Annotated in this window: 49 protein-coding genes, 2 pseudogenes and 1 riboswitch (2 of these 52 running past the window's edge); of the genes and pseudogenes, 23 read left to right on the forward strand and 28 right to left on the reverse strand. The window is 72.7% G+C overall.

Features of this window, described 5'->3' with window-relative positions; genetic code table 11:
- Positions 1–307, reverse strand: partial view of a MarR family winged helix-turn-helix transcriptional regulator gene (locus FB470_RS17765; protein ID WP_306992954.1) — the 5' portion only. 104 nt of this gene lie to the left of the window's left edge; the window shows 307 of its 411 coding nt (coding positions 1–307); it begins with the start codon at positions 305–307; the stop codon falls past the left edge of the window.
- Between the two features lie 56 nt (positions 308–363).
- Between FB470_RS17765 and FB470_RS17770 the strand changes: the two genes are divergently transcribed.
- The 6 genes from FB470_RS17770 (at position 364) to FB470_RS17795 (ending at position 4994) form a co-directional block, all read left to right on the forward strand.
- Positions 364–930, forward strand: coding sequence for a non-oxidative hydroxyarylic acid decarboxylases subunit B (locus FB470_RS17770; RefSeq protein WP_306992956.1), 567 nt, complete (start codon positions 364–366; stop codon positions 928–930).
- A 10-nt stretch (positions 931–940) separates the two neighbouring features.
- Complete coding sequence (locus FB470_RS17775) at positions 941–2362, forward strand: non-oxidative hydroxyarylic acid decarboxylases subunit C (protein WP_306992958.1); 1422 nt, start codon at positions 941–943, stop codon at positions 2360–2362.
- A 10-nt stretch (positions 2363–2372) separates the two neighbouring features.
- Positions 2373–2597: a non-oxidative hydroxyarylic acid decarboxylases subunit D gene (locus tag FB470_RS17780; protein ID WP_306992959.1), complete on the forward strand. Its 225-nt coding sequence runs from the start codon at positions 2373–2375 to the stop codon at positions 2595–2597.
- Positions 2597–2821: a hypothetical protein gene (locus tag FB470_RS17785; protein ID WP_306992961.1), complete on the forward strand. Its 225-nt coding sequence runs from the start codon at positions 2597–2599 to the stop codon at positions 2819–2821. Before FB470_RS17780 ends, FB470_RS17785 begins: the two co-directional genes overlap by 1 nt.
- Before the next feature lie 191 nt (positions 2822–3012).
- On the forward strand, positions 3013–3759 hold the full coding sequence (locus FB470_RS17790) for an alpha/beta fold hydrolase (RefSeq protein ID WP_306992963.1): 747 nt from the start codon (positions 3013–3015) through the stop codon (positions 3757–3759).
- The gene (locus tag FB470_RS17795; RefSeq protein WP_306992964.1) at positions 3759–4994 is read left to right on the forward strand and encodes a cytochrome P450; all 1236 of its coding nucleotides are present in this window, start codon (positions 3759–3761) and stop codon (positions 4992–4994) included. The genes FB470_RS17790 and FB470_RS17795 overlap by 1 nt, the downstream gene beginning before the upstream one ends.
- A gap of 21 nt (positions 4995–5015) precedes the next feature.
- On the opposite strand, the gene FB470_RS17800 is transcribed toward FB470_RS17795, so the two are convergent.
- The 5 genes from FB470_RS17800 to FB470_RS17820 are packed head-to-tail and all read right to left on the reverse strand — an operon-like array spanning position 5016 to position 11394.
- Positions 5016–5774, reverse strand: a complete 759-nt coding sequence (locus tag FB470_RS17800) for a LamB/YcsF family protein (protein ID WP_306992965.1) — start codon at positions 5772–5774, stop codon at positions 5016–5018.
- Complete coding sequence (gene cobN / locus FB470_RS17805; RefSeq protein ID WP_306992967.1) at positions 5771–9361, reverse strand: cobaltochelatase subunit CobN; 3591 nt, start codon at positions 9359–9361, stop codon at positions 5771–5773. Before cobN ends, FB470_RS17800 begins: the two co-directional genes overlap by 4 nt.
- A 49-nt stretch (positions 9362–9410) precedes the next feature.
- Positions 9411–9650: a helix-turn-helix transcriptional regulator gene (locus FB470_RS17810; protein WP_020421902.1), complete on the reverse strand. Its 240-nt coding sequence runs from the start codon at positions 9648–9650 to the stop codon at positions 9411–9413.
- Complete coding sequence (locus tag FB470_RS17815; protein ID WP_306992968.1) at positions 9647–10492, reverse strand: ABC transporter permease; 846 nt, start codon at positions 10490–10492, stop codon at positions 9647–9649. The genes FB470_RS17810 and FB470_RS17815 overlap by 4 nt, the downstream gene beginning before the upstream one ends.
- Positions 10489–11394, reverse strand: a complete 906-nt coding sequence (locus tag FB470_RS17820; protein WP_306999326.1) for an ABC transporter ATP-binding protein — start codon at positions 11392–11394, stop codon at positions 10489–10491. Before FB470_RS17820 ends, FB470_RS17815 begins: the two co-directional genes overlap by 4 nt.
- 112 nt (positions 11395–11506) lie before the next feature.
- Here FB470_RS17820 and FB470_RS17825 point away from each other — a divergent pair, with 112 nt between their 5' ends.
- The 3 genes from FB470_RS17825 to FB470_RS17835 are packed head-to-tail and all read left to right on the forward strand — an operon-like array spanning position 11507 to position 14660.
- A complete protein-coding gene (locus FB470_RS17825; RefSeq protein WP_306992970.1) occupies positions 11507–12553 on the forward strand; it encodes a precorrin-3B synthase in 1047 nt (348 codons plus the stop codon).
- Positions 12550–13173: a precorrin-8X methylmutase gene (locus FB470_RS17830; RefSeq protein ID WP_306992972.1), complete on the forward strand. Its 624-nt coding sequence runs from the start codon at positions 12550–12552 to the stop codon at positions 13171–13173. Before FB470_RS17825 ends, FB470_RS17830 begins: the two co-directional genes overlap by 4 nt.
- Positions 13170–14660 (forward strand): precorrin-2 C(20)-methyltransferase, encoded by a 1491-nt coding sequence (locus FB470_RS17835; RefSeq protein ID WP_306992974.1) that lies wholly within the window; start codon positions 13170–13172, stop codon positions 14658–14660. Before FB470_RS17830 ends, FB470_RS17835 begins: the two co-directional genes overlap by 4 nt.
- A 70-nt stretch (positions 14661–14730) precedes the next feature.
- Here the strand turns inward: FB470_RS17835 and FB470_RS17840 are convergent, their stop codons facing one another.
- From FB470_RS17840 to FB470_RS17850, 3 genes are read right to left on the reverse strand one after another with little or no spacing between them, the layout of a single operon-like run.
- Positions 14731–17937, reverse strand: coding sequence for an arabinosyltransferase domain-containing protein (locus tag FB470_RS17840; protein ID WP_370876678.1), 3207 nt, complete (start codon positions 17935–17937; stop codon positions 14731–14733).
- 16 nt (positions 17938–17953) lie between these two features.
- Positions 17954–18616, reverse strand: coding sequence for a 5,6-dimethylbenzimidazole synthase (gene bluB / locus FB470_RS17845; RefSeq protein ID WP_306992975.1), 663 nt, complete (start codon positions 18614–18616; stop codon positions 17954–17956).
- Complete coding sequence (locus FB470_RS17850) at positions 18613–19338, reverse strand: cobalt-precorrin-6A reductase (protein ID WP_370876679.1); 726 nt, start codon at positions 19336–19338, stop codon at positions 18613–18615. Before FB470_RS17850 ends, bluB begins: the two co-directional genes overlap by 4 nt.
- A 35-nt stretch (positions 19339–19373) precedes the next feature.
- On the opposite strand from FB470_RS17850, the gene FB470_RS17855 reads away from it, so the two are divergent.
- The gene (locus FB470_RS17855; protein WP_306992977.1) at positions 19374–20423 is read left to right on the forward strand and encodes a cobalt-precorrin-5B (C(1))-methyltransferase; all 1050 of its coding nucleotides are present in this window, start codon (positions 19374–19376) and stop codon (positions 20421–20423) included.
- On the opposite strand, the gene cobM is transcribed toward FB470_RS17855, so the two are convergent.
- Together cobM and cbiE are read right to left on the reverse strand one after the other, a co-directional pair.
- The gene (gene cobM, locus FB470_RS17860; RefSeq protein ID WP_306999330.1) at positions 20410–21171 is read right to left on the reverse strand and encodes a precorrin-4 C(11)-methyltransferase; all 762 of its coding nucleotides are present in this window, start codon (positions 21169–21171) and stop codon (positions 20410–20412) included. The two genes, FB470_RS17855 and cobM, sit on opposite strands and share 14 nt — an antisense overlap.
- Positions 21168–22343 (reverse strand): precorrin-6y C5,15-methyltransferase (decarboxylating) subunit CbiE, encoded by a 1176-nt coding sequence (gene cbiE, locus FB470_RS17865; protein ID WP_306992979.1) that lies wholly within the window; start codon positions 22341–22343, stop codon positions 21168–21170. Before cbiE ends, cobM begins: the two co-directional genes overlap by 4 nt.
- A gap of 41 nt (positions 22344–22384) precedes the next feature.
- Positions 22385–22444: riboswitch (cobalamin riboswitch) on the forward strand.
- 82 nt (positions 22445–22526) lie between these two features.
- Between cbiE and FB470_RS17870 the strand changes: the two genes are divergently transcribed.
- From FB470_RS17870 to cobC, 4 genes are read left to right on the forward strand one after another with little or no spacing between them, the layout of a single operon-like run.
- Positions 22527–24470: a putative cobaltochelatase gene (locus FB470_RS17870; protein ID WP_306992981.1), complete on the forward strand. Its 1944-nt coding sequence runs from the start codon at positions 22527–22529 to the stop codon at positions 24468–24470.
- Positions 24470–25084, forward strand: coding sequence for a cob(I)yrinic acid a,c-diamide adenosyltransferase (gene cobO / locus FB470_RS17875; protein WP_306992983.1), 615 nt, complete (start codon positions 24470–24472; stop codon positions 25082–25084). The genes FB470_RS17870 and cobO overlap by 1 nt, the downstream gene beginning before the upstream one ends.
- A complete protein-coding gene (locus tag FB470_RS17880; RefSeq protein WP_306992985.1) occupies positions 25078–26412 on the forward strand; it encodes a cobyrinate a,c-diamide synthase in 1335 nt (444 codons plus the stop codon). The genes cobO and FB470_RS17880 overlap by 7 nt, the downstream gene beginning before the upstream one ends.
- Positions 26405–27418, forward strand: coding sequence for an Rv2231c family pyridoxal phosphate-dependent protein CobC (gene cobC / locus FB470_RS17885; protein WP_306992987.1), 1014 nt, complete (start codon positions 26405–26407; stop codon positions 27416–27418). Before FB470_RS17880 ends, cobC begins: the two co-directional genes overlap by 8 nt.
- A 144-nt stretch (positions 27419–27562) precedes the next feature.
- Here the strand turns inward: cobC and FB470_RS17890 are convergent.
- Positions 27563–27716, reverse strand: a pseudogene (locus FB470_RS17890) (LysR family transcriptional regulator); the annotation flags it as partial.
- 82 nt (positions 27717–27798) lie between these two features.
- Between FB470_RS17890 and FB470_RS17895 the strand changes: the two are divergent.
- A complete protein-coding gene (locus FB470_RS17895; protein ID WP_306992989.1) occupies positions 27799–28986 on the forward strand; it encodes an MFS transporter in 1188 nt (395 codons plus the stop codon).
- Here the strand turns inward: FB470_RS17895 and FB470_RS17900 are convergent.
- The 3 genes from FB470_RS17900 to cobU are packed head-to-tail and all read right to left on the reverse strand — an operon-like array spanning position 28969 to position 31365.
- The gene (locus FB470_RS17900) at positions 28969–29700 is read right to left on the reverse strand and encodes an adenosylcobinamide-GDP ribazoletransferase (RefSeq protein WP_306999332.1); all 732 of its coding nucleotides are present in this window, start codon (positions 29698–29700) and stop codon (positions 28969–28971) included. The genes FB470_RS17895 and FB470_RS17900 overlap by 18 nt on opposite strands.
- Positions 29701–29722: 22 nt before the next feature.
- Complete coding sequence (gene cobT / locus FB470_RS17905) at positions 29723–30739, reverse strand: nicotinate-nucleotide--dimethylbenzimidazole phosphoribosyltransferase (protein WP_370876680.1); 1017 nt, start codon at positions 30737–30739, stop codon at positions 29723–29725.
- 5 nt (positions 30740–30744) lie between these two features.
- A complete protein-coding gene (gene cobU, locus FB470_RS17910; RefSeq protein ID WP_306992992.1) occupies positions 30745–31365 on the reverse strand; it encodes a bifunctional adenosylcobinamide kinase/adenosylcobinamide-phosphate guanylyltransferase in 621 nt (206 codons plus the stop codon).
- Positions 31366–31401: 36 nt separating this feature from the next.
- On the opposite strand from cobU, the gene FB470_RS17915 reads away from it, so the two are divergent.
- Positions 31402–32331, forward strand: coding sequence for a cobalamin biosynthesis protein (locus tag FB470_RS17915; protein WP_306992995.1), 930 nt, complete (start codon positions 31402–31404; stop codon positions 32329–32331).
- Positions 32328–33824, forward strand: coding sequence for a cobyric acid synthase (locus tag FB470_RS17920; RefSeq protein ID WP_306992997.1), 1497 nt, complete (start codon positions 32328–32330; stop codon positions 33822–33824). The genes FB470_RS17915 and FB470_RS17920 overlap by 4 nt, the downstream gene beginning before the upstream one ends.
- 537 nt (positions 33825–34361) lie before the next feature.
- Here the strand turns inward: FB470_RS17920 and FB470_RS17925 are convergent.
- The 5 genes from FB470_RS17925 to gltB form a co-directional block, all read right to left on the reverse strand.
- On the reverse strand, positions 34362–35105 hold the full coding sequence (locus tag FB470_RS17925; RefSeq protein ID WP_306999334.1) for a CbtA family protein: 744 nt from the start codon (positions 35103–35105) through the stop codon (positions 34362–34364).
- Positions 35102–35314, reverse strand: coding sequence for a CbtB-domain containing protein (locus FB470_RS17930; protein WP_306992999.1), 213 nt, complete (start codon positions 35312–35314; stop codon positions 35102–35104). Before FB470_RS17930 ends, FB470_RS17925 begins: the two co-directional genes overlap by 4 nt.
- Before the next feature lie 173 nt (positions 35315–35487).
- Entirely contained in the window at positions 35488–36273 is a 786-nt protein-coding gene (locus tag FB470_RS17935) for a DeoR/GlpR family DNA-binding transcription regulator (RefSeq protein WP_306993001.1), read from the reverse strand.
- A gap of 379 nt (positions 36274–36652) precedes the next feature.
- Positions 36653–38104, reverse strand: coding sequence for a glutamate synthase subunit beta (locus FB470_RS17940; protein WP_306993003.1), 1452 nt, complete (start codon positions 38102–38104; stop codon positions 36653–36655).
- A complete protein-coding gene (gltB, locus tag FB470_RS17945; protein WP_306993005.1) occupies positions 38097–42626 on the reverse strand; it encodes a glutamate synthase large subunit in 4530 nt (1509 codons plus the stop codon). Before gltB ends, FB470_RS17940 begins: the two co-directional genes overlap by 8 nt.
- Before the next feature lie 507 nt (positions 42627–43133).
- On the opposite strand from gltB, the gene FB470_RS17950 reads away from it, so the two are divergent.
- Genes FB470_RS17950 through FB470_RS17960 form a run of 3 tightly spaced genes read left to right on the forward strand, consistent with a single transcriptional unit; the run spans position 43134 to position 46565 of the window.
- Positions 43134–43910: an MBL fold metallo-hydrolase gene (locus FB470_RS17950; RefSeq protein ID WP_306993006.1), complete on the forward strand. Its 777-nt coding sequence runs from the start codon at positions 43134–43136 to the stop codon at positions 43908–43910.
- 55 nt (positions 43911–43965) lie between these two features.
- Complete coding sequence (locus FB470_RS17955) at positions 43966–44556, forward strand: DedA family protein (protein ID WP_306993008.1); 591 nt, start codon at positions 43966–43968, stop codon at positions 44554–44556.
- On the forward strand, positions 44553–46565 hold the full coding sequence (locus FB470_RS17960; RefSeq protein ID WP_306993010.1) for a phage holin family protein: 2013 nt from the start codon (positions 44553–44555) through the stop codon (positions 46563–46565). Before FB470_RS17955 ends, FB470_RS17960 begins: the two co-directional genes overlap by 4 nt.
- Positions 46566–46703: 138 nt before the next feature.
- On the opposite strand, the gene FB470_RS17965 is transcribed toward FB470_RS17960, so the two are convergent.
- Complete coding sequence (locus FB470_RS17965; protein ID WP_306993012.1) at positions 46704–47477, reverse strand: 2-keto-4-pentenoate hydratase; 774 nt, start codon at positions 47475–47477, stop codon at positions 46704–46706.
- On the reverse strand, positions 47474–48271 hold the full coding sequence (locus FB470_RS17970; RefSeq protein ID WP_306993014.1) for a 2-keto-4-pentenoate hydratase: 798 nt from the start codon (positions 48269–48271) through the stop codon (positions 47474–47476). The genes FB470_RS17965 and FB470_RS17970 overlap by 4 nt, the downstream gene beginning before the upstream one ends.
- A 157-nt stretch (positions 48272–48428) precedes the next feature.
- Between FB470_RS17970 and FB470_RS35985 the strand changes: the two are divergent.
- Positions 48429–48766 (forward strand): annotated as a pseudogene (locus tag FB470_RS35985) (ATP-binding cassette domain-containing protein); the annotation flags it as partial.
- Between the two features lie 437 nt (positions 48767–49203).
- Here the strand turns inward: FB470_RS35985 and FB470_RS17980 are convergent.
- From FB470_RS17980 to FB470_RS18000, 5 genes are read right to left on the reverse strand one after another with little or no spacing between them, the layout of a single operon-like run.
- A complete protein-coding gene (locus FB470_RS17980; RefSeq protein WP_306993016.1) occupies positions 49204–50454 on the reverse strand; it encodes an ABC transporter substrate-binding protein in 1251 nt (416 codons plus the stop codon).
- Positions 50384–51604, reverse strand: coding sequence for a branched-chain amino acid ABC transporter permease (locus tag FB470_RS17985; RefSeq protein ID WP_370876486.1), 1221 nt, complete (start codon positions 51602–51604; stop codon positions 50384–50386). The genes FB470_RS17980 and FB470_RS17985 overlap by 71 nt, the downstream gene beginning before the upstream one ends.
- The gene (locus FB470_RS17990) at positions 51597–52475 is read right to left on the reverse strand and encodes a branched-chain amino acid ABC transporter permease (protein ID WP_306993018.1); all 879 of its coding nucleotides are present in this window, start codon (positions 52473–52475) and stop codon (positions 51597–51599) included. Before FB470_RS17990 ends, FB470_RS17985 begins: the two co-directional genes overlap by 8 nt.
- Complete coding sequence (locus tag FB470_RS17995; protein ID WP_306993019.1) at positions 52476–53246, reverse strand: ABC transporter ATP-binding protein; 771 nt, start codon at positions 53244–53246, stop codon at positions 52476–52478.
- Entirely contained in the window at positions 53243–54034 is a 792-nt protein-coding gene (locus tag FB470_RS18000) for an ABC transporter ATP-binding protein (protein ID WP_306993020.1), read from the reverse strand. Before FB470_RS18000 ends, FB470_RS17995 begins: the two co-directional genes overlap by 4 nt.
- A gap of 158 nt (positions 54035–54192) precedes the next feature.
- On the opposite strand from FB470_RS18000, the gene FB470_RS18005 reads away from it, so the two are divergent.
- Both FB470_RS18005 and FB470_RS18010 read left to right on the forward strand, forming a co-directional pair.
- Positions 54193–55383 (forward strand): GAF domain-containing sensor histidine kinase, encoded by a 1191-nt coding sequence (locus FB470_RS18005; protein ID WP_370876487.1) that lies wholly within the window; start codon positions 54193–54195, stop codon positions 55381–55383.
- Positions 55380–56000, forward strand: a complete 621-nt coding sequence (locus FB470_RS18010) for a response regulator (RefSeq protein WP_306993024.1) — start codon at positions 55380–55382, stop codon at positions 55998–56000. Before FB470_RS18005 ends, FB470_RS18010 begins: the two co-directional genes overlap by 4 nt.
- A 278-nt stretch (positions 56001–56278) precedes the next feature.
- On the opposite strand, the gene FB470_RS18015 is transcribed toward FB470_RS18010, so the two are convergent.
- Positions 56279–56628 carry the 3' portion of a hypothetical protein gene (locus tag FB470_RS18015; protein ID WP_306993025.1) on the reverse strand. Its footprint extends 169 nt past the window's final position, so the window shows 350 of its 519 coding nt (coding positions 170–519); its start codon lies off the right edge, out of view — the gene reads right to left on this strand; the stop codon is at positions 56279–56281.

Consider the following 56628-nt stretch of genomic DNA (forward strand, 5'->3'; position numbering starts at 1 on the left):
CGGCCTCGCGCACCGCGGCTTCGCCGAGTTCGGTGAGCCGCAGGATCCGGCGGCGGCGGTCCGTGCCGATCGTGCGCGTGATCAGTCCGCGCTGCTCCAGCCGCAGCATCAGGTTCGCCAGTGTCGCCTTGTCGATCGCGGCCTGCTGACCCGCGCTCGCCTGGTCCACGTCGTCCCCGTCGGCGACCGCCTTGAGGACGGCGTACTGCGGCTTCGTCAGCGTGGGCAGTTCGGCCTGCCAGCGGGCGCCGTGCTCCTGCAGGGCGCGGCGCATGACGTGGAACACGGCTTCGTCGACAACGGTCATGACCGCATGTTAGTGTGAACACGAAAGGTTCGTATACGAACTACTTGGGAGGCGTGATGCGGCTGATCGTCGCGATGACGGGGGCCACCGGCGCGCCACTCGGGGTCCGCCTGCTCGAAGCGCTGCACGACCTGCCCGACGTCGAGACGCACCTCGTGCTGTCCCGGTGGGCGCGCACCACGATCGAGCTGGAAACCCCTTACAGCGCACGGGAAGTCGCCAAGCTCGCCGAGGTCGTGCACGGGGCCGGGGACCAGGCCGCGACGATCTCGTCCGGCTCCTTCCGCACCGACGGGATGGTCGTCGTCCCGTGCAGCATGAAGACGGTCGCCGGGATCCGCGCCGGGTACGCCGACGGGCTCGTCGGCCGCGCGGCCGACGTCGTGCTCAAGGAGCAACGCCGGCTCGTCCTGGTGCCGCGCGAGACGCCGCTGAGCGAGATCCACCTGGACAACCTGCTCGCGCTGGCCCGGATGGGCGTGCGGATCGTGCCGCCGATGCCCGCCTTCTACAACCACCCGCAATCCGTGGACGACGTCGTCGACCACGTCGTCACCCGCGTGCTGGACCAGTTCGACCTGCCCGCGCCGAACGCCCGCCGCTGGTCCGGTCTGCACCGATAGGAGGAAACCCGTGCCCTACGACGACTTCCGGTCGTTCCTGCACACCTTGGACGTGGAAGGGCAACTGCTGCGGATCACCGAGGAGGTCGCGCCCGAACCCGACCTCGGCGCCGCCGCGAACGCCGCCCCGCGCCTGGGCGACAAGGCGCCCGCGCTGTATTTCGACAACGTCACCGGCTTCACCGACGCGCGGATCGCGCTGAACGTGCACGGATCCTGGGCCAACCACGCGCTGGCGATGGGACTGCCGCCGCAGACCGGGATCAAGGAGCAGGTCGCCGAGTTCATCCGGCGCTGGGAGGACTTCCCGGTACCCGTCGAGCGGCGGGAGAACCCGCCGTGGGCGGAGAACGTGCTCGAGGGCGACGACGTCGACCTGTTCCGGGTGCTGCCGCTGTTCCGGCTCAACGACGGCGACGGCGGGTTCTACCTGGACAAGGCGGCGGTGGTGTCCCGTGACCCGGAGGACCCGGAGAACTTCGGCAAGCAGAACGTCGGCGTGTACCGGATGGAGGTCAAGGGGCGCGCCAAGCTCGGGCTGCAGCCGGTGCCGATGCACGACATCGCGCTGCACCTGGCCAAGGCCGAGGAGAACGGCTCGGACCTGCCGGTCGCGATCGCGCTGGGCAACGACCCGGTGATCTCGATCGTCGCGGCCACCCCGATGGCCTACGACCAGAGCGAGTACGAGATGGCCGGAGCCCTGCGCGGCGCCCCGGCGCCGGTCGCGACCGCGCCGCTGACCGGGCTGGACGTGCCGTGGGGGTCCGAGGTGATCCTGGAGGGCGTCATCGAGGGCCGCAAACGCGAGATCGAGGGGCCGTTCGGCGAGTTCACCGGCCACTACTCGGGCGGCCGGAACATGGCCGTGGTGCGCATCGACCGGATCTCCCACCGGACCAACCCGATCTTCGAGTCGCTGTACCTCGGCATGCCGTGGACGGAGATCGACTTCCTGATGGCGGCCAACACGTGCGTGCCGATCCACCAGCAGCTCAAGGAAGCGTTCCCGGAGGTGCAGGCGGTCAACGCGATGTACACGCACGGCCTGCTCGCGATCATCTCGACGAAGAAGCGCTACGGCGGGTTCGCGAAGGCCGTCGGGATGCGGGCGATGACCACGCCGCACGGGCTCGGGTACGTCAAGACCGTGATCGTGGTGGACGAGGACGTGGACCCGTTCAACCTGCCGCAGGTGATGTGGGCACTGTCCACAAAGGTCAACCCGGCGGGCGATCTGGTGAACATCCCGAACCTGCCGGTGCTGGAACTGGATCCCGGATCGCAGCCCGCGGGGATCACCAACAAGATGATCATCGACGCGACGACGCCCGTCGCGCCCGACGATCGCGGCCACTACAGCCAGCCGGTGCGCGACCTGCCCGAAGCCGCGGCGTGGCTGACGAAGTTGCAGGGAATGCTGGCGCGGTAAGGAGAAACCGATGTGCCCACGTTGTGAGTTCGAGACGGTGACGAAGCTGGCCGACTCGCCGGTCGCCGGGGTGTGGGAGGTGCTGCAGTGCCAGCGGTGCCTCTACACCTGGCGGACGACCGAGCCGCCGCGGCGGACGACCCGGGAGCACTACCCGGAGGAGTTCCGCATGACCCAGGCCGACATCGACAACGCCCCCGAGGTGCCGGCCGTGCCGCCGCTGCGGGTGCGCTGATGGCCGACACGCTGATGTGGGAGGTGCGGGCGGCACCCGGCCGGCGCGACGAGCTGCTCGCCTGGGTGGAGTCGGCGATCCCCGGCCCGGCCGAGGTGTACCTCGGCGGGCCGGACCGGGTGGTGGTGATCGCCCGCGGGGTCTCGCGGCTGCCGGAGCCGCCGCCGGAGCTGCTGGCGCGGCCGGTGGCGCAGTGGCCGTTCACGTTCCACCGGTCGCTGTAGCCGGGCGCCTTCGGGGTCACGATTTCCGGGTCGGCGCGTGTCCGGGCGCGGCGCCGCTGGCCATCGACGGCGAGCTCGGGGCGGCCGTGCGCAGGGGAATCCAGCCGAACATCCCGCTCGTCCGTGCCAACCCGGCGCGACTGTGCGAAGCTCCCCATGTCATTGGGTCAGCGCGGACTTGGAGGGCGTACATGGAGCGGGTCGGCAACGGCGAGCACGTCGTGATCGTGCTGCACGGCTGGTTCGGGTCGTCGACGGCGTGGGAGGAGCTCACCCCGCACCTCGACGCCGAACGGTTCAGCTACCTCTTCCCGGATTTCCGCGGGTACGGTACCCGCCGGGACGAGCCCGGCGCGCACACCATCGCGGAGATGGCCGCCGACGTGCTCCTGCTCGCCGACGAGCTGGGCGTCGACCGGTTCTCGCTGGTCGGGCACTCGATGGGCGGCAGCGTGATGCAGTACGTCCTCGCGGAGGCACCCGGGCGGGTCCGGTCGCTCTTCGGCATCTCCCCGGTGCCCGCGAGCGGGGTGCCCATGGACGAGCAGACCTGGCAGCTGTTCAGCAGCGCGGCCAACGACCCGGCGAGCCGCCGCGCGATCATCGACTTCACCACCGGCGGCCGCCACCCGGACGCGTGGCTCGAGGGCATGGTCATCCACTCGCTGGAGAACTCCGACAAGACCGCGTTCGGCGAGTACCTGCAGGCGTGGGCGAAGACCGACTTCTCCGAGCGGATCGCCGGCAACGAGGTGCCGATCAAGGTCGTCGTCGGCGAGCACGACCCCGCGCTGAGCGAGGAGGTCATGCTGGGGACGTTCGGGCGGTGGTACCCGAAGCTCGAGCTGGAAGTGCTGCCCGACGCCGGGCACTACGCCGCCGACGAGGTGCCGGTGACGCTGGCCAACATGATCGAAGTGTTCCTGGACGAGCACTGATGTCCGAGGTGGACGTCTTCGACCCGAGGGTGTTCGCCCGCGGCGTGCCGCACGACGAGCTGCGCCGGTTGCGGGACGCGGAACCGGTCGCGTGGCAGGACGAACACGAGGTGCTCGACTGGCCGTCCGGGCCGGGCTACTGGGCGGTGACCCGCTACGCCGACGTGAAGCACGTGCTGCGGACGCCCGAGGTGTACTCGTCGTGGCTGGGCGCCACGCAGATCCGCGACCCCGAACCGGACGACCTCGCGTTCATCCGGCGCATGATCCTCAACATGGACCCGCCGGAGCACAACCGGTTGCGGCGCATCGTGTCCGCGGTGTTCACCCGGCGCCGCCTGGAACGCTCGGCCGAGCAGATCGCCGAGCGGGCCAGGGCGCTGATCGGGGCGGTCGTGCCGCGCGGGCAGTGCGATCTGCCGGTCGAGGTCACCGACGACTTCCCGCTGCTCAACCTCGCCGAGCTGATCGGGGTGCCGCCGCAGGACCGCGGGCTGCTGCTGAAGTGGACCAACCGCGTCATCGGCTACCAGGACCCCGAGCACGCCGAGGTCGTGCGCGGGCCGGACGGCAAACCGGTCAACCCGCGGTCACCGGCGATGCTCGCCGACATGTTCGACTACGCGCAGTCGCTGGCGGAGGCGAAGCGGCGCGAGCCCGCGGACGACCTGATGACGGCGCTGGTCCAGGCCACTGTGGACGGCCGGTCCCTGGATGACGCCGAGTTGCGGATGTTCTTCTTCCTGATGGTGATCGCCGGGAACGACACGGTGCGCAGCGCGCTGCCCGGCGGGGTTCTGGCGCTGGTGCAGCACCCGGCGGAGTACCGGCGGTTGCGGGCCGACCCGTCGCTGGTGCCGTCGGCGGTGGAGGAGATGCTGCGGTGGCACCCGCCGGTGCTGACGTTCCGGCGCACCGCCGCGCGCGACACCGAGCTGGGCGGGCAGCGGATCGCCGCCGGGGACAAGGTGGTCGTGTACTTCGCGTCGGCGCACTACGACGAGCGGGCCTTCCCGGACCCGTACCGGTTCGACGTGTCGCGATCGCCGAACGACCACCTGGCGTTCGGGCAGGGGCCGCACCTGTGCCTGGGGGCGCACTTCGGGCGGTTGCAGATGCGGGTGTTCTTCCGGGAGTTCCTGACGATGCTGCCGGAGGTCCGGTTGGGAGGCGAGGTGCGGCGGTTGACGTCGAACTTCATCAACGGGATCACACATCTGCCGCTGGTGTGGTGAGGCGGGGCCACGACGTAGCGGCTACCCGAACGACCGCACCGAAACCCCGGCCTCCACCAGCGCGGCCCGCACCCGGCGGCCGATCTCCACCGCGCCCGGGGTGTCCCCGTGCAGGCAGATCGACTCCGGCGAGACCTTCACCTCGGAGCCGTCGGCCGCGACAACCACACCCTCGGTCGCCATCCGCACGCAGCGCCGCACGACTTCGTCCGGGTCGTGGATCACGGCTCCCGGCTCCCGGCGGGAAACCAGTGTCCCGGACGGGGTGTAGGCCCGGTCGGCGAACGCCTCGCGCACCGGTCGCAGCCCGGCGGCCTCCGCCTGCCGCAGCCACTCCGACCCCGGCAACCCCAGCACCGGCAGCGACGGATCGAACAGCCGCACCGCCTCGACCACCGCCGCGGCCTGCTCGGCGTGGTGCACGATCGCGTTGTACAGGGCACCGTGCGGCTTCACGTACGCCACCCGCGTCCCGGCCGCGCGCGCGAACGCGTTCAGCGCCCCGATCTGGTACAGCACGTCGTCCACCAGCTCGGCGGGCGCCACGTCCATGAACCGCCGCCCGAAACCGGCCAGGTCCCGGTAAGCCACCTGCGCCCCGACGGTCACACCCCGCGCGGCAGCCGCGGCCGTCACCCGGCGCAGCACGCTCGGATCGCCCGCGTGGAACCCACAGGCGACGTTGGCGCTGGACACGATCTCCAGCAGCGCGTCGTCCTCCGTGAGGTGCCAGACCCCGAATCCTTCGCCCAGGTCCGCGTTCAGGTCCACCCCGGTCACTCGCCCTCCAGCTCACCCTCGGTCCGCAGGTACACCTCGCGCAACTGCCCCAGCAGCTCCGGATCCGGCTCCGCCCACAGGCCGCGGTCGGCGGCCTCGGTGAGCCGCTCGATGATGCCGCGCAACGCCCACGGGTTGGCCTTGGCGAGGAACTCCTGGTTCTGCTGGTCGAGGACGTACGACTGGGACAGCTTTTCGTACATCCAATCCTGCACGACCCCGGCGGTGGCGTCGAAGCCGAACAGGTAGTCCACGGTGGCCGCCAGCTCGAAGGCGCCCTTGTAGCCGTGCTTGCGCATCGCGGCGATCCAGCGCGGGTTGACCACCCGCGCCCGGAACACCCGCGCCGTCTCCTCCGACAGCGACCGCGTCCGCACCGAGTCCGGGCTCGTCGAATCGCCCACGTAGGACGCCGGGGCCTCACCGGTCAGCGACCGGGTGAACGCGATCATCCCGCCGTGGTACTGGAAGTAGTCGTCCGAGTCGGCGATGTCGTGTTCACGCGTGTCGCTGTTCTTCGCCGCGACCTCGATGCGCCGGTACGCGTTCTCCATGTCCGGCCGGGCCTCGACACCGTCCAGGCCCCGCCCGTACGCGTACCCGCCCCACGTCGCGTAGACCTCGGCCAGATCGGCGTCGTCGCGCCAGTTCCCGGAGTCCAGCAGGGGCAGGATCCCCGCCCCGTACGCGCCCGGCTTCGACCCGAAGATCCGCGTGGTGGCACGGCGTTCGTCCCCGTGCGCGGCCAGATCCGCCTGCACGTGGGCGCGCACGAAGTTCTCCGAGGCGGGCTCGTCCAGCGACGCGACCAGCCGCACCGCGTCGTCCAGCAGGGCCACCACGTGCGGGAACGCGTCCCGGAAGAACCCGCTGATCCGCACCGTGACATCGATCCGCGGCCGCCCCAGCTCGGCGAGCGGGACCGGTTCCAGCCCCGTCACCCGCCGGGACGCGTCGTCCCACACCGGCTGGACGCCCAGCAGCGCCAGCACCTCGGCCGCGTCGTCGCCGGACGTGCGCATCGCCGAGGTGCCCCACACCGAGAGCCCGACGGACTTCGGCCACTCGCCGGTGTCCTCGCGGTAGCGGCGCAGCAGCGACTCCGCCAGCGCCTGCCCGGTCTCCCACGCCAGCCGGCTCGGGATCGCCTTCGGGTCCACGGTGTAGAAGTTGCGCCCGGTCGGCAGCACGTTGACCAGCCCGCGCAGCGGCGACCCGCTCGGCCCGGCGGCGATGTAACCGCCGTCCAGAGCGTGCAGGACCGCGTCGATCTCCGCCGCGGTCCCGGCCAGCCGCGGCACGATCTCGGTGGCGGCGAACCTCAGCACCCGCGCGACCTCCGGATCGGAGGCCACCTCCGCGACCGCCGCCGGAGACCAGTCCCGCTTCTCCATCGCTTCGACCAGGGCGCGCGCCGCGGCCTCGATCGCGTCCACTTCGGACGTCGGCGCGCCCTCGACGAGCCCCAGAGCCGATCGCAGCCCGGGCACCGCACCGGCCTGGCCGCCCCACATCTGCTGCGCGCGCAGCATGGCCAGCACCAGGTTCACCCGCGCCTCGCCGGCCGGCGCGGCACCGAGGATGTGCAGGCCGTCCCGGATCTGCGCGTCCTTGACCTCGCACAACCAGCCGTCGATGTGCAGCAGGAAGTCGTCGAACTCGGCGTCGTGCGGGCGCTCCGACACGCCGAGGTCGTGGTCCAGCTTCGCGGCCTGGATCAGGGTCCAGATCTGGGCGCGGATCGCGGGCAGCTTCGCCGGGTCCATCGCCGCGATGTTGGCGTGCTCGTCGAGCAGTTGCTCCAGCCGGGCCAGGTCGCCGTAGCTCTCCGCGCGCGCCATCGGCGGGATCAGGTGGTCGACGATCGTGGCGTGCGCGCGGCGCTTGGCCTGCGCGCCCTCGCCGGGATCGTTGATCAGGAACGGGTAGATCAGCGGCAGGTTCCCCAGCACCGCGTCCGGACCGCAGGACGCGGACAGCCCGGCGTTCTTGCCCGGCAGCCATTCCAGCGACCCGTGCTTGCCGAGGTGCACGACGGCGTGGGCGCCGAACTCCTCCTCGATCCAGCGGTAGCAGGCGAGGTAGTGGTGGCTCGGCGGCAGGTCCGGGTTGTGGTAGATCGCCACCGGGTTCTCGCCGAACCCGCGCGGCGGCTGGATCATGAGCACGATGTTGCCCGCCCGCAAGGAGGCCAGCACGATGTCACCGTCCGGATTGGACGAGGTGTCGACGTACAGCTCACCGGGCGGCGGGCCCCAGTGCTCCTCGATGTCCGCACGCAGGTCCTCGGGCAGCGCGGCGAACCACTCGCGATACCGCGCGGCGGGCACGCGGATCGGGTTGCCGGACAGCTGCTCCTCGGTCAGCCACTCCGGGTCCTGACCACCCGCGGCGATCAGGGCGTGGATCAGCGCGTCGCCGTCCGGCTGGCCGGTGCCGGTCGGCTCGACGCCGGGGAACGGCTCGTCGCCCAGGTCGTAGCCCTGCGCGCGCATCCGGCGCAGCAGTTCGATCGCCGACGCCGGGGTGTCCAGTCCGACCGCGTTGCCGACGCGCGAGTGCTTGGTCGGGTACGCCGACAGCATCAGCACGATCTTGCGCTCGGACGGCGGGGTGTGCCGCAGGCGGGCGTGCGCGAGGGCGATGCGCGCGACCCGTGCGGCGCGTTCGGGGTCCGGCACGTAGTGCGGCAGCCCGTCGTCGTCGATCTCCTTGAACGAGAACGGCACGGTGATCAGGCGGCCGTCGAACTCCGGCACCGCCATCTGGTTGCCGGCGTCCAGCGGCGACAGGCCGTCGTCGTTGTCCTCCCAGGTGGCGCGGTCGCTGGTCAGGCACAGCGCCTGCAGCGTCGGCACGTCCAGCGCGGCCAGTTCGGCGACGTCCCACGCCTCATCGTCACCACCGGCGCCGACCTCGGATGGACGGGTGCCGCCCGCGGCGAGCACGGTGACCAGCAGCGCGTCGGCCTTGCGCAGCTCGGCCATCATCTCCGGCTCGCGCGAGCGCAGCGACGCGCAGTAGATCGGCAGGGCCTGCCCGCCCGCGTCCTCGACCGCCTCGGCCAGCGCCTCGACGAACCGCGTGTTCCCGGACAGGTGGTGCGCGCGGTAGTAGAGGATCGCCACCACCGGGCCTCGGGAGTTCACCGCGCGGCGTCCTTGCCGGTCCAGCACACCCCACGCGGGCTGCTCGGCGGGCGGCTCGAACCCGTCGCCGGTGAGCAGCAGCGTGTCGGACAGGAACCGGTGCAGCTGGGTGAGGTTGGCGGGGCCGCCCTGCGCGAGGTAGGCGTGGGCCTCGGTCGCGATGCCCGCCGGAACGGTGGACAACGCCATCAGCTCCGCGTCCGGGGTCTGCTCGCCGCCGAGGACCACCACGTGCTTCCCGCTGGCCCGGACGGTGTCCAGGCCCTCCTGCCACGTCCGGGCCGATCCCAGGATGCGGACCACCACGACGTCGGCGTCCGCCAGCAGGCCGGGCAGCTCGGCGAGGTCGAGCCGGGCCGGGTTGGCCAGGGTGAAGCCGGCCTCGCTGGTGCGGGCGCTGAGCAGGTCCGTGTCCGAAGTGGACAGCAGCAGGATCACGCGGGTACCTCCTAGGTCACCCAACCCTGTCCGGTGACCGGGCCCGTCGTCAAGCCGTCCGTTCCTCCCGGCCGAGGCGGGGGAAGGGTTGCGTGGAGAAGATCACCTCGACGGGCACCTCGAAGTACTCGGCGATGCGCAGCGCGAGGTACAGGCTCGGGCTGTACTCGCCGCGCTCGAGGTAGCCGATCGTCTGGTAGTGCACCCCGACCGCCTCGGCCAGCTGCCGCCGCGAGATGCCGCGCTCGGCGCGCAGCATCGCGATGCGGTTGTAGATCGACTCACTCATCCCGGAACCCGCTGTAGTGCCTTCTCCCGCCGGGCGGCCACGGACGAACCGGACTCGCGCCGGGCCATCCTACGCAGGACGACCGGAGCCAGGACCAGGCCGGCGACCGCCCACGCGCCGAGCACGCCCACCGTCTCCCAGGTCCGCCACGAACCGTCGATCTCGACCGCCGCCATCGCGTCCGGCAGGAACGCCGAGCGCATCCCCAGCCCCAGCCAGTACAGCGGGAACACCTGCGCAAGACCCCGCACCCACTCCGGCAGCGCGTTGATCGGGTAGAAGATGCCCGACGTGCCGACCAGCGCCATCACCGGCAGCATCACCACGCCCGTGGTTCGCGGGTTCTCGAACAGCGACCCGAACACCGCGCCGATCGGCAGCGTGGCCACCAACCCGAGCACCAGCACCCACACCAGGGTCACCCAGGTCATGGCGCTTACCTGGAGCCCGTCGAACAGGAACAGCCCCGGCGCGATCAGCAGCACGATTCCCGCGATGGTCATGCCGGAGATCAGGACGATCTTGCCGACGAGGTAGCCGCCCATGCCGTGCGGCAGCGCCTTCGCGCGCAGCAGCGTGCCGTCCTCGCGCTCGAGCGTGAGCTGCTGCATCGTGTTCACCATCGCGTTGAACCCGATGCTCGCGCCGATCAGGCTGGGCAGTGTCATCGAACCGCGCGAGAACGTGGTGCCCGGGATCACCGAGCCCTTCATCAGGGTCATCACGACCAGGAACACGACCGTGGGGAAGAAGTAGCCCCACAGGTCCTGCACGGTGCTGAAGCTGTGCCGCAGCTCGATCAGGCCGCGCTGGAAGCCGGTGCGCAGAGCGGTGGTGGTCATCGGACACCTCCCTCGAACTTGCGCAGCAGCGCCATGTAGGTGTCCTCCAGGCTCGCCCGGCGCACCTCCAGGTCCTCGATCTCCTCGCCGTACTGGGCGAACAGCTCGCGCACGTACCTGGTCGCCCCGGTGGTCGCGTGCACGTAGCGCTGCCCGTCGCGGGTCCAGCGCACCTCGGCGCCGGTGGACATCTCCCGGCTGAGCGCCTCGGCCGAGCCGTTCGCGATGATCGTGCCGCCCGCGAGGATGAGGATCCGGTCGGCGAGCTTCTCGGCCTCGTCGAGGTCGTGCGTGGTGAGCAGGATCGTGGTGTCGGACTCGTCGGCCAGCCGGTGCACCAGGTCGTGGAACTCGCGGCGCGCCTCCGGGTCGAACCCGGCGGTCGGCTCGTCCAGGAACAGCAGCTCGGGGCGCCCGACGATGCCGATCGCCACGTCCAGCCGGCGCCGCTGACCGCCGGAGAGCTGCCCGACCTTCTTGTGCGCGTGCGGCGTGAGGCCGACCGCGGCGACCAGTTCGTCGACGTGCCACGGCCGCCGGTGCTCGGCGTAGTAGGAGCCGAAGTGGGCCAGCAGCTCCCGGACGCGCCACTTGCCGTGGTCGCGCCACGACTGCAGCACGATGCCCAGGCGGGAGCGCCAGGTCTCGTCACCGCGGGCCGGGTCGGTGCCGAGCACGCTGACCTCGCCGGCCGAGCGCATCCGGAACCCTTCCAGGATCTCGATGGTCGTCGTCTTGCCCGCGCCGTTCGGGCCGAGCAGCGCCAGCACCTCGCCGGGCGCCGCCGTGAACGTGACGCCGTTGAGCACGTCGTTCGTGCCGTACCGCATGCGGAGGTCGCGGACGTCCAGCACCGGCCGGGCGCCCGGCGGTCCGGGTGGTCTCGTCGCGACCTGCCTCATCGCTGTCATAGGTCTTCTCCCCAGTGCTATGCCTGTGCGATAGAATGTAGCAGACCTACTACATATGACCCAAGTCCTACTTCGGGATCTTGGCGCCGTTTACAGTGAGCGCATGGCTCTCCCCGCACGTGTCCGCGCCGATGCGTGCCCGGGTGTGTTCGCCACGCACGACGCCGCCGACGGCGCCCTCGCCCGGGTGCGGCTGCCCGGCGGACGGCTGAGCGCCGCGCAGGCCGGTGTGCTGGCTTCCTGCGCCGAGGACCTGGGCGACGGCTCGGTCCACCTGACCTCGCGGGGCAACATCCAGCTCCGCGGCCTGGCCCCGGACACCGGCGAGCTGGTCGCGCGGCTGTCGTCGGCCGGGCTGCTGCCCGCGCCGTCGCACGAGCGGGTGCGCAACTACCTCGCCTCGCCGCTCAGCGGGCTCAGCGGCGGGCTGCTCGACGTGCGGGAGACGGTGTTCGAGCTGGACCGCGCGGTCTGCGCGCGGCCCGAACTGGCCGGGTTGCCGGGCCGGTTCCTGTTCGCGCTGGACGACGGCCGGGGCGACGTCGCGGGCGAGGACGCCGACGTGTGCTGGCGGGCGGTGGACTCGTCGGTGGGTGCGGTGCTGCTCGCGGGCCGGGATACCGGCGAGCGGGTGCCCATCGGCGAGGCCGTCGACGTGCTCGTGCGGAAGGCGTTGTGGTTCCTCGAGGTTCGGGGCGGTGCGTGGCGGGTCCGTGAGCTCGACCTGCCCGCGGGGCCGCGCTTGCCCACATCGCCGGGAGTGCCGATCGGGCCGTTCACGCGGGACGACGGGCTGACCGGTGTGTGCGGGGCGCCGGTGCTGGGGCAGCTGCCCGCGGCGGATCTGCGGGCACTGGGGGAGATCGTCGTGACGCCGTGGCGGTCGGTCGTCGTGCCGCTCGGCACCGAGGCGCCGGGGCTGGTGACCGATCCGGACGCGCCGGGACTGGGCGTCAGCGCGTGCATCGGGCGGCCGGGCTGCGCGAAGTCGCTCGCCGACGTCCGCGCCGACGCGCGAGCGGTGATGAGCCGCGTGCCCGCCGGCGTGCGGATGCACTTCTCCGGGTGCGAGCGGCGGTGCGGGCGCCCGCACGAACCGCACGTGGACATGCTCGCGGGCAGCGAGGAATACCAGAAGGGAATGCCGTGATCGACTACATCCGCGACGGGGCGGAGATCTACCGCCACTCGTTCGCCACGATCCGCGAGGAGGCCGACCTGGCGATCCTGCCGGAGGACCTCGAGCCGGTCGCGGTCCGCATGATCCACTCGTGCGGGATGGTCGACCTGGTCGACGACCTGGCCTACTCGCTGGACCTGGTCGACTCGGCGCGGGCCGCGCTGCGCGACGGCGCGCCGGTGCTGTGCGACGCGCAGATGATCGCCAGCGGCGTGACCCAGAAGCGGCTGCCCGCGTCGAACGAGATCCTGTGCACGCTCTCCGACGAGCGCGTGCCGGCGCTGGCCGAGCGGATGGGCACGACGCGGTCGGCGGCGGCGCTGGAACTGTGGCGGGACAAGCTGGCCGGCTCGGTGGTGGCGATCGGCAACGCGCCGACCGCGCTGTTCCGGCTGCTGGAGATGCTGGCGGAGGGCGCCGGGGTGCCGGCCGCGATCATCGGGGTGCCGGTCGGGTTCGTCGGCGCCGCCGAGTCCAAGGAGGAACTGGTCAAGCGCGCGCCCGCGCCGTACCTGGTGGTGCACGGGCGGCGCGGTGGCAGTGCCATGGCCGTGTCCGCGGTCAACGCGCTCGCGAGCGAGGTCGAATGAAGACGGGCAAGCTCTGGGGCGTCGGACTCGGCCCGGGGGACCCGGAGCTGATGACGGTCAAGGCGGCGCGGCTGATCGGCGAGGCGGACGTGATCGCCTACCACTGCGCCCGGCACGGGCGCAGCATCGCGCGGTCGGTGGCCGAACCGTACCTGCGCGAGGGCCAGATCGAGGAACGGCTCATGTACCCGGTGACGACCGAGGGCACCGACCACCCGGGCGGGTACGAGGGCGCGATCGCCGAGTTCTACGAGCTGAGCGCGAAACGGCTCGCCGAGCACCTGGACGCCGGACGCGACGTCGTGCTGCTGTGCGAGGGCGACCCGTTCTTCTTCGGCTCGTACATGTACATGCACGAGCGGTTGACCGACCGGTACGAGGCCGAGGCGGTGCCCGGGGTGACGTCGGTGTCGGCGGCCTCGGCGGTGCTGGGCAAGCCGTTGGTGCAGCGGGACGAGGTGCTGACGGTGCTGCCGGGGACACTGCCCGCGCCGGAACTCGCGCGGCGGCTCGCGGACACGCAGGCCGCGGCCGTGATGAAGCTGGGCCGCACGTTCTCGTCGGTGCGCGAGGCGCTGGCCGAGTCGGGGCGGCTGGACGAGGCCTACTACGTCGAGCGGGCGACCTGGTCGAACCAGCGGGTGGAGCCGTTCGCTTCGGTCGATCCGTCGACGGTGCCCTACTTCTCGCTCGCGCTGGTGCCGAGCCCGGCGTATGCGTCGCGGAAGGAGCCCGCCGCTGTCGAGCAGGCCGCCCCGTCGGATGGCGGCGAGGTGGTGGTCGTCGGGCTCGGGCCGGCGGGACCGGAGTGGCTGACGCCCGAGGCGTCTTCGGCATTGGCCGAGGCGGAGCACATCGTCGGGTACGGGCCCTACGTGGCGAAGGTTCCGCAGCGGGCGGGGCAGGTGCGGCACGCGTCGGGGAACCGGGTCGAGGCCGACCGGGCGCGGCACGCTCTGGAGCTGGCCGCATCCGGTGCGCGGGTGGCGGTGGTGTCGTCCGGGGATCCCGGGGTGTTCGCGATGGCGTCCGCGGTTCTGGAGCAGGCGGCCCAGCTGGAGGAGCCCGTGCCGGTGCGGGTGATCCCCGGCGTGACGGCGGCTTCGGCGGCGGCGGCGCGCGCCGGGGCGCCGCTGGGGCACGACTACTGCGTGCTGTCGTTGTCGGACCGGCTGAAGCCGTGGGACGTCATCGCGCGCCGGCTCGAGGCGGCCGGGGCCGCGGATCTGGTGGTGGCCCTGTACAACCCGGCTTCGAAGACGCGGACTTCGCAGCTGGCGCAGGCGCGCGAAATTCTGGTGCGGCACCGTCCCGTGGAGACGCCGGTCGTGGTGGCGCGCGATGTCGGCGGTCCGGAGGAGTCGGTGCTGGTGACGACTCTCGGGGAGTTCGATCCCGCTGCGGTCGATATGCGGTGCCTGGTGATCGTGGGGTCGTCGCGTACGCGGGTGGATCACGGGTTCGTCTGGACGCCCCGGTCGTATTGAGCCGCCGCCCCGGCCGGCGGTTGGTGGTGGTGTCCGCAGCGAAAACCCCCGCCGTGGCGGGGGTTTTCACTCAGCGGGTCGGAGTGGAGCCGTTCGGTTGCTGGGGACCGGGGCCGGGGCTTTGCCAGCCCCACATCGTTTCGGTTCCGTGCTCCACCTGCGGCGCCACCCCGTCGCTGTAGGGCTCGATCTGCAGCAGCCGTCCCCAGGACCTACCGGATTGGTCGCCCTCCAGGTAGCTCGGCACCTCGGGCTGGGCGGCCAGCTCTTCGATCCACCCGTTCGGCCCGCCGCCGATGTTGTCCGCCACCCCGGCCTCCGCCGCGAGGTCACCCGCGGTGATCCGGTACGCCGGGATCTGCGAGATGCCGTCGTGCGAGGCGACCGGGTTCATGCACGGGTAGACGAACGCCGCGGGCCAGTCCATGTAGACCGGCGCGCTGCCGACCCGCTGGGTCAGCGTGGTGAACGTCGGCACGCGGGGGGCGCTCACCGCGACCCAGCCGTCGGCCGTGATGTCGTCGTCCTTGACCACCACGCGCACCCGGTTCACGTCCGCGGGCAGGTTGCCGATGTCGACGCGCTCGTCGGCCCACTTCGTCTCGTCCGCGGACGCCCCGGTGCCCACGTTCGGGGCCAGCACGGTCGTCGACTTGACCACCTCGACCCCCGCGGGGGTGTCGCGGCCGAACTCCAGCGCCACGCTCGTCGCCTTGCCCGGCGGCGCGGCGGCGGCGATCGTCACCTGCGCACCCGCGTGCTGGTCGGGCAGCCCGTACCAGTCCGTGCGCAGCCGTCCGGTCGCCGAGCCCTCGTGGTAGCTGCTCCACATCGGCACCGTGGCGGTGGTGAACCCGTGCGGCGGCGAGTTCAGCGGGTCGCTGTCGCCGGCGCTGTCGGTGTGGAACCCGCTCGACGTCTTCTCGTTGCCCTCGTCCGCGGGCAGCGGCAGCGCCGGGTTCTCCGGCTGCGTCGCCGACGGAACCGTGACCGCGGACACCGGTTTGAGCATGCTCGACACCGGATCCTGCTCCACCATCACGTGGTCGGACAGGTTGCAGCTCGACCCGAACAGGTGCTGCACGTTCGCCGCGGCGAGGCTGTAGCTGCCCGTCGACATCTGCTTCTGGATCGACTTCGCCATGCTGGCGACCTCGAACACCACGACCGCGCCGCACACCACGACCAGCGACACGGCGCCCAGCCGCAGCCCGCGGCCACGCCGCTCCTGCACCGGCGGCGGCGCGCCCGGCCGCTGAGCCCGCACGTTCTCCACGAACGCGAACACGGCCGCCACCAGCGCGGCGATCAGCAGCGCCGTGGACAGGTGGTAGCCCTTGATCGACGGGGCCTTGTCCCACCACGGCACACCGAGGCTGGACACGAACCAGTACGCGTTCGGGCCCGTCGCCGCCAGCGCGGCCACCACCAGCAGACCGGCGGTGAACGCCGCGCGGTTGCGCCGCGAGCGCAGCACCGTCGAACTCGTCGCCAGAGCGGTCAACGCCGCCATCGCCGCGCCCACACCGGCGAACGCGCCGAAGTGGTGCGTCCACTTCGTCGGGGTCAGGGCCAGCAGCAGGAAGAACAGCGCCACCGTGCCGATCAGCCGTCGCGAGGGGCCGAGCGCGGCGCCCTGGATGCGGCCGCGGCGCAGCAGCACCACCAGGCAGGTGCCGGTGCACAGGATCAGCAGCAGCACCGGGAACCGGCGGGTCAGCGCGCCGTCGGCGCTGTTCTCGAACAGCAGCTCGTAGCGGGACAGCTCCTCGTACCACGACTTGTTCGGGCCGACCAGGCCGCGCAGGCGGGTCGCCTCCATGACCGTGGCGAAGGTCTGGTCGGCGAACACGACGATCAGCACGATGAACCCGGCCGCGGCGATCGGCGCCAGCACCGTCAGCCACCCCGACTCGCGGGCGCGGCTGCGCAGCAGGTGGAACAGCGGCCGCGCGGCGACCAGGAACGGCGCCACCGCGATCAGCGCCGTCGGCGTGGCGGCCAGCGCGAACGCGGCCCCGATCAGGCCCAGGCACAGCGGCAGCAGCCGCCGCGTGACCAGCGCCCGTTCCACCGCGCACAGCGCGATCAGCGAACCCAGCGCGGCCCACGGCTCGGGGCGGACACCGTTGTTGAACGGCAGCCACCACACCAGGAACACCACCGCCGCGGCCCAGCCCGCGGCCCGGCTGATCCGGACCTCCTTGCCCAGCCGGGGCAGCACCTCACGGCTGATCAGCAGCCAGCTCAGCACGCCGAGCAGGAACGACGGCAGCCGGATCCACGGCGGCACCGTGGACACCGTGGCCATCAGCTCGTAGATGTGGTCGTTCCACCCGAACGGCGCCTCGGCCACGCCGAACCACCGGTGGTAGTTGGTCAGGTACCCGACCTGGTCGGCGACTCTGGCCATGGTGAGGATGTAGCCGTCGTCCGAGGTCACCGGCCCGATGAACACCCACGCGCCGAGCACGCCGAAGACGGTCACGTCCCGCTTGGTGAGCTTCCACCAGCCGATCGGCGCCCACCGCGGCGCCCGGCGCGCGGCACCGGCGTCCAGCCGGTTGACCGCGATCAGGCAGCCGAGCAGCGACAGCACGCCGAACACCCCGACGGCGACCTTCAGACCGGTGGGCGAGGACTGGTAGCGGGTGTCCGGGGTGATGCCGACGGACAGGCCCGCGATCGGGTCGCGCGAGGACGAGATGTCGGTGTAGATGCCCAGCACGCGCGGCCGGACGTCACCGCCGGAGTCGTAGACCGGGGTGCCGGCGACCGACAGGGTGGTGTGCGTCGCGGTCGAACTCACCCGGAGGTCGCAGCCGGTGGCGGGCAGCGGCTGGCGCGCGACCTGCTGGCCCCGGCTGGTGGCGGTGAGCACGCCGTTCTCGACGTTCAGCTGCATCCCGGCGCCGTTGCCCGCGCGGGCCGGCGGCACGGTGGAGAACACCAGGCCGGCGCCGGCGCTGCGCGCGTCGAGCGACTGGACGGTCGCGCACGGGACGTCGACCTCCAGGTCCTGCGCCCAGTACCCGACCAGCGGGGCGTTCACGGAGCGGGTGTCGCTGCCGGCGGGCCACACGATCTTCGCCGTGTCCTGCACGACCGGCAGCAGCGGGAACGCGACCGCGCAGGCGGCCGCGAGCAGACCCAGAACGACGGCGAGCAGCCGCCACAAGAACGTGCGCGGTCGGCCCGAGGAGGTGCTCTCCGACGTGCCCGGCTGGTCCGGGCCGGTCACCTCATCCGGCGCGACAGTAGGTGTCCTGCTGGCCATCCACATTGGGAGAACGCTATCGCGGTGCTTCGTCGCGCTCGCTCGGGGATGGGGGTGTCCGGAAACGTTCGCGGTGGGTCGCCGCGGCGAGCGGGCGGCGATTTCGCCAGCCGTGGCGTTCGAGGTCCGGAATGTCCTGCAACCGGCTCACCGGTCCGACGCACAGCCACGCGACGGGCCGGACACCGGCCGGGATCCCGAGGAGGTCGCGCAGGAACTCCTCGCGGTAGAAGCTGACCCAGCCCACGCCCAGCCCCTCCGCGGTGGCGGCCAGCCACAGGTTCTGGATCGCCAGGCACACCGAGTACAGGCCCGCGTCGGCGATCGCGTGCCGTCCCAGCACGTCCGGCGCGCCGCGGCCCTCGTCGTAGGTCACCACGATGCCGAGGGAGGACGACAGGATGCCCTCGATCTTGATCGGCGCGAAGGTCGCGCGGCGTTCCTCGGACAGCGACGCGGCGAACACCTCGCGCTCGGCGAGCACGTGGTCGCGGAACGCGGTGCGCGTCCGGGTGCTTTCCACGAGCACGAAATCCCACGGCTGGGTGAGGCCGACGCTCGGCGCGGAGTGCGCGGCCCCGAGCACGCGGGCGAGGACGTCGTCGTCGATGGGCTCCCCGGTGAACTCCGCGCGCACGTCCCGGCGTCGCCGCAGGACCTCGTAGAACTCTTCGCTCATGGCTCCAGGATCGCCCACACCCAGTCCAGCGCCGCGCCGACGTCGGCCACGGTGTGAGCCGGCGGACGCGGCGGGCGGCGCACGACGACCACCGGCACGCCCCGCCGCCGGGCGGCGGTGAGTTTCGCGGTGGTCATGTCCCCGCCGCTGTCCTTGGTGACGAGTACGTCGATGCGGTGATCGCGCAGCAGCGCCGTTTCCCCCTCGACGGTGTACGGGCCGCGGTCGAGCAGGACCTCCAGGCGCGGTGGCAGCGGCGGCTCCGGCGGGTCGACGCAGCGGGCCAGGAACCACGGCCGGGTGCAGCGCGCGAAGGCGGACAGGCCCTGCCGGCCGCTGGTGAGGAAGATCCGGTCGCCGAGGGTGTCCACGAGCGCGGCGGCCTCGTCGAGGGTGTCGACCCAGTGCCAGTCGTCGCCGGGGCCCTGACGCCAGCCGGGTCGTTGCAGCCGGAGCAGGGGGGTGCCGGTCGTGCGGGCGGCTTCGGCCGCCGAGGCGCCGATGCGTTCGGCGAACGGGTGTGTGGCGTCCACCACGGCGAGGGTGCCGTGCTCGGTGAGCCAGCGGGCCAGCCCGTCCGGGCCGCCGAAGCCGCCGATCCGCACCTCGCCGACGGGCAGGCGCGGGTTGGCGACCCGTCCGGCCAGCGAGGACGTGACCGCGACACCGCGGGCCACGAGCCCGGCGGCGAGCGCGCGGGCCTCGCCGGTGCCTCCGAGCACGAGTACTTGCGTCACGCCAGCCATACTGCCTGGTGATGAGGTACGGGTGGACCACCGGAGCGTGTGCGACCGCGGCCACGACGGCCGCGTACACGGCGCTGCTCACCGGCGAGTTCCCCGATCCGGTCGAGGTGCACCTGCCGCAGGGCCGCCGACCCGCGTTCGCGCTGGCCACCGAGCGGCTGGACGCCGGTTCGGCCACAGCCGGGGTGATCAAGGACGCCGGGGACGATCCGGACGTGACGCACGGCGCCCTGATCCTGTCGACGGTCAGCCGGGGTGAGCCGGGGAGCGGGGTGGCGTTCCGGGCGGGCGCCGGGGTCGGCACGGTGACGTTGCCCGGATTGCCGCTGCCGGTGGGGGAGCCGGCGATCAACCCGGTGCCGCGGAGGTTGATGACCGAGGCGGTGCAGCGGGTCGCCGCCGAGTTCGGCGACGCCGGTGACGTCGTGGTGGAGATCTCGGTTCCCGAGGGCGAGGAGCTGGCGCGGCGGACGTGGAACCCGCGGCTGGGCATCGTCGGCGGGCTGTCCATCCTGGGCACGACCGGTGTGGTGGTGCCGTATTCGTGCTCGGCGTGGATCGACAGCATCCGGCGCGGGGTCGACGTGGCGCGGGCGCTGGGACACGCGCACGTGGCGGGCGCGACCGGGAGCACGTCGGAGCGCGTGGTGGCCGAGCGGTACGGGCTGCCCGAGACGGCGTTGCTGGACATGGGCGACTTCGCGGGCGCGGTGCTGAAGTACGTGAAGCGCCACCCGGTGCCGCGGCTGACGATCGCGGGCGGGTTCGCGAAGATGTCGAAGCTCGCGGCCGGGCACCTGGACCTGCACTCGAAGCGCTCGCAGGTGGATCTGGCCCTGCTCGCGTCGCTGGCTCCGGGTGAGCTGGCGGCACAGATCCGGGAGGCGAACACGGCGCTGCACGCGCTGCAGCTGTCGCAGGCCGCGGGGTTCCCGATCGGCGACGCGGTGGCCGGCCGGGCCCGGTCGTTCGCGGCGTCGGTCGTGGACCCGGCGCCGGTCGCGGTGGACGTGCTGGTGATCGACCGCGCGGGAACCGTGGTCGGCGTCAGCGGGGCCTGAGTTTCGCCGAGCGGTCCCGCGCCGCCGAGTACAGGTAGCTGTCCGGGAAGTTGCCCGCCGCGAGGACGCGCCCGACGAAGATCACCGCCGCGCGGTCGATTCCGGCGGCCCGCACGTCCTCGGCGATACCGGACAGGACGCCGCGCAGGATGTGCTGTCCCGGCTGGCTCGCGCGGTGCACCACGGCCACCGGGCAGTCCGCGCCGTAGTGCGGGAGCAGTTCGGCGACCACCTGCTCGATCCGGTTGATCGCCAGGTGCACCGCCAGCGTCGTGCCGCTCGCCGCGAAGGTGGCCAGCGTTTCGCCGGGCGGCATGGCCGTCGAGCGCGCCTGGACGCGCGTGATGACCAGGCTCTGCCCGACCGTCGGCACCGTCAGCTCGCGTCCCAGCTCCGCGGCCGCCGCCGCGAAGGCCGGCACCCCGGGCACCACCTGGTAGGCCACGCCCGCCGCGTCCAGCCGGCGCATCTGCTCGGCCACCGCGCTGTAGATCGACGGGTCACCCGAGCACAGGCGGGCGACGTCGTGCCCCGCCCGGTCCGCGGCGACCAGCTCGCCGACGATCCGGTCCAGCGACAGGTCCGCGGTGTCGATCTTGCGCGCGTCGGCGGGGCAGTGGGCGAGCAGGTCGGGCGGGGTGAGGCTGCCCGGGTAGAGGCACACCGCGCAGCGCGCGAGCAGGTCGCGCCCGCGCACGGTGATGAGGTCCGCCGCGCCGGGGCCGGCACCGATGAAGAACACCGTCATTTCACGAAACTCCATTGCGTCACGGTCCGGGCCGGCGTCCAGCCGGTGAACCCGCCGAGGGGGGCGGCGTGCTCGACGGCGATCCGGACGAGCTCGCCGCCGTGCCGCCGGTACGCCGTCGCCAGCGCCTGTTCCGATTCGAGCGTCACGGCGTGCGCGACGAGCCGCCCGCCGGACCGCAACGCCTCCAGGCACACGTCCAGCGCGCCCAGGCCGCCGCCGGCGAACACCGCGTCGGGCGTGGGCAGGTCTGCCAGCGCGCCGGGCGCGGCGCCCGTCACCACCCGCAGTTCGGGCACCCCCAGGCGGTCGGCGTTGCGCCGGATCCGCGCCGCCCGTTCGGCACTGCGCTCGACGGCGATCGCCCGGTTCGCCGGGTGCGCCCGCGACCACTCGATCCCGACGCTCCCCGCTCCCGCGCCGACGTCCCACAACAGCTCGCCCGCCACCGGCGCCAGCCGGGCCAGCGCGGACGCCCGCAGGTCGCGCTTGGTGATCTGACCGTCGTGCTCGAAGGCGTCGTCCGGCAGCCCGGGCAGCGTCGGCAACGACGGCCCCGCGCACTCGACCGCGACGACGTTCAACGGGTCGCCGGCCGGGTGTGACCACTCTCGCGCTCGCCCCTCCACCCGGCGTTCGGCCGGGCTCCCGAGCTGCTCCAGCACCGTGAGCTTGCTCTCGCCGAAACCCCTGGCCGCCAGTACGGCGGCCAGTTGCGCGGGGGTGTCCCCGTCAGAGCTGAGCACCACCAGCCGCGCCCCCGGCGCGAGCGCCCGGCTCACCCGGTGCACGCTGCGCCCGACGACGCTGACCACCTCGGTCTCCTCCGCGGACCAGCCCATCCGCGCCCGCGCGAGCGCGACCGACGACACCGCGGGCACGATCCGCACCTGGTCCGCGCCCAAGCGCCGGACCAGCGTCGTCCCGATCCCGGACAGCAGCGGATCCCCGCTGGCCAGCACGACGATCCGGCGACCGCCGTGCTCGGCGAACAGGTCGTCCAGTGCGGGCAGCAGCGGGCTCGGCCAGGGCACCTTGGGCACGTCCACCGGCACCAGCGCGAGCTGGCGGCGGCCACCGAAGAGCACCTCGGCCGCCGCGATCTCGGCGCGCGCGGACTCGGCCAGCCCGGCCCAGCCGTCGGCCGGAACACCCACAACGACGATCCTCACGGGGCTGACCGTATGCGATGATCCGGGGGACGGTTGTGCGAGGAACCCGGTGCGACTCCGGGGCGGTCCCGCCACTGTGACCGGCCCGCGGGCCGGGAGCCAGAGCTTCGGCGGCCGTTACGTGCCCCGGCACGTGCCCTGTTCAGGCGGGCGAGGACACCCGCGCGTGGCGAAGGAGTTCGCTTGAGGCCGTTTCCGTTCACCGCCGTCGTCGGGATGCCGGACCTCCGGCTCGGACTGGTGCTCTCGGCGATCTCCCCGGCCATCGGTGGCGTGCTGGTGCGCGGCGAGAAGGGCACCGCGAAGTCGACGATGGTGCGCGCCCTGGCGGGCCTGCTGCCCGAGGTCGACGTCGTCGAGCGCTGCCGGTTCTCCTGTGACCCCGCCGCCCCGGATCCGGACTGCCCGGACGCGCCGCACGACGGTTCCGCCGTGCGCCGCCCCGCCCGGCTCGTCGAGCTGCCGGTCGGCGCCGCGGAGGACCGGGTGATCGGTTCGCTCAACCTGGAACGCGCGCTCACCGAGGGCGTCACCGACTTCCAGCCCGGGTTGCTCGCCGCCGCGCACCGCGGCCTGCTCTACGTCGACGAGGTCAACCTGCTGCACGACCACCTGGTCGACACGCTGCTCGACGCGGCGGCGATGGGCCGCGCGACGGTCGAGCGCGAGGGCGTGTCGGTGTCGCACGCGGCGCGGTTCGTGCTGATCGGGACCATGAACCCGGAGGAGGGCGAGCTGCGGCCGCAGCTGCTCGACCGGTTCGGGCTCACCGTCGAGGTCGCCGCGAGCCGTGATCCGGAACAGCGCGCCGAGGTGATCCGCCGCCGCCTGGCCTACGAGGCCGATCCCGACTCCTTCGCCGCCCGCTACGCCGACGACGACGCCCAGCTCGCGGCCGAGATCGCCGCGGCGCAGAAGCTCCTGCCCTCGGTCGCGCTGACCGACGAGGCGTTGCGCCGGATCGCCGAGGTGTGCGCCGCCTTCGAAGTGGACGGGATGCGCGCGGACATCGTCACCGCCCGTACGGCCGTCGCCCACGCCGCGTGGAGCGGGCGCACCGAAGTGTCCACTGAGGACATCCGGGTCGCCGCGCGGCTGGCGTTGCCGCACCGGCGGCGCCGCAACCCGTTCGACGCCCCCGGCATCGACGAAGAGCAGCTGGAGCAGGCCCTGCGCGACGCCGAGCCGCCGGAGGACCCCGGCCCGCCGGACGACGACGGGCCCGGCTCGGGCTCCGAAGCCCCCGCCGACACCCCGCAGGGGCAGCAGCCCGGCGCCGGTGGCGAACCGGGCGGCGGCGGGAGCGAGCAGCAGTCCGTCGGCGCCGGAAAGCCGTACCGGGCAAGGATGTTCAGCGTCGCCGGGATCGGCGAAGGCGCGCACGGCAAGCGGTCGCGCGCGGTGACCGACGCCGGGCGCACGATCGGCGTCCGGCCGCCCGGCACGCGCGAGGGACGGCCGCACCTGGTCGCGACCGTGCGGGCGGCGGCACCCCACCAGCGCTCACGGGGGCGCGACGGCGCCGGGCTCGTGCTGCGGCCCGGCGATCTGCGGTTCGCGTTGCGCGAGGGCCGCGAGGGCAACCTCGTGCTGTTCTGCGTCGACGCGTCCGGCTCGATGGGCGCGAAGTCGCGGATGCGCGAGGTGAAGGCCGCGGTGCTGTCCCTGCTGCTGGACGCCTACCAGCGGCGGGACAAGGTCGGCCTGGTGACGTTCCGCGCCGGTACGGCCGAACTGGCGCTGCCGCCGACGATCAGCGTGGAAGCCGCTGCCGCGCGGCTGGAAGCGCTGCCGACCGGCGGGCGGACTCCGCTCGCGGAAGGGCTGCTGGAGGCCGCGCGCGTGCTGCGGGTCGAGGCCGTGCGCGATCCGCGCCGCCGTCCGCTGCTGGTCGTCGTGACGGACGGGCGCGCCACCAGCGGCGCGGACGCGGTCGCGCGCTCGCAGCAGGCAGCCGAGATGCTGGCCGGCGCGGGCATCGCGTCCGTGGTGATGGACTGCGAGACCGGGCGCATGCGGCTCGGTCTCGCCGCGGAGCTGGCCGCGCGGCTGGGCGGCGAGCACGTGCCGCTCGGTGAGGTCGCGGCGGACACGCTGGCCACCGAGGTGCGCAGGAGGGCTGCCTGATGCCACAGGGAAAACCGCTGGTGGTGCCGGACGACGGGCTCACCACCCGCCAGCGCCGCAACCGTCCGCTGCTCGCCGTGCACACCGGTGAGATGAAGGGCAAGTCCACCGCCGCGTTCGGGATGGCGCTGCGCGCGTGGAACCAGGGCTGGTCGATCGGCGTGTTCCAGTTCGTCAAGTCGGCGAAGTGGAAGGTGGGCGAGGAGAACGCGTTCCGCGCGCTCGGCGCCCTGCACGAGAGCAGCGGCCAGGGCGGGCCGGTCGAGTGGCACAAGATGGGCGAGGGCTGGAGCTGGTCGCGCAAGCAGGGGTCGGAGTCCGACCACGCGGCCAACGCGCGCGAGGGCTGGGCGGAGATCAAGCGCCGCCTCGCCGAGGAACGCCACGACTTCTACGTGCTCGACGAGTTCACCTACCCGCTGCACTGGGGCTGGATCGACACCGCCGAGGTCGTGTCCGCGTTGCGGGACCGGCCGGGCCGCCAGCACGTGGTGATCACCGGCCGGAACGCGCCGGCGGAACTGATCGAGGCGGCCGACCTGGTGACCCGCATGACCAAGGTCAAGCACCCGATGGACACCGGGCAAAAGGGCCAGCGGGGCATCGAATGGTAGCCCGCGTCGTCATCGCCGCCCCGGCTTCGGGACACGGCAAGACGACCATCGCGACCGGGCTGATGGCGGCGCTGCGGGCGCGCGGGCTGACGGTGTCCGGGCACAAGGTCGGGCCGGACTTCATCGACCCGGGCTACCACGCGCTGGCCACCGGGCGGCCGCCGCGGAACCTGGATCCGTTCCTGCAGGGGGAATCGCTGCTCGCGCCGCTGCTTCGGCACGGCGCGGCGGGGGCGGACCTCGCGGTGATCGAAGGCGTGATGGGCCTGTTCGACGGGCAGCTCGGCACCGAGGGGTACGCGTCGACCGCGCACGTCGCCCGGCTGCTGAGCGCACCGGTGGTGCTCGTGGTGGACGCGAGCGCGGCGAGCCGCAGCGTCGCGGCGACGGTGCTCGGGTTCGCGCGGTACGAGCCCGGCGTGGAGATCGCGGGCGTGATCCTGAACAAGCTGGGCTCGCCGCGGCACGAGGAGGAGATCCGCGCGGCGATGGAGCGGACCGGGATCCCGGTTCTCGGCGCGCTGACCCGCAGCGACGACATCCACGCCCCGAGCCGTCACCTCGGTCTGATCCCGGCGGCCGAGCGCGACGCCGAGTCGCGGGAACTGCTGCCGAAGCTGGCCGGCTGGGTCTCCGGTGGCGTGGACCTGGACGCGGTCGTGCGGGTGGCGCGGTCGGCTCCGCCGTTGACGGCGCCGGCGTGGGAGCCCGAGGGGGCGTCTCCGGGACCGCGCCGCGTGGTCGCGGCGGCCGCGGGCCCGGCGTTCACCTTCCGCTACACCGAGACCGCCGAGCTGCTGGCGGCGTCCGGGGTGGACGTCGTCGACCTGGATCCGTTGCACGACAAGGCGTTGCCCGAGGGGTGCGCCGGGCTGTACTTCGGGGGCGGGTTCCCGGAGGTGCACGTCGAGGACCTGTCGGCGAACGTGCCGTTGCGGGAGGAACTGGCGGCGGCGATCCGGCGCGGCATGCCGGTGGTGGCCGAGTGCGCCGGGTTGCTGTACCTGTGCCGGGAGCTGGACGGTCTGCCGATGGTCGGCGCGCTCGATGCCACCGCGGCCATGACCCGGCGCGGCGCGCTCGGGTACCGGACGGCGACCGCGCCGGGGGCGAACCTGGTGGCCGTGGCCGGGCAGCAGGTCACCGGGCACGAGTTCCACCGGACGCAGGTGACGCCCCGCGCGGGTTCGCCGGCGGCCTGGACCTGGGACGGCGCGGGGGAGGGCTTCGCGTCGCCGACGTTGCACGCGTCCTACCTGCACGTCCACTGGGCCGGGCATCCCGCGCTGGCGCGCCGGTTCGCGGCGGCGGTGCACGCGCATGGCTGACTACGACCTGCACCACCACGGCGACCGCGAGGTCGGGGACGGGCTGGTGGACCTGGCGGTCAACGTCCGGCTGCCGGCGCCGCCGGAGTGGTTGCACGCGGAACTCGCCGCCGCGCTGGACGACCTGGCGGCGTACCCCTCCGCGGTCGCGGCGACGGAGGCGGTCGCGGCGCGGCACGGCCGGGACGTGCCGGACGTGCTGGTGACGGCGGGGGCGGCGGAGGCGTTCACCCTGCTGGCGACGGCGTTGCGGCCCCGTCGCGCGGTGGTCGTGCACCCGCAGTTCACCGAACCCGAGGCGGCCCTGCGCGCCGCGGGCCACGCCGTCGGCCGGGTGATCCTGTCCTCTTCGGACGGTTTCGTGCTGCGGCCGGTGCCCGAGGACGCGGACCTGGTGTTCGTCGGCAACCCCACGAACCCGACGTCCGTGCTGCATCCGGCTTCCGCGGTGCGGGAGCTGGTGCGGCCGGGCCGGATCGTGGTGGTCGACGAGGCGTTCCTCGACGCGGTCCCCGGGGAGCCGGAAAGCCTGGCGGGAGAACGGATCCCCGGTGTGGTGGTCGTCCGGAGCCTGACGAAGACGTGGGGCATCGCGGGTCTGCGCGCGGGGTACGTGCTGGCGCCGCCGGAGATCGTGGCGGTGCTGAAGGCCGTGCAGCCGCCGTGGTCGGTGTCGACGCTCGCCGCGCGAGCCGTCGTGGCGTGCAGCCGGCCGTCCGCGCTGGACGAGGCGGACAAGCTGGCGGTACGCGCGGACCACGACCGCGAGTACCTGGTGAACGGGCTGCGTTCCCTCGGGATCGAGGTGGCGGGACAGCCCCGCGGCCCGTTCGTGCTGGTGCGGATCCCGGGCGCGGCAGCCTTGCGCCTCCGGCTGCGCGACGCGGGTTACGCGGTGCGAAGGGGCGACACGTTCCCCGGCCTGGACGGCGACTGGCTGCGCATCGCCGTCCGCGACCCCTCGGTCACCGATGGGTTCCTCGAGGCAGTGCGGCGTCTGCGCTGACGATGCCGATCCGGCCGGGAAAAGCGGCCGCCGCGGGCGTGGGCCCGGACCGGCTCCAGATCGCGTACTCGACGCGGGCCGGCGCACCGGTCACCTCGAAGGCGACGTCCCGGCCGTGCCCGCCGGCAGGTCCACGAACACCTCCGACGCGGCGACCTCGGCGGCGCGTTCGGCGGCGTGCAGGCACTGCCGGGCGACCGGCAGGAACGCCCCTCCGGGCCGGTGTCAGCCGCACCCGGCGGCTGGTGCGTTCCAGGCGGGCGATCTGCTGGCCGAGCGCGGACTGGACGACCAGGCACGCGGATCAATCATTTCTCGTCATCGATCGCATCACGAAGATGCGTTGGACTCATTGATCGTGGCGGGCCAGGCTTCGAAGCATGGTCACACAGGAAGTCCGCGCGCCCTCGGCACTGAGAGCGTGGTCCGGCGTCGCCGCGATCACCGCGAGTCTGTTCGTCTTCCTCACGACCGAGCTGATGCCCGTCGGCCTGCTCACCCCGTTGAGCACCAGCCTCGGTGTCACGGTGGGCGTGGCGGGGCTGATGGTCACCCTGCAGGGCGTGTCGGCAGGTCTGGGCGTGCCGTTCATCGTCGCGTGGACGCGGCGGGTCGACCGGCGGGTCCTGCTGTCGGTGCTGCTGGCGGTACTGGCCCTGGGGAACCTGGTCACCGCGATCTCGCCCAGCTACGCGCTGATCCTGGCGACGCGGCTCGTGATGGGGTTCGCCAGCGGGGTGTTCTGGGCGATCGGCGTGAGCACGGCGATGCGCATCGCGCCGGAACGGCACGCGAGCAGGGCGGCCGCGGTGGTGATGTCCGGCATCTCGATCGCGACCGTCGTCGGCATCCCGCTGGGCACGGTGGTGGACAGCCTGACCGACTGGCGGACGACGTTCCTCATCTGGGCCGGCCTCAGCGTGCTGGTGTTCCTCGCGGTCGCCGCGCTGGTCCCGTCGCTGCCGTCGGTGAACGCGGTCGCGGTCCGGGAGGTCTTCGCGCTCCCGGTGCGGAACCCGGCACTGCGCCGCGTGTTGTTCACCGTCGTGCTGTTCGTGCTCGGCCACTTCGGCGCGTACACGTTCGTCCGGCCGTTCCTGGAGGACCGCGCCTCCGCGCCGCCGGTCTTCATCACCGTGGTCCTGATGATCTTCGGCGTGGGCGGGGCGGTGGGGAACTTCGTCGCGGGCTACACGGTGAACCGGAGCCTGCGGGGCAGCTTCCTCGCCGGGTGCGCGGGACTCGCGCTGTCCATGCTGGTGCTGCTCACCACCGTCGGCACGGCGGCGGGCGCGGTGGTGGCGATGGCCGCCTGGGGACTGTCCTTCGGCGTCGTGCAGCTGTGCCAGGTCAACCTGACGCTCGAAGCCGCCCCGGAGACCTTCGAAGCCGCGATGTCGCTGAACACGATGGCCTACAACACGTCCATCGCGCTCGGCGCGTTGTTCGGCGGGTTGTTCGCCGACCACCTGGGCGTCAGCAGCGTGGTCTGGTTCGGGGTGGCGTTGACGGTGGCTTCGCTGCTGCTCACGGCGGGCACCGGCCGCACCTCACGGCGCGAGCGCTAGCCACGCCGCGGTGGCGCCGAATTCCACGCACGCCCCCAGCACGTCGCCGGTGATGCCGCCCAGCCGGGCGGTGCAGCGCCACAGAACGAGGCCCGCCGCGGCAACCGCCGCCGCCACGACCAGCGGGCCGCGCCACCACGGCAGCCCGGGGACGAGCGTGGCCAGCCCGGCCGCGGCGCACAGCGTGAGGACGGTCCAGGGCAGGCGGATGCTGCCCGCGACCGCCGCGCCCAGGCCGTCCGGCCGGGCGGAGGGGACACCGCGCGTGCAGCACAACGCCAGCACCCACCGGCTGACCAGCACGCCGCCCACCGCCGCCGGGACGCCGTGCCCGCCGGAGATCGCGCCGGCCAGCGATCCAGTTTGGACGATGAGCACCAGCGCGAGCGTCGCGACGCCGGTCGGCCCGGAATCGCCACGGCGCATGATCTCCAGGGCGCGTGCCCGGTCGAACGAGGCGCCCAGGCCGTCGGCGGTGTCGGCGAGGCCGTCCAGGTGCAGCCCCCGGCTCGCGAGACCGACCGCGCCGACCGCGATGCCCGCGACCGCCAGTGCCGGCAACCCCAGGGCGTCCCCGGCCAGCACGACCAGCCCGGCGAGCACCGCGAGCGGCACCGCGGCCAGCGGCGCCAGCAGCATCGCCCCGGCCGCCACACTGCGGTCGATCACGCGCGGCGCGGGCACCGGCAACGCGGTCAGCGTGCCCAGCGCCATCCTGAGCGCGTCGATGGCCCGGTCAGGCAAGGTCGGCCAGCAGTCCCATGTCGGCGATGATCGCGCGGGCCGCGCGCAGCGTGGGGATCGCCTGGACGGCACCGCTGCCCTCGCCGAGCCGCAGGCCCAGGTCCACGATCGGCGTCAGCCCGAGCGCCTTCAACGCGAACGCCTGCGACGGCTCCGTCGAGCGGTGCCCGGCCAGCCACCACCGCACCGCCCCCGGCGCGATCTCCGCCGCCACCACCGCGGCGGCACCCGAGAACACGCCGTCCAGCAGCACCGGAACCCCGCGGGCCGCTCCCTGCACCAGGAATCCGGCCGTCGCCGCGGCGCACGCGCTGCCCAGCGCCGTCAGCAGTTCGAACGGGTCCGACACGCGCGAGCCGGCGCGCGACACCGCTGTCCGCACCACGTCGACCTTTCGCGACCGCCCGGCCTCGTCGACGCCCGTCCCGGTGCCGACGACCTCCTCGGCCGGCACGCCGAGCGCGGCCGCGACGAGCGCCGCCGCGACGGTCGTGTTCCCGATGCCCATGTCACCCGGGATGAGCAGGTCCGCGCCGCCGTCCACTTCCGCGTCGGCCACCGCCCGGCCCACCGCGAACGCACGCAGGGCCTCGCCCGGCGCCAGCGCGTCCTCGACGTCGATCGACCCCGAGCCGCGCCGGATCTTGTGCGCGACGACCTCCGGCGGCACACCCGCCAGGTCGTCGTCCACCGCGATGTCGAGCACGCGGACGTCCGCGCCGACCTCGCGGGCCAGCACGCTCACCCCGCTCTGGCCCGCCAGGAACACCCGCACCATCGCCGCGGTGACCTCCCGCGGGTAGGCGGACAGGCGGCTGACGCCGTGGTCGCCGGCGAAGACGACCACCCGGGGCCGGGTGATCGGCGGCGGCGGGACCTGGCCGGACGCGGCGGCGAGCCACGCCGCCAGCTCCTCCAGCCTGCCCAGGGCGCCGATCGGTTTGACCAGCGCGTCCAGCCGCTCCAGTGCGGCGGCGTGCGCGGCCGCGTCCGGTTCCGGGATGTCGATCCGTGTCACAGCCGGGCCCTTTCGCCGAGGTGCAGGATCCGCCCGGCCACCACCAGCTGCACGCTGTCGGCTTCGGCCGCGACGCGATCGTTGAGCGCCCCCAGCACATCACGGAACAGCCGCCCGGCGGTTGTCGCGGGCACCACACCCATCCCGACCTCGTTCGTCACCGCGACGATCGGCACGTGCGCTACCCGCCACGCGTCGAGGAACTCCTCCATCCGCTCGTCCAGCCGCAGCTCCCAGCCGTTCTTCGCGTCCCACGCGCCGACGTCGCCGAGCGCGCGCGTGACCCACGTGCCCAGGCAGTCGATCAGCAGCGGCCGCGACGCCTTGCGCACGGTGGTGGCGAGGTCACCGGTCTCGACCGTGCGCCAGTTCGCCGGTCTGCGCGACCGGTGCAGCGCGATCCGCGCCGCCCACTCGGGGTCGTCGCCGCTGGGCACCGGCCCCGGCGCGACGTAGACGACTTCGGGATGGCGGGCCATCAGACGCTCGGCGTGGCGCGATTTGCCCGAGCGGACCCCGCCCAGGACCAGCACCTTCGCCTCGTCGTCCCCGTACCGGCGGAGCAGCCGGGCGGCGGCCTCCAGAGAGGCGGCCAGCCGCTGGGTCAGCTTGGTCATACCCGGCATTCTCGTGCACGGGCTACCGTCCCGTGTGTGGTGTATGCAAGATCGTTGACCGCGCTCGGTCTCGCGGCCGGTTACGCACTGGACGCGGCGCTCGGTGATCCGCGGCGCGGGCACCCGGTCGCCCTGTTCGGGCGGGCCGCGAAGGCGCTGGAGCGGCGCGTGTGGGCCGACTCGCGCACCCGGGGTGCCGCGTACGCCGCGACCTGCGTCGGTGCCGCTGCGGGCCTCGGCGCGCTCGCCCAGGCGGCGGCCCGCCGCCCGGCCGCGCGGGTCGCGGTCACCGCACTGGCGACGTGGACCGTCCTCGGCGGACGGGGGCTCGCCGCGGAGGGCGAGGCGATGGCGGACCGGTTGGCGGCCGGGAACGTGCCCGCCGCGCGGCAGCGACTGGGGCACCTGTGCGGCCGGGACGCCTCCGGCCTCGACGAGAAGGGCCTGGCCAGGGCCGCCACCGAGTCGGTCGCCGAGAACACCAGCGACGCCGTCGTCGCGCCGCTGCTGTGGGGAGCCGTCGCCGGCGTGCCCGGGCTGCTCGGGTACCGGGCGCTCAACACGCTGGACGCGATGGTCGGCCACCGCACGCCCCGGTTCGAGCGGTTCGGCTGGGCGTCGGCGCGCGGGGACGACCTGGCGAACCTGCTGCCCGCCCGTGTCGGGGCGCTCGCCACGGCCGCGTGCGCGCGGGTCGTCGGGGGCCGCGCGGGCCGCTCGCTGCGGGTCTGGCGGCGCGACGCCGCGCAGCACCCGAGCCCGAACGCCGGGCAGATCGAAGCCGCGTTCGCCGGGGCGCTGGACGTCCGACTGGGCGGGGTGAACACCTACGGCGGCCGGACCGAGGACCGCGGCACGCTCGGTGACGGACCGGCTCCGGACGCGGCCGACCTGCGGCGGGCGGTGCGGTTGTCGCGGGCGGTCGGGCTGGCGGCGCTGGCGGTGGCCGTGGCGGTGGCGCGATGAGGGGACTGCTGGTCGCCGGGACCACTTCGGACGCCGGGAAGAGCCTGGTCACCGCCGGGATCTGCCGCTGGCTGGCGCGGCGCGGGCTGCGGGTGGCGCCGTTCAAGGCGCAGAACATGTCCAACAACTCGATGGTCTGCGCGGACGGCGCCGAGATCGGCCGCGCGCAGTGGCTGCAGGCGCGCGCGGCCGGGGTCGAGCCGGAGGCCGCGATGAACCCGGTCCTGCTCAAGCCGGGCAGCGACCGCCGCAGTCACGTGATCGCGCTCGGCAAGCCGTTCGGGACGCTGGAGGCCGGCGAGTTCGCCACCGGGCGGCGCGAGCTGGCGCGGATCGCGTTCGACGCCTTCGACGACCTGCGGAGCCGGTTCGACGTCGTGGTGTGCGAGGGCGCGGGCAGCCCGGCCGAGATCAACCTGCGGCAGGGCGACTACGTGAACATGGGGCTGGCGCGGCGGTTCGGGCTGCCGGTGGTCGTCGTCGGCGACATCGACCGCGGCGGGGTGCTGGCCGCGATGTACGGGACGGTCGCGTTGCTGGACCCCGCGGACCAGGCGCTGCTGGCCGGGTGGGTGGTGAACAAGTTCCGCGGTGACGAGTCGTTGCTGCGGCCCGGTCTGGACCGCATCGCGGAGCTCACGCACCGGCCGGTGCTCGGGGTGCTGCCGTGGCTGGACGGCGTGTGGATCGACTCGGAGGACGCGCTCGCGGCGGCCGGGTGGCGGCATTCCGGGGCCGTGACGGGCGGGCTGCGGGTGGCCGTGGTGCGGTTCCCGCGGGCGTCGAACGCGACCGATGTGGACGCGCTCGCCGCGGAGCCGGGCGTGTCGGTGACGCTGACCGCGGACGCGGACGCCGTGCGCGCGGCGGATGTCGTGGTGCTGCCCGGCACGCGGGCGACGGTGGACGACCTGCGCTGGTTGCGGGAGCGCGGACTGGCGGAGGCGCTGGAGGCGCGGGCCGCCGCGGGGCGGCCGGTGCTGGGGATCTGCGGCGGCTACCAGATGCTGGCGCGGACCATTGTGGACGACGTCGAGTCCGGCGCCGGGACGGTTCCCGGGCTCGGCCTGCTGCCGACGGTGGTGTCGTTCGCGGCGGAGAAGGTGCTGGGGCGGCCGGCCGCCCGGTGGCGCGGCCACGAGGTGGCGGCGTACGAGATCCACCACGGCAGCGCGTCCCTGGTGGCGGAACCGTTGTCCGGTGGCGGCGCGCAGGTGGAGCCGTTCCTGGACGGGTGGCGGCGGGGCGCGGTGTGGGGCACGACCTGGCACGGCGCCTTCGACAACGACGGCTTCCGGCGGGCCTGGCTGACGGAAGCGGCCGCACAGGCCGGGGTCCCGTGGACACCGGCCCCCGGCGCACCCGGTTTCGCCACCCTGCGCGAGTCGATGCTGGACCGCCTCACCGACGCGATCGAGGAGCGACTCGACACGGAGACGCTGCTAGGCCTCATCGAGCGCGGCGCGCCACCGGAGCTACCACCAGTGCGGTGACCCGCCCCGGTGTCAGTGGGCTGCCCGCGGGTGCGTTGCTGCACGGGTAGCCCATCTGCCCGCCGGGCTCCTGGTGTCAGTGGGCTGCCCGCGGGGTGCGTTGCCACGCGGGTGTCGCACCTGTCCACCGGGGCTTTTGGTGTCAGTGGACCGTTTGCGGGTGGGTGGCTGTGGCCGGTGGTGGGATTTTCTGCTGCGGCCTTCCCGCGGTGCCTGGCGTGCTCGTCGCCGGGTTTGCCGTTGCCGTGGGCGAGACCCCGCCGCGGGTGGGTTCCGCAGTCACGGCCCGCCGGGGTGCGTTGCCACGCGGGGCATCGCACTTGCCCACCGGGCTTTCGGTGTCAGTGGGCCGTTTGGGGGTGGGTGGCTGTTGCCGGTGTTGGGTTTTTCTGCTGCGGCCCTCCCGCGGTGCCTGGCGTGCTCGTCGCCGGGTTTGCCGTTGCGTGGGCGGGACCGCGCCGTGGGTGGGTTCCGCAGTCACGGCCCGCCGGGTGCGTTGCCACGCGGGCATCGCACCTGCCCACCGGGCCTCCGGTGTCAGTGGGCCGCTTGCGGGTGGGCGGCCGTGGCCGGTGTGGGGAGTGCCTTTCGCGCCAGGAGGGCGAACGTCACGGCCAGCACGGACCACACCACGACCTGCGTGCCGAGCGACGCGGTGCGGAAGTCCCACAGCGTGGTGGCCGGGAAGTCGTCCGGTACCTCGTTCACCGCGGGCATCAGCCAGGCCGTCACGCTCACCACCACCAGGTAGCCGAGGCATCCCGCGACACCGCCGGCCGCCGCGCCGTACCGGTCGGCCACTCGCCGTCCCGCGACGGCCGCCGCGATCGCGAACACCACCGACAGCGCGACGAATCCGAAGTAGAGCCCGGTCCGGTGGCCGATCGTGCCGGCCTGCCCCACCGCGGGCGGGTTCGCCGGGTACTTCAGGAACGGCACCAGCACCACGGTCACGAACGCCGCGCCCGTCAGCAGCGTGGCCGTCGGGCCGGGGCGCAGCGCACCGAGGCGCCCGTAGACCACCGCGAACGCGATGGCGAGCAGGCCACCGATCGCGATGCCGTACACACCCACCGCGGTGAGCAGCCCGATCGTGCTCTGCACCCCGCGGGACACGAGCTCCCCACCGTGGTCGTGCTCCCCGGCCGCGTGCGCGGCGGCCTCCTCGAGGCCGATCGCGGCGTCGACCGGGGGCTCACCGACCGCGTAGGCGAACACCGTGCCCAGGACAGCGGCGACCAGGCCCGCGAGCATCCCGCGGACCAGCAGCGCGCGCATCAGTGGCAGGGGAAGGCCAGCAGGTGCCGGCCGTCGTGGACGAATTCGTGGATGTAGGTGTTGTTCGCGAGCACCGCGAACGCGCCCTGTTCGGCGCTCACGAAGTAGAGCGCGATCAGCGCGAGGAGCCCGATGAAGAACGCCCACGGGGCGATCTCCCGCAACGGGATCCGGACGGGAACGGGCGCGGCAACCGCGACGGCCTGGGACATGAACGAAAACCTCCTCGGGCGTACGCGGCCCGGTCAGGGGTGGCGCGACGGCTCGGGTCTGACTCCCCGTCGTGGCGGGTCACAGTGGCGCGTCCGTGCGGGTTCTCACCGCGTTCCGAGTCCATCGCCTGGCCGTCCCAAGGTAAAGCACGGGTGAGAAGTTTTCAACGTGCTCAGACGAGCGTCACCCGCACGCCCTCCAATTCGAAGGCCGACACCAGGTCCGGCTCCGCGGCCGAGTCGGTGATCAGCATGTCGATGTCGAGCGTCGGGCAGATGCGCGCGAAGGCGTAGGCGCCGAGCTTCGAGCTGTCGGTGACCACGACGACCTTCTTGGCGCGGTGCGCGAGCAGCTTGTTCACCGCCGCCTCGGCCTCGTGGTTGGCGTAGGCGCCGCGGAGCGGGTCGACCGCGTCCACGCCGATGAAGGCGAGGTCGAGGCTGACCTCCTCGAGCATCATCCCGGCGAGGTGACCGGTGAGCTCGAACGACTGCGGCCGCGCCACGCCACCGGTGCTGACGAGCCGGATGCTCTGCCGCACGGTCAGCTCGTGCGCGATGTTCACCGCGTTCGTCACCACCGTGAGGGCCGGGGAACTGCCGCGGTCGTTGAATTCGGGACGGCTCGCGATCGCCCGGCTCACCTCGGTGGTGGTGGTGCCGCCGTTGCAGCCGATCACCATTCCGCGATCCACCAGCCGTGCCGCGGCTTCGGCGATGCGGCGCTTTTCCACGGTGTGCCGGGCGGCCCGATGGCGGCCGGGGAGATCGTAGGCGACATTGCCCGCGACGGCCCCGCCCCGCGTTCTGGTGAGCAATTGGCGGCTTGCCAAATGGTCGAGGTCGCGGCGGACCGTGGCGGGGGAGACGCTCAGTTTCTCCGCTGCCTGGTCGACATCGATCCGGCCCTGCTGGCCGATCATCTCCAGCAGGGTGTTGAGCCGCTCATGCCGGTCCACGCATCATTACTACTCGCTCCGGGACGCATTGTGAACCGGCTGCTCCCGGTGGATGCCCTGGCCGGAGCTGTTGGAATTTGACCGACAGGTGCCGCGTCAGGTGGGGAGAAATGGTCGCGTGCCGCATTGCCGGCGTTCGTGGAATTGATTCGGCCGATTCCCGGTCGCCATTGCCGAATTGCGTTGGCGGTGGCGGCACCGCGAGGCCCCTGTCGATTGCGCGGCGCCGTCACCTGCTCACTGAGTCGCGGTCACGGGGCGCGGAGTACGCGATGAGCGGGTTTTCACTCGGATGGCGTAGCTCGCCGGAGCGCGGACCGGCGTTGGGCACGGGGCGGGCCGTCACGGCTCCGTTGCCGCGGCGGCCCACCCCGGGGTCCTAGGCGATCGGCCGGTCGGTCGGCGCGATCGGGGCCGGCAGGACGTTCCGGCCGGTCAGGTAGGCGTCCACGCCGGCGGCCGCGGATCGGCCCTCGGCGATCGCCCACACGATCAGCGACTGCCCGCGGCCCATGTCACCGGCCACGAACACGTTGTCGACGCTGGTGCGGAAGTTCTCGTCGCGCGCGACGTTCCCGCGGGCGTCGAGCTCGACACCGAGCTGCTCCAGCAGGCCCTCGCGCTGCGGGCCGACGAAGCCCATCGCCAGCAGGACCAGCTGTGCGGGCAGCTCCCGCACGGTGCCCTCGACCTCGACGAACTTGCCGCCCTCGTTGCGCACCTCGACCAGCCGCAGCGCCCGCAGGTTGCCCTCGTCGTCGGCGAGGAACTCCTGCGTGCTCACCGAGTACAGGCGCTCGCCGCCCTCCTCGTGCGCCGACGAGACCCGGAAGATCATCGGGTACATCGGCCACGGGTGGGCCTCCGACCGCGTCTCCGGCGGCCTCGGCATGATCTCCAGCTGGGTCACCGACGCGGCGCCCTGCCGGTGAGCGGTGCCCACGCAGTCCGCGCCGGTGTCACCGCCGCCGATCACCACGACGTGCTTGCCCTCGGCCGAAATCGGCGACGTCTCCAGCGTGCCGGCCGCGACCCGGTTGGCCAGCGGCAGGTACTCCATCGCCTGGTGGACACCCTTGGTGTCGCGGCCGGGCGCGGGCAGGTCCCGCCACGCGGTCGCGCCACCGGCCAGCACCACGGCGTCGTAGGAGCTCCGCAGCTCCTCGGCGGTGATGTCGACCCCGACGTTCACGCCGGTGCGGAACTCGGTGCCCTCGGCGCGCATCTGCTCCAGGCGCCGGTCCAGCCGCCGCTTCTCCATCTTGAACTCGGGGATGCCGTACCGCAGCAGCCCGCCGATCGCGTCGGCCCGCTCGAACACGACCACGTCGTGCCCGGCGCGGGTCAGCTGCTGCGCCGCCGCGAGACCCGACGGGCCGGACCCGACCACGGCGACCTTCTTGCCGGTGCGCGTCACCGGGGGCTGGGGCTTGATCCAGCCCTCCTCCCACGCCCGGTCCACAATGGAGATCTCGACCCGCTTGATGGTGACCGGGTCGTTGTTGATCCCCAGCACGCACGCGGTCTCGCACGGCGCCGGGCACAGCGTCCCGGTGAACTCCGGGAAGTTGTTCGTGGCGTGCAGGCGCTCGATCGCGTCGCGCCAGTCGTCGCCCCAGACCAGCGTGTTCCACTCCGGGATCAGGTTGCCCAGCGGGCAGCCCTGGTGGCAGAACGGGATGCCGCAGTCCATGCAGCGCCCGGCCTGCTTCTCCAGCTTGTTCGACGCGAAGTCCTCGTAGACCTCTTTCCAGTCGAGCAGCCGCAGCGGGACCGGACGGGTCCTCGGCGTCTCGCGCGGCGTCGTCAGGAAACCCTTCGGGTCAGCCATGAGCGGCCTCCATGATGGCCTCGTTCACGTCCCGGCCCTCGCGCTCGGCTTCCGCCTGCGCGGCCAGGACTCGCTTGTAGTCCTTGGGCATGACCTTGCCGAAGCGGGCGAGGCCGGCCTCCCAGTCGGCCAGCAGCTGCCGCGCCACCGGCGACTCGGTCTCCACGAAGTGCGCCTCGACCGCGTCCCGCAGGAATTCGACGTCCTCGTCGTCCAGCGGGTCGACGTCGACCATCTCCGGGTTCACCCGCAGCGGCGACAGGTCCAGCACGTACGCGATCCCGCCGGACATGCCGGCGGCGAAGTTGCGGCCGGTCGGCCCGAGCACGACCACGCGACCGCCGGTCATGTACTCGCAGCCGTGGTCACCGACGCCTTCGACCACCGCGAGGGCTCCGGAATTGCGCACGCAGAACCGCTCGCCGACCTTGCCGCGCAGGAAGATCTGCCCGCTGGTCGCGCCGTAGCCGATCACGTTGCCGGCGATGATGTTCTCCTCGGACGCCAGCTTGGCCTCCTTCGGTGGCCGCACGATGATGCGGCCACCGGACAGGCCCTTGCCGACGTAGTCGTTGGCGTCACCGAACAGCCGCAGCGTGATGCCCCTGGGCACGAACGCGCCGAACGACTGCCCGGCCGTGCCGGTGAACGTCACGTCGATCGTGTCGTCCGGCAGGCCTTCGCCGCCCCACCGCTTGGTCAGCTCCGACCCGAGCATCGTGCCCACGGTCCGGTTGACGTTGCGCACCGGCAGTTCCAGCCGCACCTTGTCGCCGGAGCTCAGCGCGCCCTCGGCGAGCTGGATCAACGTGTTGTCCAGCGCCTTGTCCAGGCCGTGGTCCTGCGCGACGACCTGGTGCCGCGCGGCCCGCGGCTCCAGGTCGGGCACGTGGAAGATCGGCGAGAGGTCCAGGCCGCGGGCCTTCCAGTGGTCGACGGCGGGCCGGGTGTCGAGCACCTCGGCGTGCCCGACGGCCTCCTCGATCGAGCGGAACCCGAGCTTGGCCAGGTACTCGCGCACCTCCTGGGCGATGAACTCGAAGAAGTTCACCACGTACTCGGCCTTGCCGCTGAACTTCTCGCGCAGCTTCGGGTTCTGCGTCGCGACCCCGACCGGGCAGGTGTCCAGGTGGCAGACCCGCATCATGATGCAGCCGGACACCACGAGCGGCGCGGTCGCGAAGCCGAACTCCTCGGCCCCGAGCAGCGCGGCGATCACGACGTCGCGGCCGGTCTTGAGCTGGCCGTCGGTCTGCACCACGATCCGGTCGCGCAGCCGGTTGGCCAGCAGCGTCTGCTGCGTCTCGGCCAGGCCCAGCTCCCACGGGCCGCCCGCGTGCTTGATCGAGGACAGCGGCGAGGCGCCGGTGCCGCCGTCGTGTCCGGAGATCAGCACGACGTCCGCGTGCGCCTTGGACACCCCGGCCGCGACCGTGCCGACGCCGACCTCGGACACCAGCTTCACGTGGATGCGGGCGGCCGGGTTGGCGTTCTTCAGGTCGTGGATCAGCTGCGCCAGGTCCTCGATCGAGTAGATGTCGTGGTGCGGCGGCGGCGAAATCAGGCCCACACCCGGGGTGGAGTGCCGCGTCTTGGCGATCCACGGGTACACCTTCGCGCCGGGCAGCTGGCCGCCCTCACCGGGCTTGGCGCCCTGCGCCATCTTGATCTGGATGTCGTCGGCGTTGACCAGGTACTCGCTCGTCACGCCGAACCGGCCGCTGGCGACCTGCTTGACGGCGCTGCGCCGCTCGGGGTCGTAGAGCCGCTCCGGGTCTTCGCCGCCCTCACCGGTGTTGGACTTGCCGCCCAGCCGGTTCATCGCGATCGCGAGGGTCTCGTGCATCTCCTGCGAGATCGAGCCGTAGGAGATGGCGCCGGTGGCGAACCGCTTCACGATCGAGGAGACCGGCTCGACCTCCTCGATCGGCACCGGCGGCCGCACGCCCTCCTTCAGCTCGAACAGGCCGCGCAGCGTGAACAGCTTCTTCGCCTGCTCGTCGACGGAGCTGGTGTACTCCTTGAAGATCTCGTACTTGCCGGTGCGCGTGGAGTGCTGCAGCTTGAAGACCGTGTGCGGGTTGAACAGGTGCGGCTCGCCCTCGCGCCGCCACTGGTAGTCCGAGCCGATCTCCAGCTCGCGGTGGTTCGGGCGGAACCCGTCGCGCGGGAACGCGCGGGCGTGCCGCTGCCGGACCTCCTCGTGCAGCACGTCGAAGCCGACGCCGCCCAGGCGCGAGGTCGTGCCGGTGAAGCAGGTGTCGATGACCTCCTGCGACAGGCCGAGCGCCTCGAAGATCTGCGCGCCGGTGTAGGAGGCCACAGTGGACACTCCCATCTTCGACATGGTCTTGCGGACGCCCTTGCCCAGCGCCTTGATCAGGTTCCGGGTGGCCTGCTCCGGCGTGACGCCCGGGATCTTGCCGTCGCGGGCCAGCTCCTCGACCGTGGCCATCGCCAGGTACGGGTTGACCGCGGCGGCGCCGTAGCCGAGCAGCAGCGCGATGTGGTGCACCTCGCGGGCGTCGGCGGTCTCGGCGATGATCCCGACCTGGGTGCGGGTCTTCTGCCGCACCAGGTGGTGGTGCACCGCGCCGGTCAGCAGCAGCGACGGGATGGCCGCGTGGTCGGCGTCGACACCGCGGTCGGACAGCACGATCAGCCGCGCGCCCTCGGAGATCGCGTTGGACACCTCGGTCCGGATCTCCTCCAGGCGTGCCACCAGCGCGTCACCGCCGCCGTGCACGTCGTAGAGACCGTGGATGGTGACCGCGGTGAACTCCGGCAGGTCGCCGTCGTCGTTGATGTGCACCAGCTTGGCCAGCTCGTCGTTGTCCAGCACCGGGAAGGGCAGGACGACGCGGCGGCAGGACTCGCCGGTGGCCTCCAGCAGGTTGGGCTGCGCGCCGAGCTCGGTGCTCAGCGAGGTCACCAGCTCCTCGCGGATCGCGTCCAGCGGGGGGTTGGTGACCTGCGCGAACAGCTGGATGAAGTAGTCGAAGATCGGGCGCGGGCCGGACGACAGCGGCGCCAGCGGCGAGTCGTTGCCCATCGAGCCGATCGGCTCCGCGCCGCTGCGGGCCATCGGCGACAGCAGCGTGTCCAGCTCTTCCTCGGTGTAGCCGAAGGCCTGCTGGCGGCGCACCAGCGACGCGTGCGTGGGCACCTCGCGCTCGCGCTCGGGCAGCTCCTCCAGGCGCACCAGGCCCTGGTCGACCCACTCGCCGTAGGGGTGCTCGGTGGCCAGCTGCCCCTTGATCTCCTCGTCCTCGATGATGCGGCCCTCGGCCGTGTCGACGAGGAACATGCGGCCCGGCTCCAGCCGGCCCTTCCGCACGATCGTGGACTGGTCCAGCTCCAGCACGCCGACCTCGCTGGCGAGCACGACCAGGCCGTCCTCGGTGACCCAGTAGCGCGCCGGCCGGAGGCCGTTGCGGTCGAGCACCGCGCCGATCTGGGTGCCGTCGGTGAACGACACCAGCGCCGGGCCGTCCCACGGCTCCATGAGGGTGGAGTGGAACTCGTAGAAGGCGCGGCGCGCCTCGTCCATCTCCTCGTGGTTCTCCCACGCCTCCGGGATCATCATCAGCACCGCGTGCGGCAGGCTGCGGCCGCCCAGGTGCAGCAGCTCCAGCACCTCGTCGAAGCTCGCCGAGTCGCTCGCGCCGCGGGTGATGACCGGGTAGATCCGCTTGAGGTCGCCGGGGATGAGGTCGGTGGCGAGCATCGACTCGCGCGCGTCCATCCAGTTCCGGTTGCCGCGCAGGGTGTTGATCTCGCCGTTGTGCGCCACGTACCGGTACGGGTGCGCCAGCGGCCAGGACGGGAAGGTGTTGGTCGAGAAGCGGGAGTGCACCAGGCCGATCGCGCTCGTCACGCGCTCGTCGGTGAGGTCCGGGAAGAACCGCGGTACCTGCGGCTCGGTGAGCATTCCCTTGTAGACGATCGTCCGCGCGGACAGGCTCGGGAAGTAGACGTCCTCGTCGGCCAGCAGGTGCTCGGCGCGCTTGCGCACGACGAACGCCGCGCGCTCGAGGTCCAGCCCGGTGCGCAGGCCCTCGCGCGAGGCGAGGAACAGCTGCGCGAAGTGCGGCATGGTCGAGGCCGCGGTCGGGCCCACGTGCTCGGTGTCCACCGGGACCGTGCGCCAGCCCAGGACCCGCAGGCCCTCCTCGGCGACGATGCCCTCGATGGCGCTCATCGCGCGGCCGCGGGCGGTCTCCTCCAGCGGCAGGAACGCGGTCCCCACGGCGTAGTGGCCGGCCTCGGGCAACTCGAAGCCGGTGACCGCGCGGAAGAACTCGTCCGGGACCTGGATCAGGATCCCGGCGCCGTCGCCGGTCTCCGGTTCGGCTCCTCTGGCGCCACGGTGTTCGAGGTTGCGCAGGGCGGTCAACGCCTTGGAGACGATGTCGTGGCTGCGTCGGCCGGTCATGTCGGCGACGAACGCGACACCGCAGGCGTCGTGCTCGTATTGCGCGTCGTACAAGCCTTCCGGCTTGCGAACACTGTGGCGGGTCACGGCTGGCCGTCTCCTCACACGTGGGCGCGGCACGGGCGCTGCTAACACAGCAGCCCTCCTGCGCGATGGTCAGTCGAGAGCAGAGTTCCGAGGCGCCTCGAAGAGGGCGGGACTCGGTACACCGGCCACACAGCGCTGGGTGGCCGCCGGTCGGCACGTCGTCGGGCCGCTGGCGCGCGTCAAGCGATCGACCCGGGTTGTGGTGGGCGGGTTCCCGCGGCGCGCCAGTTACCCCCGGGTTCGCCGGGTCTTATGACAGTAATGTGAATTCGCCGTTATCGACATACGTCGACCGGACCTCGTGGCATATGCCATATGGACGTTGACGTGACAGCCTCCGGTGTGGAAGTACCGTTGCACCACCGTTGACCTGCGCAAAAGGGGCCACCGTGCGGTGGCGTGATCGATTCACCGGTTCGGGTGAGTGTCCGATTAAGTAATCAAGGTGTTACGGACGGCTGGGGGTCCGGCACGGGTCCCGGCGCGGGCGGCCCGGATACTCGGGGTGTGGACGGTCTGGCGCTGCGTTTCCTCGGCCACTCCACGGTCCGCCTGGAGATCGCCGGCCGGGTCGTGCTGACCGATCCGGTGCTGACGCGCACCGTGGGCGGGCTGATCCGGGTCGTGCCGCCGCCGGACCCCGCCGCGTACGCCGGCGCCGATCTGGTGCTGATCTCCCACCTGCACGGCGACCACCTGCACGTGCCGTCGTTGCGGATGGTGCGGCCGGGCGTGCCGATCGTGGTGCCGCGCGGGGCCGGTGCGTGGCTTCGGCGGCGCGGGTTCGCCGCGGTGGTGGAACTGGACGTCGGGGACGAGTTCGCCGACGGGGACCTGCGGGTCACGGCCGTCCGCGCCGACCATTCCGGACACCGCTGGGGCCCGCGGTTCACGCACGGCCCGCAGGCGCCCGCGACCGGGCACGTCGTGGAAGGGCCGGGCGCGCGGGTGTACGTGGCCGGGGACACCGACCTGCACGACGAGATGGGCTCGCTGGGTCCCGTCGACGTCGCGGTCCTGCCGGTGTGGGGCTGGGGGCCGAACCTGGGGCCGGGCCACCTGGACCCGGTGCGCGCCGCGGAGGCGGTCGACCTGGTGCGGCCGCGGATCGCGGTGCCGGTGCACTGGGGCACGCTGGCGGTGCCCGGTGTGGCGCGGACGCGCCGGATGCGGCGGTTGCTGGTCGATCCGCCGCGCGAGTTCGCCGCCGCCGTGCGCGGCGAGACGCACGTCGCCCTCACCGAACCGGGTGAAGTCGTCGAGCTGCGTGGGATTTCCCGGTGAGCGTGACCGGCGCGGCTGCCGCGGGTGAGCGGCGTCGGCGTGATGGGGTGACCGGGTGAACTGGACCGACTTGTCGGCCGTCGGCTACCCGACCCTCTTCCTGGGCGTGCTGATCGGCTCGATCGTGCCGATCGTCCCCACCGGCGCCGTCGTCGGCGCCGCGGCGGCGGTCGCGATGACGACCGGACACCTGTCGCTGCCGCTCGTGCTGCTGCTCGCGGCCGCGGGGGCGATGGTGGGCGACGTCGTCACGTTCGCGATCGCGCGCCTGGGCAGTGACGCGGCGATCCGCTGGCTGGCGCGCGGGCAGAAGCCGGAACGCCTCGTCTCGGCGCAGCAGCGCTTCCGGCGGCAGGGGTGGCAGCTCGTGGTCGTCGGGCGGTTGCTGCCGGCCGGGCGGATCCCGGTGCTGCTCGCCGCGGGCGCGGTGGCCTACCCGTGGCGGCGGCTGCTGCCCGCGACCGCCGTCGCGTGCGTGCTGTGGGCGATCGCGTACGCGCTGCTGGGCGTGGTCAGCGGCGGGCTGTTCGACTCGCCACTCGTCGCGACGCTGCTGGCCGCCGTGCTGGTACTGCTGGTGACGGGTGTGATCAACCTGGTGGCGAAGCGCCGCCGGGAGCGGGCGAAGGTGGGGGACAGGGGATGACTTCGGCGGAACGGGGCCGGCTGCTCCGGCGTGGACGGTCGCTCGCGCGGTTCGCCCTGGTGTGGCTGACCGCGTCGCTCGCGCTGGTGGGCATGGACGACCTGCTCGTCGGCTTCGCGATGCCGGAGTGGTGGCAGCCTCTGGTGTGCGGTCTGCTGCTGAGCCTGCTGACCGCGGTGGTGTGGCCGCAGGTGCTGCGGGTGGCGTTGCCGCTGGCCCTGTTCACCCTCGGCATCGGCAGCTTCCTGCTGCTCGGCGCGGGCGCGGTGGCCGCGTTCGCCGCCGTCCCCGGCGTGGAGATCAACGGGTTGCGGACCGGTTTCCTCGTCGTGGTCGGGGTGTCGGCGGTCAGCGGTGTCGTGTCGAGCCTGCTGGCGATCGACGAGGACGAGGTGTTCTTCCGCCGGGCCCGCCGCCGGTCGCGGCGGTGCCCCGACCTCGAGGCCGACGTGCCACCCGGGCTGATCTTCCTGCAGGTCGACGGCCTCGGCTACGACGTCGTGCGCCGCGCGGTGCGCGACGGTGACATGCCGACGCTGGCCCGCTGGCTCGCCGAGGACAGCCACGCCCTGGTGCGCTGGCAGACCGACTGGAGTTCGCAGACCGGCGCGAGCGTGTGCGGGATCCTGCACGGCTCGAACCACGACATCCTCGGGTTCCGCTGGTACGAAAAGGACCGCGATCACGTGATGGCGTGCGCCCACCCGCGCGACGCGGCCGAGATCGAGCGCCGGCACTCGACCGGGCGCGGGCTGCTCGCGGGCGACGGCGCGAGCCACGGCAACCTGTTCACCGGCGACGCGCCGCACGTGAGCCTCACGATGAGTGCGGTGTCCGTGCTCCTGCCGAAGGGGCTGCGCCGACGCCGCGCGGACCGGGTCGGCGCCGGGTACTACGCCTACTTCGCCAACCCGGTCAACGCGTTGCGCACGTTGGGTTCGGCGCTGGTCGACGTGGGCCGGGAGCTGTCGGCCGCCGCCCGGCAACGGCGGGCCGGTGTGGTACCGCGGGTCCCGCGCGGCGGGCTGTACCCGCTGGCGCGACCGGGCACCACGGTCATCTCGCGGGACGTCGTGGTGTCCGCGGTGCTGGAGGACATGCTCAACGGCCGGCCGGTGGTGTACGCGGACTTCCTGGGGTACGACGAGGTCGCCCACCACTCCGGCATCGAGCGGTTCGACACGCTGGCCGTGCTGCGCGGGATCGACCAGCAGATCGGCCGCCTGCACCGGGCCGCGCGGCTGGGACCGCGCAGGTACCACCTGGTCGTGCTGTCCGATCACGGGCAGACGCAGGGCTGGGCGTTCGCGCACCGGTTCGGGGAGTCGCTGGAGGAACTGGTCGGCCGGCTGTGTGGCGGGCCCGGCCCGGAGGTGGCCGGCTCCGGGCCGGTGGCGACCCGGCTGCGGGAACGGGTGAGCGGCAAGCGGCGCATCGAGCACCGCCCGCGCGAGGACGAGCGCCACGAGGTCGCGCGGGTGGCGCCCGGCGTGGTCGTGGTGGTGTCCGGGCACGTCGGGATGGTGTCGTTCACCGAGCACGCGGGGCGGGTGTCGCTGGAGACCATCGAGGCCGAGTACCCGGATCTGCTGCCGGCCCTGGTCGACCACCCCGGGGTCGGTTTCGTGCTGGTGCGGTCCGAGGCGGACGGCCCGGTCGTGCTGGGGCGGGACGGGGTGCACCGGCTCGCCACCGGCGAGGTTCTCGGTGCGGACCCGCTCGCGGAGTACGGGCCGCACGCGCCGGACCTGATCCGCCGGGTCGACGGGTTTCCGCACTGCGCGGACCTGATGATCAATTCGCGGTGGGACCCGGAGACCGGGGAGGCTTCGCCGTTCGAGATCCACGTCGGGTCGCACGGTGGGCTGGGCGGCGAGCAGGAGCGCGGGTTCCTGATCTACCCCCGGGGTTTCGAGCCGCCCGGGGAGCTCGTGGGGGCCGAGTCGTTGCACCGGTTGTTCCGGTTGTGGCTGACCAAGCTCGGTCACCCCGAGCCCGGGGTCGAGTGAGCCGCCGCGGCGCGCAGCGGCTACCGCGTGTCTGACCCGGGAGGAGTAGTAGTTCGATCCAGCCCCCTGCGATCAACGTCCGTCCAGGCTGTTCCGCGGCGGTACCAGCAGGTCCTCGATCAACGCCCACGCCCTACGTCACCCCGCGACCGTCACCGAGCCCAGGCTCGTGAAGTGGGCCGCCACCCGGGATCCCGCGTCGACCGGCACCGCGTCGGTCAGCCCGCCGGTCAGCACGATCCACCCCGCCTGGAGTGCCAGTCCCCGCTCCGCCAGCGAGTTCGCCGCCAGCGCGAGCGCCTCACCGGGATGCCCGAGCACCGCGGCGCCGGTCGCGCTGTCCACGATCGCCCCGTCGACCTCCAGCAGGCAACCCTCCAGGGACAGGTCCAGCCCGCCCGGCGCCAGCCCCAGCGGCCCGGTCCGGAACACCGCCGATGAGGCGTTGTCCGCGATCGTGTCCGCGGCGGCGAAACGGAAGTCCTGGTACCGCGAGTCGATGATCTCGATCCCGCCGTACACCCGGTCCACCGCCGCCATCGCGGTCGCCGCCGTCACGCCCGGCCCGGCCAGCCGGGAACCCAGGACGAACACGATCTCCGGCTCGGCCCGCGGGTGGATCAACGGCGGCAGCGGCTCCGCCGCGGGCAGCACCATGGCGTCGGTCAGCCAGGCCATCACCGGCCGGTCCACGTTCATCCGTTCCTGCTTGGCCTTCGACGTCAGACCGAGTTTCAGGCCGATCAGCTTCTCGCCCCGCGCCAGCCGCAGGCGCAGCGCCTCGTCCTGCACGGCGTAGGCCGTCCGCACGTCCAGCGCGGGCCACTCCGCGGTGAGCGGCCCCCGGGCCGTCCCCGCGTCAGCCGCCGCCAGCAGCACCCGCGCCGCCTCCGCGATGCTCCACTCGCTCACGCGTCCTCCTTCGACCCGAACACCGCGGTGACACTGCCCAGCCCGGCGACCGTCGACACCACCGTGTCACCCGGCCGCAACGGGATCGCCCTGGTCATCGAACCGGGCAGCACGACGTGCCCCGGTTCCAGGTCGATGCCCAGCGGCCCGACCGTGTTCGCGAGCCACACCAGCGCGTTCAGGGGTGATCCGAGCACCGCGCCACCCGCGCCGGTGGCCACCAGCTCACCGTTGGCGTGCAGCGTGCACCCGGCCAACCGGAGATCCACTGTGGACAGCGAGGTCGGCCGGCTGCCCAGCACCACCCCGCCCGACGAGGCGTTGTCCGCGATCGTGTCCACGATCGAGATCCGCCAGTCCTCGATCCGCGAGTCGACGATCTCCAGCGCCGGGACCACGAAGTCGACGGCGCGCACCGCGTCGGCCACCGTCACCCCGGGTCCGGACAGCTTCCGGCCCAGCACGAACGCGATCTCCGGTTCGATGCGCGGCTGCAGGAACCGGCCGACGGGGATCGGCTGGTGCTCCAGGTGGAACATGCTGCCGGTCAGGTGACCGTAGTCGGGCTGGTCGACGCCCATCTGGCGCTGCATCGCCGCCGACGCGAGCCCGACCTTGTGCCCCTTGACCTCGTCACCCTCGCCGGTCCACACGCGCACCTGGTCCAGCTGGATCCGGTAGGCGTCCTCGACGGTCGCGCCCGGGTGGCTCTCGATCAGGGGCGCGATGGGCTTGCCCGCCGCGTAGGCCTGCAGCAGGAGGTCGGCCGCCTCCCGTACCGCTGTCGCATCCATACCCGGAACTTTCGCCGCCCGCGCGCCGCCACCGCAAGCGTGGCGTCCCGCTCGGCGGCACGCGTCAGACCCGGGCCGCTGGTCCGCAGTGGTGGGAGCCGACGATGCCCTCGCCGAGAGCCTGGAACAGCAGCTCGCCCCATTCGGTGTTGACGTCGTGCAGCACTGCCGGTTCGAGGGGGAAGCAGGGCCGGTCGACGCCTTGCGCGGCGTCGACCTGGAGGTGCCGCCGGGCTCCTTCACCGCGATCATCGGTCGTCGGGCTCGGACAAGACGACGTTGCTGCACTGCGCCGCCGGGCTTCGCACGCCGACCGCGGGCATCGTCGAGCTGGACCAGCTGTCCGGCGGGCAGAAACAGCGCGTCGCGGTGGCGCGGGCGCTGATCACCGGCCCGGGGGTGTTGGCCGACGAGCCGGCCGGCGCGCTCGACATCCGCAGCGGCGCCCGCGAGGTGCTCGGCCGGTTGCGCGGGCTCGCCGACCAGGGCCAGGCGACGGCCTGATCGTCGACCAGATGGCCCGGCCGGCGGCGGCCGCGGCGGCGAACCGGATGGCGACGCTCGTCGAGCCGGCTGCTGGCCACCGGGCTCGTCGCGGTGATCGGGATGGCGCTGGTGTCCGCGATGACCGCGCTGCTGTCCACCGGGTTCGGGTGGTGGGGATCGTGGTGTTCGCGATGGTGTCCACAGTGGGGGTCACGCTCGGCGGCCTGCGCCGGGGTTCGGCCTGCCGGTCGCGGGCGTAGTCGTGGCGAGCGTGGTGGCGGCCTGGATCGGCCGCCGGAAGGTCGCCGGATCGCAGCCCGGTCGGCTCCCCCCCCGGCGCGGCGAGCCGGTGGCCGCGCCGGGTGGTCATCGTGGTGATGCTGGTCGCGAGCGGTGGGGATGGGCGCGGTGGCCCGCCCACGGCGGCGGGCCACCAGCGCACCGGCCTACTTCTGGTGCGGGGCCACGTAGCCCTTCGCTTCCGGTGCCTCGAAGAGCGGCTTCACGTACTTGATGCCGCCCTCGACGGTGGCGTCGGCCTGCGCCACGTACACCTGCCGGGTCGGGGGTGCGCCGGCCTTCGAGAAGTCCAGCGCGGCGACCAGGTTGCCGGTGTCGGCCGAGGTCGTCTGCTGCAGGGCCCGCAGGATGCCGTCCCGCGTCAGGTCCTTGTTGTCGCACGCCTTCTTCAGCACGGTGCCCCACACCTCGGCGACCGCGTAGCCGTAGTCCACGCCCGCGTTCGGCGGCTCGGGGAAGGCGGCGGCCTTGTACTTCGAGGACACCTCCTTGGCCTTCGGGATGTCCGCGGAGTACGGCACGCTGCTCGCCACCACGTACAGGCGGTCGAGCGCGTTCGCGGCCGGGCTGTTCAGCAGGACCGGGTCGTAGGTGGGGTTGTTGCCCAGCAACGGCACGTTCAGCCCGAGCGCCTTGTTCGCCGCCGCCACCGAACCGGTCTGCGCCGGGGTCGTGGTCAGCATGATCGCCTTGACACCCTCGCCGCGCAGGCCGGTGACGATGTTGGTCAGGTCGTTGTCCGAGGAGGTGATCTTGACCTCACGCAGGTTCAGGTGGTGCTGCTGCGCGTAGTACCGCGAGCCGCGCAGGCCGTTCGCGCCGTACTCGCCCTCGATGTAGATGTGCCCGACGGTGTCACCGTCCTTGATCATCCCCTGGTCCTGCAGGTAGGACATGCCGTCGATCATCTCGACGTCGTAGGTCGTGCCGACGATCATCACGTACGGGTTGTCCAGCAGTTCCGAGGACCAGGAAGCCGGGGTGGTGGTCACCTTGTCGGACTGGATGTTCTGCTTCAGCGCGGCCATGATCGGCGAGCCGACCACCTGGACGAACCCGAGCACCTTCGGCTCCAGCTGCGGGTACAGGGTTTTCGCTTGGTCGGCCTTGTACGCGTGGTCGACGACCTGCAGCCCGACCTTCCGTCCGCACACGCCGCCCGCGGCGTTGAAGTCGTTGACCCACAGCTGGTTGCCGTGCGTGATGCCGATCGAGAGGTTCTTGAACGGTCCCGTCATGTCGGTCATCACGCCGAGGGTGATGTCGCTCGCCGTCACGCCGAAATCGGTCTTGACGCCGGAGGCGTCGGAGCCGGACGAGCCCGATTCACCCGCCTTGGTGCCGCACGCGGCGATGATCAGCATCGCCGCGAGGGCCAGGGAAAGCCGCTGTTTCATCGAGCGTTCCTTCCTTCTTGCGATCCCTGTGCAGGCTGCCGGTGATCCGGCGGCCGATCGCCGCGAGCCCGCCCGGCTCGAAGAGCACGACGAGGATGATCGCGGCGCCGTAGACGAAGGTGCTGACGAGGACCGGGGTGAACGCGCCCTCGCCGCTCCCGGTGAAGATCCCCAGCTGCGTCGAGTAGAGCGAGAGCACCTGCGGCAGCCCGAACACGATCAGCGCGCCGACCAGCGCGCCCCCGATCGAGCCGAGGCCGCCGATGATGACCATCGCCAGGTAGGCGATCGAGACGTTGATGCCGTAGGTGCCGAACTCGTTCTCGTCCGGCTTGAGGATGTCGAACCACAGCACCGTCATCGCGCCGGCCAGCCCGGCGTACGCGGAGGACACCGCGAACGCGCCGGCCTTGGCCCTGGCCACGTTGACGCCCATCGCCGCGGCCGACGCCTCGTGGTCGCGCACCGCGCGCCACGACCGGCCGACCCGGCTGTTGACCGCACCGCGCGCCAGCACGAACGCGATCACCGTCAGTGCCAGGTAGAGGTACCACATCTTCTCGGCCTGCCGGATGGGGACGCCGAGGATCTGCAGGCTGCCCGAGCTGTCGAAGGTGAACCCGAACAGCGCGAACGGCGCGGGCGTGCGGCCGGTGGAGGTGCCGCCGGTCAGCCGGTCCGCCGACTGTCCGAAGTAGAGGCCGAGGAACACCAGCGACAGCGACGCCACACCGAGGTAGATGCCGCGCAGCCGCCCGGACACCGGTGCGAACGCCAGGCCCAGCAGCGCGGTGAACGCGACCGCGATGAGCAGCGACAGCAACGGGTCGAGGCCGAACCCGACCACCCGGCCGTCCTCGGTGCCGCTGGCCAGCACCGTGTACGTCGTGCCGCCGGCGAGCAGGAAGAACGCGTGCGCCAGCGACAGCTGGCCGGCCTGCCCGACCAGCATCGTCAGGCCGATCGCGCCGACCGCGCCGGTCATCATCCACTGGCCGGCCTTGAGCCATTCGGCCTGCAGGTACAGCGGCAGGGCGAGCAGGACCACCAGCACTGCGAGCCAGGCGGCCAGCTTCAGCCAGCGCAGCGACTTCGCCGGAGCTTTCACGGGCGTCGCGGTCACCGCTGTCCGCGTCGCGAGCTCAGACACGAGTGATCTCCCTCGTTCCGAAGAGGCCGGACGGCCGGATCACCAGCACCAGCAGCATCACCAGGAACACCGCGCTCTTGGAGAAGTCGAACGAGATGTACTGCGCGGACAGGGCTTCCACGAGGCCGACGATCAGACCGCCGACGACCGCGCCCGCCGTCGAGTCCAGGCCGCCGAGGATCGCGGCGGGGAACGCGGCCAGCGCGATCGAATGCGTGGCGCGGGACAGGCCCGCGCCGCTGAAGTCCTGCGTGGCCAGGAACAGCACCGCGACCCCGGCGAGCAGGCCGGCGACCAGCCACGCGGTCATGGTGACCCCGCGGCTGCGGATTCCCATCAACGCGGCGGCCTCGCGGTTCTCCGCCTGGGCGCGCATCGCCACACCCCAGTTGGAGAACTTGAACGCCAGGTAGAAGGCGGTGATCAGCACCGCCGCCACGGCCATCGCGACCAGGTGCGTGCGGAACAGCGTGATGCCGCCGACCTGGATCGGCTTGGCGTCCCACGCCGCTCCGATGAACGGCACGCTGACGCCGAGGCGCCGCACGATCTCCTCGGTCACGATCACGTCGACGCCGATGGTCAGCAGGGCCAGGCTGTTCGGATCGGCCAGCTTGGAGCGGGACAACAGCAGCCGCTCGACGACCACCGCGAGCAGGCCCGCGCCGGCGACGCCGAGCAACGCCGCGCCGGTCCAGCCCAGCGCGTCGCGGGTGGCGACCACCAGGTAGCCGCCGAAGAGCACGAGCGAGCCGTGCGCGAAGTTGATCACCTCGGTGGACTTGAAGATGATCACGAATCCCAGCGCGAGGAGCGCGTACACCGCGCCCTTGCCGACGCCGTTCACCACCAGTTGCAGGAACGTGTGCATCTACGCGGCCTCCGTTCCCAGGTATGCCTTGATGACTTCCGGGTCCCGTTGCACCTCGGCGGGCGGGCCGTCGGCGATGCGGCGGCCGAAGTCGAGCACGGTGACCCGGTCGGCGATGCCCATCACCAGGCCCATGTCGTGCTCCACCAGCAGGATCGAGATGCCGAGCTCGTCCCGCACGTCGCGGATCGTGCCGGCCAGGTCGGTGGTCTCCGCCGCGTTCATGCCCGCGGCAGGCTCGTCGAGCAGCAGCAGGACCGGTTCGACCGCCAGCGCGCGGGCGATGTCGACGCGCTTGACCTGGCCGTAGGGCAGGGCGGCGACCGGGGTGTGGATCAGCCGCCCGATGCCGAGGAAGTCGCAGATCTCCTGGGCCCGCTCGGTGTGCTTGCGTTCGGCCCGCACGGTCCACGGTGCGCGCAGCGCGCATTCCAGGAACCCGCCGCGGGTGAGCGCGTGCCGGCCGAGCATGACGTTGTCCAGGACGGTCGAGCCGGGGGAGAGCGCCGCGTTCTGGAACGCCCGGCCGATCCCGAGCCTGGCCATCCTGTGCGGCCGCACTCCCGTGATGTCGGTGTCGCCCAGCAGCACGCGGCCTTCGGTGGCGCGGTAGAGGCCGCTGATCACGTTGAAGCAGCTGGACTTCCCGGCACCGTTGGGCCCGATCAGGGCGTGCAGCGACCCGGCGCGCGCGGAGAACGACACGTCGTCCAGCGCGGTCAGGCCGCCGAAGCGGAGCGTCAGGTGCTCGACGCGCAGTTCCGGGATCATCCGCCCCACCTCGACAGGAAGTGCTTGCGCGGCCCGGTTTCCGCGGCCGCGACGGTCTCGGCCCCGGCGTGCCCGCCCAGGTACAGCCGCTGGACGTCTTCACTGCGGGACAGCTCGTCCGAGCGCCCGGCGAGCGCGACGCGGCCGACCTCCAGGACCACGGCGTGGTCGGCCACGTTCAGCGCCATCACGGCGTTCTGCTCGACCAGCACGACGGCGGTGCCCTGCGCGTGGATCTCGCGGATGATGCCGGTGATCTGGTCGACCACCTTCGGCGCGAGGCCGAGCGAGGGCTCGTCGAGCAGCAGCACCCGCGGTGTCGACATCAGTGCCCGGCCGATCGCGAGCATCTGCTGCTCGCCGCCGGAGAGCAGCCCGGCGCGCTGCCGGGCGCGTTCGGCCAGCACCGGGAACAGCTCGTGCACGCGTTCGCGCGCCTTGACCCGCTGCCCGGGGGACACGGCGATGCCGCCGGCGCGCAGGTTCTCGTCGACCGTCATGCGGGTGAAGATCTGGCGGTTCTCGGGCACCTCGACCACGCCGAGCCGCACGATGGACGCGGGGTCGAGCTTGTCGATGCGCGTGTCGCCGAGCCGGACGTCACCGCCCGTGACGACCCCGCGGTGCAGCTTGAGCGTGCCCGAGATGGTGCGCAGCAGGGTGGACTTGCCTGCGCCGTTGCTGCCGAGGACGGCCAGTACCCCGTCGTCGGGCACGGCCAGGTCGACCCCGTGCAGCGCGGCGACCGACCGGCCGTAGCGCACGTGCAGGTCGCGGACGTTCAACACCGTGGGCCCACACCTCCTCCGATCGTGTGACGGGTGTCACTCTCGGTGGCGGCAATCCTTGATCGGCCGTCGCCGGTCCGACACCCCCACTTGGAGAGGTTTGCCGGACCTTTGCGCAACCGTGCCCTCTCCAAGAGGGGATGTCCGGAATGGAGCGGATGTGCGATCGTGGGCGCGTGACCGCAGAGCAGCGCGTCGCCGCGGATCGCGCCATCGAGCACAGCACCGTGCTCGACGAGCTGCTACGCGAGCGTGAGGGCCTGCTCGGCACCCTCGACCGGGTCATCGCGCTGCAGGGGACAGCGCATCTCATCCGTGAGTCACTGGGCGTGCACGCGGCGTTCGTGGGCGAGCTGGAACGGCCCGGCACGGCGGTCATCCGGTGGATGGCCGGCAACCGGACGGACGCGATCCAGAACCTCGTGGTGCCGACCGGGCAGGGCGTCGGCGGCCGGGTGCTGGCGTCCGGGAAGCCGGTGCGGGTGTCGGACTACCTGAACGCGCCGACGATCACGCACCAGTTCGACGCGCAGGTCGCCGGCGAGGGGCTCGCGGCGCTGCTGACCGTCCCGATCATCGGGCGGAGCCGGGGCGAGCCGGAGACGCTGGCGATCGCCTATGCCGCCATGCGCGAGCCCGCGGACTTCGGGGACGACGCCGTGCGGCGGCTGGAGGCCATCGCCGACCAGGCGGCATCGGCGCTGAAACTGGCCCGGGTGGCCGAGTCCGACCGGGCCGACGCGGTGTCCGCCGAGCGGCGGCGGATGCAGGATGCGCTGCACGATTCGGTCGGGGCGCTGCTGTTCTCGATCGGGGTGCAGGTACGCGACCTGCACCAGAACGTGGCCGGGGACCCGATCCTGGAGGGACGGCTGCTCCGGCTGGAGGGCGACGTGTCGGCGGCCTCGCGGGCGTTGCGCGAGTCGCTGTTGTCGCTGTCGGAGTCGACACCGGAGCGGGCGCTGCCGGTGGAGCTGGCGGAGCACTGCCGGTCGTTCGAGGCGCGCTGCGGCTTGCCGGCGCGGTTCGTGCAGCTCGCCCCGGTCCGGCCGCTCGACGCCGAGCGCACGGCGTTGCTGGTGTGCGCGGTGCGGGAGGGGCTGTTGAACGTGGAGAAGCACGCGCGGGCGTGCTCGGTGGTGGTCAGCCTCGGGCCGAGCGCGGGTGGCGTGCAGGTGGTGGTGGCCGACGACGGCACCGGTTCCGGCGAGTCCGGCAGCGGCACCGGGATGGGTGTGCGTTCGCTGGCCGAGCGGGCCGCGCGGATGGGCGGGCGGGTGAGCCTGGTGCGCGACGAGGACGGCGGCTGCACGCTGCGGGCGTGGGTGCCCGAGGTGCCGGGGCCGTGACCGCGACGGTCCTGGTGGTCGACGATCACCCGGTGGTCCGCGACGGCGTCACCCTGCTGCTGCGGGCCGAGCCGTCGCTGAAGCTGATCGGCAGCGCCGAGACGGGCCGGGGTGCGCTGCTGCGCGTGGGCGAGCTGCGGCCGGACCTGATCCTGCTCGATCTGCGGTTGCCGGACATGCTGGCGCCGGAGGTGATCGCCGGGCTGCGGCAGGTCCACCCCGCGGGGCGGATCGTGGTGTTCACGGCGCACGGTGATCACCAGGGGTTGCTGGCCGCGTTGGACGCCGGTGCCCACGGGTGTTTGCTGAAGGACGTCGCCGGGACGGATCTGGTGTCGGCCCTGCGGCGGGTGTTGCGGGGCGAGCGGGTCGTCGACCCGCGGATCCTGCCCGATCACGCGTCGCGGTCGGACGCGCTGGCGCGCAGCGGCTTGACGCGGCGGGAGTACGAGGTCCTGCGGCTGGCCGCGCAGGGGCAGACGAATCCGGAGATCGCGGAGATGACCGGGTTGACCCGCAACACGGTCAAGACGTATCTGCAGTCGGCGCTGCACAAGCTGGGGGCGCGGAACCGGGTGGAGGCGATCGGGAAGGCTTCCGAGGCCGGGCTGCTGTGATTGCGGGGCAGTGTGTCGGAACCCCGTGCGTTTCGAGGAGCCCTTCAGGGACTCGCGGTGCAGGGTGTCCATGTAGGCCCATTCGCGCGAACCGTCCAGTACCCGCCGCATCGAGGACAGGTACTCCGCGCGCCAGGCGGAGGCGAATCCGCCCGGGTCCGGCTCGACGCCGGCCGCGCCGAACACCTCGGCCACCTGGTCGCGCACCCCGCTGTACCAGTCCACGGTGGTGCCGAAGATGTCGCACGCGATCACGCGCACGTGTCGGAACCCCGTGATCAGCAGTGGATCCGCAGCCGCACGACCATCGTGTCCGGGGCCAGCTCGTCGAGGTAGGAGTTGGCGAACTCGACGTACCCCGTCCCGGCCCGGGGCACCTGGTCGTCGTGGTAGATCCACGTGCCGTCCAGGGTCAGCAGGTTCTCCGTGGCGACCGCCCGCTCCGGGGTCCGCCGGGTGAACGGGATGTCGGACCGCGACGCCAGCCGCGCGGCGCGGGTGCGCATGCCCGCGAAGTCGAGCAGCCCCCGCGGGCCCCCGTCGCACGTCCCGGGAACCCACTCGCGCGGCTCGCCGTAGGCGTCCACCGCCGCCCGGACCAGGCGCGGATCGTCCTCGTGACCGCGGT

Origin of the sequence: Amycolatopsis thermophila, from assembly GCF_030814215.1 — a bacterium.
Lineage (GTDB): Bacteria > Actinomycetota > Actinomycetes > Mycobacteriales > Pseudonocardiaceae > Amycolatopsis_E > Amycolatopsis_E thermophila.

Bases quoted from the DNA above. Each gene is read 5' to 3' on its own strand.
- FB470_RS17770 (WP_306992956.1), top strand. From the start codon at position 364: ATGCGGCTGATCGTCGCGATGACGGGGGCCACCGGCGCGCCACTCGGG.
- FB470_RS17780 (WP_306992959.1), top strand. From the start codon at position 2,373: ATGTGCCCACGTTGTGAGTTCGAGACGGTGACGAAGCTGGCCGACTCG.
- FB470_RS17785 (WP_306992961.1), top strand. From the start codon at position 2,597: ATGGCCGACACGCTGATGTGGGAGGTGCGGGCGGCACCCGGCCGGCGC.
- FB470_RS17790 (WP_306992963.1), top strand. From the start codon at position 3,013: ATGGAGCGGGTCGGCAACGGCGAGCACGTCGTGATCGTGCTGCACGGC.
- FB470_RS17795 (WP_306992964.1), top strand. From the start codon at position 3,759: ATGTCCGAGGTGGACGTCTTCGACCCGAGGGTGTTCGCCCGCGGCGTG.
- FB470_RS17810 (WP_020421902.1), bottom strand. From the start codon at position 9,650: ATGAGTGAGTCGATCTACAACCGCATCGCGATGCTGCGCGCCGAGCGC.
- FB470_RS17815 (WP_306992968.1), bottom strand. From the start codon at position 10,492: ATGACCACCACCGCTCTGCGCACCGGCTTCCAGCGCGGCCTGATCGAG.
- FB470_RS17820 (WP_306999326.1), bottom strand. From the start codon at position 11,394: ATGAGGCAGGTCGCGACGAGACCACCCGGACCGCCGGGCGCCCGGCCG.
- FB470_RS17825 (WP_306992970.1), top strand. From the start codon at position 11,507: ATGGCTCTCCCCGCACGTGTCCGCGCCGATGCGTGCCCGGGTGTGTTC.
- FB470_RS17835 (WP_306992974.1), top strand. From the start codon at position 13,170: ATGAAGACGGGCAAGCTCTGGGGCGTCGGACTCGGCCCGGGGGACCCG.
- FB470_RS17840 (WP_370876678.1), bottom strand. From the start codon at position 17,937: ATGGCCAGCAGGACACCTACTGTCGCGCCGGATGAGGTGACCGGCCCG.
- bluB (WP_306992975.1), bottom strand. From the start codon at position 18,616: ATGAGCGAAGAGTTCTACGAGGTCCTGCGGCGACGCCGGGACGTGCGC.
- FB470_RS17855 (WP_306992977.1), top strand. From the start codon at position 19,374: ATGAGGTACGGGTGGACCACCGGAGCGTGTGCGACCGCGGCCACGACG.
- cobM (WP_306999330.1), bottom strand. From the start codon at position 21,171: ATGACGGTGTTCTTCATCGGTGCCGGCCCCGGCGCGGCGGACCTCATC.
- cobO (WP_306992983.1), top strand. From the start codon at position 24,470: ATGCCACAGGGAAAACCGCTGGTGGTGCCGGACGACGGGCTCACCACC.
- FB470_RS17880 (WP_306992985.1), top strand. From the start codon at position 25,078: ATGGTAGCCCGCGTCGTCATCGCCGCCCCGGCTTCGGGACACGGCAAG.
- cobC (WP_306992987.1), top strand. From the start codon at position 26,405: ATGGCTGACTACGACCTGCACCACCACGGCGACCGCGAGGTCGGGGAC.
- FB470_RS17895 (WP_306992989.1), top strand. From the start codon at position 27,799: ATGGTCACACAGGAAGTCCGCGCGCCCTCGGCACTGAGAGCGTGGTCC.
- FB470_RS17900 (WP_306999332.1), bottom strand. From the start codon at position 29,700: ATGGCGCTGGGCACGCTGACCGCGTTGCCGGTGCCCGCGCCGCGCGTG.
- cobU (WP_306992992.1), bottom strand. From the start codon at position 31,365: ATGACCAAGCTGACCCAGCGGCTGGCCGCCTCTCTGGAGGCCGCCGCC.
- FB470_RS17920 (WP_306992997.1), top strand. From the start codon at position 32,328: ATGAGGGGACTGCTGGTCGCCGGGACCACTTCGGACGCCGGGAAGAGC.
- FB470_RS17930 (WP_306992999.1), bottom strand. From the start codon at position 35,314: ATGTCCCAGGCCGTCGCGGTTGCCGCGCCCGTTCCCGTCCGGATCCCG.
- FB470_RS17940 (WP_306993003.1), bottom strand. From the start codon at position 38,104: ATGGCTGACCCGAAGGGTTTCCTGACGACGCCGCGCGAGACGCCGAGG.
- FB470_RS17960 (WP_306993010.1), top strand. From the start codon at position 44,553: ATGACTTCGGCGGAACGGGGCCGGCTGCTCCGGCGTGGACGGTCGCTC.
- FB470_RS17970 (WP_306993014.1), bottom strand. From the start codon at position 48,271: ATGGATGCGACAGCGGTACGGGAGGCGGCCGACCTCCTGCTGCAGGCC.
- FB470_RS17980 (WP_306993016.1), bottom strand. From the start codon at position 50,454: ATGAAACAGCGGCTTTCCCTGGCCCTCGCGGCGATGCTGATCATCGCC.
- FB470_RS17990 (WP_306993018.1), bottom strand. From the start codon at position 52,475: ATGCACACGTTCCTGCAACTGGTGGTGAACGGCGTCGGCAAGGGCGCG.
- FB470_RS17995 (WP_306993019.1), bottom strand. From the start codon at position 53,246: ATGATCCCGGAACTGCGCGTCGAGCACCTGACGCTCCGCTTCGGCGGC.
- FB470_RS18005 (WP_370876487.1), top strand. From the start codon at position 54,193: ATGTGCGATCGTGGGCGCGTGACCGCAGAGCAGCGCGTCGCCGCGGAT.